At 70.3% G+C, this 56,751-nt stretch carries 50 protein-coding genes and 5 pseudogenes (2 of these 55 running past the window's edge); 29 read left to right on the forward strand and 26 right to left on the reverse strand.

Going from position 1 to position 56,751, the window contains the following annotated elements; translation table 11 throughout:
* The 3 genes from ACOBQB_RS00905 to ACOBQB_RS00915 all read left to right on the forward strand — a co-directional run.
* Positions 1-393 carry the 3' portion of a DUF6801 domain-containing protein gene (locus ACOBQB_RS00905; protein WP_423587971.1) on the forward strand. It extends 1,233 nt beyond the left edge of the window, so 393 of the gene's 1,626 nt are visible here — the last part of the coding sequence; its start codon lies beyond the left edge, outside the window; its stop codon occupies positions 391-393.
* A gap of 43 nt (positions 394-436) precedes the next feature.
* Positions 437-1,393 (forward strand): hypothetical protein, encoded by a 957-nt coding sequence (locus ACOBQB_RS00910; RefSeq protein WP_423587972.1) that lies wholly within the window; start codon positions 437-439, stop codon positions 1,391-1,393.
* A gap of 254 nt (positions 1,394-1,647) precedes the next feature.
* Entirely contained in the window at positions 1,648-2,865 is a 1,218-nt protein-coding gene (locus tag ACOBQB_RS00915) for a helix-turn-helix domain-containing protein (protein WP_423587973.1), read from the forward strand.
* Here ACOBQB_RS00915 and xdhC read toward each other — a convergent pair.
* From xdhC to ACOBQB_RS00955, 8 genes and pseudogenes are all read right to left on the reverse strand, one after another.
* Positions 2,859-3,695, reverse strand: a complete 837-nt coding sequence (gene xdhC / locus ACOBQB_RS00920; RefSeq protein ID WP_423587974.1) for a xanthine dehydrogenase accessory protein XdhC — start codon at positions 3,693-3,695, stop codon at positions 2,859-2,861. The two genes, ACOBQB_RS00915 and xdhC, sit on opposite strands and share 7 nt — an antisense overlap.
* 1 nt (position 3,696) lies before the next feature.
* Positions 3,697-6,177, reverse strand: coding sequence for a xanthine dehydrogenase molybdopterin binding subunit (gene xdhB, locus ACOBQB_RS00925; protein WP_423587975.1), 2,481 nt, complete (start codon positions 6,175-6,177; stop codon positions 3,697-3,699).
* Complete coding sequence (locus ACOBQB_RS00930) at positions 6,174-7,718, reverse strand: xanthine dehydrogenase small subunit (protein ID WP_423587976.1); 1,545 nt, start codon at positions 7,716-7,718, stop codon at positions 6,174-6,176. Before ACOBQB_RS00930 ends, xdhB begins: the two co-directional genes overlap by 4 nt.
* A 482-nt stretch (positions 7,719-8,200) precedes the next feature.
* A pseudogene (locus ACOBQB_RS00935) lies at positions 8,201-8,351 on the reverse strand (transcriptional regulator); the annotation flags it as partial.
* Positions 8,352-8,626: 275 nt separating this feature from the next.
* Positions 8,627-8,896, reverse strand: a complete 270-nt coding sequence (locus tag ACOBQB_RS00940) for a hypothetical protein (protein ID WP_423590313.1) — start codon at positions 8,894-8,896, stop codon at positions 8,627-8,629.
* A 65-nt stretch (positions 8,897-8,961) separates the two neighbouring features.
* Positions 8,962-9,075: pseudogene (locus ACOBQB_RS00945) on the reverse strand (FG-GAP repeat protein); the annotation flags it as partial.
* A gap of 33 nt (positions 9,076-9,108) precedes the next feature.
* A complete protein-coding gene (locus ACOBQB_RS00950; protein ID WP_423587977.1) occupies positions 9,109-10,101 on the reverse strand; it encodes an FG-GAP-like repeat-containing protein in 993 nt (330 codons plus the stop codon).
* A 59-nt stretch (positions 10,102-10,160) separates the two neighbouring features.
* Entirely contained in the window at positions 10,161-11,597 is a 1,437-nt protein-coding gene (locus ACOBQB_RS00955) for an FG-GAP repeat protein (RefSeq protein WP_423587978.1), read from the reverse strand.
* Positions 11,598-12,019: 422 nt separating this feature from the next.
* Here ACOBQB_RS00955 and ACOBQB_RS00960 point away from each other — a divergent pair, with 422 nt between their 5' ends.
* Positions 12,020-12,244 carry a hypothetical protein gene (locus ACOBQB_RS00960; RefSeq protein WP_423587979.1) on the forward strand — a complete coding sequence of 75 codons (225 nt, stop codon included), beginning with the start codon at positions 12,020-12,022 and terminating at the stop codon, positions 12,242-12,244.
* A gap of 479 nt (positions 12,245-12,723) precedes the next feature.
* Here the strand turns inward: ACOBQB_RS00960 and ACOBQB_RS00965 are convergent, their stop codons facing one another.
* Together ACOBQB_RS00965 and ACOBQB_RS00970 are read right to left on the reverse strand one after the other, a co-directional pair.
* Complete coding sequence (locus ACOBQB_RS00965; RefSeq protein WP_423587980.1) at positions 12,724-12,858, reverse strand: hypothetical protein; 135 nt, start codon at positions 12,856-12,858, stop codon at positions 12,724-12,726.
* Between the two features lie 28 nt (positions 12,859-12,886).
* Complete coding sequence (locus tag ACOBQB_RS00970; RefSeq protein WP_423587981.1) at positions 12,887-13,480, reverse strand: hypothetical protein; 594 nt, start codon at positions 13,478-13,480, stop codon at positions 12,887-12,889.
* 195 nt (positions 13,481-13,675) lie between these two features.
* Between ACOBQB_RS00970 and ACOBQB_RS00975 the strand changes: the two genes are divergently transcribed.
* Complete coding sequence (locus ACOBQB_RS00975; protein ID WP_423587982.1) at positions 13,676-14,212, forward strand: hypothetical protein; 537 nt, start codon at positions 13,676-13,678, stop codon at positions 14,210-14,212.
* Positions 14,213-14,653: 441 nt separating this feature from the next.
* On the opposite strand, the gene ACOBQB_RS00980 is transcribed toward ACOBQB_RS00975, so the two are convergent.
* The gene (locus tag ACOBQB_RS00980; RefSeq protein ID WP_423587983.1) at positions 14,654-15,547 is read right to left on the reverse strand and encodes an NADP-dependent oxidoreductase; all 894 of its coding nucleotides are present in this window, start codon (positions 15,545-15,547) and stop codon (positions 14,654-14,656) included.
* Between the two features lie 70 nt (positions 15,548-15,617).
* Between ACOBQB_RS00980 and ACOBQB_RS00985 the strand changes: the two genes are divergently transcribed.
* Together ACOBQB_RS00985 and ACOBQB_RS00990 are read left to right on the forward strand one after the other, a co-directional pair.
* The gene (locus ACOBQB_RS00985) at positions 15,618-16,208 is read left to right on the forward strand and encodes a TetR/AcrR family transcriptional regulator (protein WP_423587985.1); all 591 of its coding nucleotides are present in this window, start codon (positions 15,618-15,620) and stop codon (positions 16,206-16,208) included.
* A gap of 103 nt (positions 16,209-16,311) precedes the next feature.
* Positions 16,312-16,410, forward strand: a complete 99-nt coding sequence (locus tag ACOBQB_RS00990) for a DUF4259 domain-containing protein (RefSeq protein WP_423587987.1) — start codon at positions 16,312-16,314, stop codon at positions 16,408-16,410.
* 361 nt (positions 16,411-16,771) lie between these two features.
* Here ACOBQB_RS00990 and ACOBQB_RS00995 read toward each other — a convergent pair whose 3' ends face one another.
* Positions 16,772-17,323 (reverse strand): DUF6790 family protein, encoded by a 552-nt coding sequence (locus ACOBQB_RS00995; RefSeq protein ID WP_423587989.1) that lies wholly within the window; start codon positions 17,321-17,323, stop codon positions 16,772-16,774.
* Positions 17,324-17,381: 58 nt separating this feature from the next.
* Between ACOBQB_RS00995 and ACOBQB_RS01000 the strand changes: the two genes are divergently transcribed.
* The 9 genes and pseudogenes from ACOBQB_RS01000 to ACOBQB_RS01040 all read left to right on the forward strand — a co-directional run bounded on the left by ACOBQB_RS01000 (position 17,382) and on the right by ACOBQB_RS01040 (position 24,610).
* Complete coding sequence (locus tag ACOBQB_RS01000; RefSeq protein WP_423587991.1) at positions 17,382-17,849, forward strand: NUDIX hydrolase; 468 nt, start codon at positions 17,382-17,384, stop codon at positions 17,847-17,849.
* 27 nt (positions 17,850-17,876) lie between these two features.
* Positions 17,877-18,209 carry a hypothetical protein gene (locus ACOBQB_RS01005; protein WP_423587993.1) on the forward strand — a complete coding sequence of 111 codons (333 nt, stop codon included), beginning with the start codon at positions 17,877-17,879 and terminating at the stop codon, positions 18,207-18,209.
* A gap of 183 nt (positions 18,210-18,392) precedes the next feature.
* Positions 18,393-19,001 (forward strand): Mu transposase domain-containing protein, encoded by a 609-nt coding sequence (locus ACOBQB_RS01010; protein ID WP_423587994.1) that lies wholly within the window; start codon positions 18,393-18,395, stop codon positions 18,999-19,001.
* A gap of 47 nt (positions 19,002-19,048) precedes the next feature.
* Positions 19,049-19,477 (forward strand): annotated as a pseudogene (locus ACOBQB_RS01015) (ATP-binding protein); the annotation flags it as partial.
* 130 nt (positions 19,478-19,607) lie between these two features.
* Positions 19,608-19,808 carry an ATP-binding protein gene (locus tag ACOBQB_RS01020; RefSeq protein WP_423587996.1) on the forward strand — a complete coding sequence of 67 codons (201 nt, stop codon included), beginning with the start codon at positions 19,608-19,610 and terminating at the stop codon, positions 19,806-19,808.
* An 884-nt stretch (positions 19,809-20,692) separates the two neighbouring features.
* Positions 20,693-21,874 carry an FAD-dependent monooxygenase gene (locus tag ACOBQB_RS01025; protein WP_423587998.1) on the forward strand — a complete coding sequence of 394 codons (1,182 nt, stop codon included), beginning with the start codon at positions 20,693-20,695 and terminating at the stop codon, positions 21,872-21,874.
* Positions 21,874-23,397 carry a hypothetical protein gene (locus ACOBQB_RS01030; RefSeq protein WP_423588000.1) on the forward strand — a complete coding sequence of 508 codons (1,524 nt, stop codon included), beginning with the start codon at positions 21,874-21,876 and terminating at the stop codon, positions 23,395-23,397. Before ACOBQB_RS01025 ends, ACOBQB_RS01030 begins: the two co-directional genes overlap by 1 nt.
* Before the next feature lie 381 nt (positions 23,398-23,778).
* Positions 23,779-23,994 carry a hypothetical protein gene (locus ACOBQB_RS01035; RefSeq protein ID WP_423588002.1) on the forward strand — a complete coding sequence of 72 codons (216 nt, stop codon included), beginning with the start codon at positions 23,779-23,781 and terminating at the stop codon, positions 23,992-23,994.
* A complete protein-coding gene (locus tag ACOBQB_RS01040; RefSeq protein ID WP_423588004.1) occupies positions 23,981-24,610 on the forward strand; it encodes a Fic family protein in 630 nt (209 codons plus the stop codon). Before ACOBQB_RS01035 ends, ACOBQB_RS01040 begins: the two co-directional genes overlap by 14 nt.
* Before the next feature lie 204 nt (positions 24,611-24,814).
* On the opposite strand, the gene ACOBQB_RS01045 is transcribed toward ACOBQB_RS01040, so the two are convergent.
* Both ACOBQB_RS01045 and ACOBQB_RS01050 read right to left on the reverse strand, forming a co-directional pair.
* On the reverse strand, positions 24,815-25,096 hold the full coding sequence (locus tag ACOBQB_RS01045) for a hypothetical protein (protein ID WP_423588006.1): 282 nt from the start codon (positions 25,094-25,096) through the stop codon (positions 24,815-24,817).
* 378 nt (positions 25,097-25,474) lie between these two features.
* Positions 25,475-25,690, reverse strand: coding sequence for a hypothetical protein (locus tag ACOBQB_RS01050; protein WP_423588008.1), 216 nt, complete (start codon positions 25,688-25,690; stop codon positions 25,475-25,477).
* 943 nt (positions 25,691-26,633) lie between these two features.
* Here ACOBQB_RS01050 and ACOBQB_RS01055 point away from each other — a divergent pair.
* Complete coding sequence (locus ACOBQB_RS01055) at positions 26,634-28,076, forward strand: glycosyltransferase family 39 protein (RefSeq protein ID WP_423588010.1); 1,443 nt, start codon at positions 26,634-26,636, stop codon at positions 28,074-28,076.
* Positions 28,077-28,813: 737 nt separating this feature from the next.
* Here the strand turns inward: ACOBQB_RS01055 and ACOBQB_RS01060 are convergent.
* Both ACOBQB_RS01060 and ACOBQB_RS01065 read right to left on the reverse strand, forming a co-directional pair.
* Positions 28,814-29,512 (reverse strand): annotated as a pseudogene (locus ACOBQB_RS01060) (DUF4157 domain-containing protein); the annotation flags it as partial.
* Positions 29,513-29,805: 293 nt separating this feature from the next.
* A complete protein-coding gene (locus tag ACOBQB_RS01065; protein ID WP_423588012.1) occupies positions 29,806-30,153 on the reverse strand; it encodes a hypothetical protein in 348 nt (115 codons plus the stop codon).
* A gap of 137 nt (positions 30,154-30,290) precedes the next feature.
* Between ACOBQB_RS01065 and ACOBQB_RS01070 the strand changes: the two genes are divergently transcribed.
* Positions 30,291-30,458: a hypothetical protein gene (locus ACOBQB_RS01070; RefSeq protein WP_423588014.1), complete on the forward strand. Its 168-nt coding sequence runs from the start codon at positions 30,291-30,293 to the stop codon at positions 30,456-30,458.
* Between the two features lie 231 nt (positions 30,459-30,689).
* On the opposite strand, the gene ACOBQB_RS01075 is transcribed toward ACOBQB_RS01070, so the two are convergent.
* The gene (locus tag ACOBQB_RS01075) at positions 30,690-31,034 is read right to left on the reverse strand and encodes a hypothetical protein (protein ID WP_423588016.1); all 345 of its coding nucleotides are present in this window, start codon (positions 31,032-31,034) and stop codon (positions 30,690-30,692) included.
* 351 nt (positions 31,035-31,385) lie between these two features.
* Here ACOBQB_RS01075 and ACOBQB_RS01080 point away from each other — a divergent pair, with 351 nt between their 5' ends.
* The 3 genes from ACOBQB_RS01080 (at position 31,386) to ACOBQB_RS01090 (ending at position 34,220) form a co-directional block, all read left to right on the forward strand.
* A complete protein-coding gene (locus ACOBQB_RS01080; protein ID WP_423588018.1) occupies positions 31,386-31,826 on the forward strand; it encodes a hypothetical protein in 441 nt (146 codons plus the stop codon).
* The gene (locus ACOBQB_RS01085; protein WP_423588020.1) at positions 31,819-32,907 is read left to right on the forward strand and encodes a polyprenyl synthetase family protein; all 1,089 of its coding nucleotides are present in this window, start codon (positions 31,819-31,821) and stop codon (positions 32,905-32,907) included. The genes ACOBQB_RS01080 and ACOBQB_RS01085 overlap by 8 nt, the downstream gene beginning before the upstream one ends.
* Positions 32,908-33,032: 125 nt before the next feature.
* On the forward strand, positions 33,033-34,220 hold the full coding sequence (locus ACOBQB_RS01090; protein ID WP_423588022.1) for an oxygenase MpaB family protein: 1,188 nt from the start codon (positions 33,033-33,035) through the stop codon (positions 34,218-34,220).
* A 103-nt stretch (positions 34,221-34,323) separates the two neighbouring features.
* Here ACOBQB_RS01090 and ACOBQB_RS01095 read toward each other — a convergent pair whose 3' ends face one another.
* Together ACOBQB_RS01095 and ACOBQB_RS01100 are read right to left on the reverse strand one after the other, a co-directional pair.
* Positions 34,324-35,913 (reverse strand): alkaline phosphatase D family protein, encoded by a 1,590-nt coding sequence (locus tag ACOBQB_RS01095; protein WP_423588024.1) that lies wholly within the window; start codon positions 35,911-35,913, stop codon positions 34,324-34,326.
* Positions 35,910-36,488 carry a phosphoesterase gene (locus ACOBQB_RS01100; protein WP_423588025.1) on the reverse strand — a complete coding sequence of 193 codons (579 nt, stop codon included), beginning with the start codon at positions 36,486-36,488 and terminating at the stop codon, positions 35,910-35,912. Before ACOBQB_RS01100 ends, ACOBQB_RS01095 begins: the two co-directional genes overlap by 4 nt.
* 295 nt (positions 36,489-36,783) lie before the next feature.
* Here ACOBQB_RS01100 and ACOBQB_RS01105 point away from each other — a divergent pair, with 295 nt between their 5' ends.
* From ACOBQB_RS01105 to ACOBQB_RS01120, 4 genes and pseudogenes are all read left to right on the forward strand, one after another.
* The gene (locus ACOBQB_RS01105) at positions 36,784-38,715 is read left to right on the forward strand and encodes a protein-arginine deiminase domain-containing protein (RefSeq protein ID WP_423590315.1); all 1,932 of its coding nucleotides are present in this window, start codon (positions 36,784-36,786) and stop codon (positions 38,713-38,715) included.
* Between the two features lie 302 nt (positions 38,716-39,017).
* Positions 39,018-39,128: pseudogene (locus tag ACOBQB_RS01110) on the forward strand (IS5/IS1182 family transposase); the annotation flags it as partial.
* 343 nt (positions 39,129-39,471) lie between these two features.
* On the forward strand, positions 39,472-40,527 hold the full coding sequence (locus ACOBQB_RS01115; RefSeq protein WP_423588027.1) for a terpene synthase family protein: 1,056 nt from the start codon (positions 39,472-39,474) through the stop codon (positions 40,525-40,527).
* A 26-nt stretch (positions 40,528-40,553) separates the two neighbouring features.
* A complete protein-coding gene (locus ACOBQB_RS01120; RefSeq protein ID WP_423590317.1) occupies positions 40,554-41,903 on the forward strand; it encodes a cytochrome P450 in 1,350 nt (449 codons plus the stop codon).
* 195 nt (positions 41,904-42,098) lie between these two features.
* Here ACOBQB_RS01120 and ACOBQB_RS01125 read toward each other — a convergent pair whose 3' ends face one another.
* From ACOBQB_RS01125 to ACOBQB_RS01135, 3 genes are all read right to left on the reverse strand, one after another.
* A complete protein-coding gene (locus ACOBQB_RS01125; protein ID WP_423588028.1) occupies positions 42,099-42,344 on the reverse strand; it encodes a hypothetical protein in 246 nt (81 codons plus the stop codon).
* A gap of 326 nt (positions 42,345-42,670) precedes the next feature.
* Entirely contained in the window at positions 42,671-44,131 is a 1,461-nt protein-coding gene (locus ACOBQB_RS01130; protein WP_423588030.1) for an MFS transporter, read from the reverse strand.
* A gap of 188 nt (positions 44,132-44,319) precedes the next feature.
* The gene (locus ACOBQB_RS01135) at positions 44,320-45,186 is read right to left on the reverse strand and encodes a GntR family transcriptional regulator (RefSeq protein WP_423588031.1); all 867 of its coding nucleotides are present in this window, start codon (positions 45,184-45,186) and stop codon (positions 44,320-44,322) included.
* Between the two features lie 941 nt (positions 45,187-46,127).
* Here ACOBQB_RS01135 and ACOBQB_RS01140 point away from each other — a divergent pair.
* The gene (locus ACOBQB_RS01140; protein WP_423590319.1) at positions 46,128-47,483 is read left to right on the forward strand and encodes an amidohydrolase family protein; all 1,356 of its coding nucleotides are present in this window, start codon (positions 46,128-46,130) and stop codon (positions 47,481-47,483) included.
* Between the two features lie 335 nt (positions 47,484-47,818).
* Here the strand turns inward: ACOBQB_RS01140 and ACOBQB_RS01145 are convergent, their stop codons facing one another.
* The 3 genes from ACOBQB_RS01145 to ACOBQB_RS01155 are packed head-to-tail and all read right to left on the reverse strand — an operon-like array spanning position 47,819 to position 52,412.
* Positions 47,819-49,147, reverse strand: a complete 1,329-nt coding sequence (locus ACOBQB_RS01145; protein WP_423588032.1) for an MFS transporter — start codon at positions 49,145-49,147, stop codon at positions 47,819-47,821.
* Positions 49,144-51,159, reverse strand: a complete 2,016-nt coding sequence (locus ACOBQB_RS01150) for a PEP/pyruvate-binding domain-containing protein (protein ID WP_423588034.1) — start codon at positions 51,157-51,159, stop codon at positions 49,144-49,146. The genes ACOBQB_RS01145 and ACOBQB_RS01150 overlap by 4 nt, the downstream gene beginning before the upstream one ends.
* Entirely contained in the window at positions 51,156-52,412 is a 1,257-nt protein-coding gene (locus ACOBQB_RS01155; RefSeq protein WP_423588036.1) for an ATP-grasp domain-containing protein, read from the reverse strand. The genes ACOBQB_RS01150 and ACOBQB_RS01155 overlap by 4 nt, the downstream gene beginning before the upstream one ends.
* Before the next feature lie 374 nt (positions 52,413-52,786).
* Here ACOBQB_RS01155 and ACOBQB_RS01160 point away from each other — a divergent pair, with 374 nt between their 5' ends.
* Positions 52,787-53,806, forward strand: coding sequence for a PAS domain-containing protein (locus ACOBQB_RS01160; RefSeq protein WP_423588038.1), 1,020 nt, complete (start codon positions 52,787-52,789; stop codon positions 53,804-53,806).
* Between the two features lie 4 nt (positions 53,807-53,810).
* Here ACOBQB_RS01160 and ACOBQB_RS01165 read toward each other — a convergent pair whose 3' ends face one another.
* Positions 53,811-54,326, reverse strand: coding sequence for a lytic polysaccharide monooxygenase auxiliary activity family 9 protein (locus ACOBQB_RS01165; RefSeq protein ID WP_423588040.1), 516 nt, complete (start codon positions 54,324-54,326; stop codon positions 53,811-53,813).
* Positions 54,327-54,612: 286 nt separating this feature from the next.
* Between ACOBQB_RS01165 and ACOBQB_RS01170 the strand changes: the two genes are divergently transcribed.
* Both ACOBQB_RS01170 and ACOBQB_RS01175 read left to right on the forward strand, forming a co-directional pair.
* Positions 54,613-55,110, forward strand: a complete 498-nt coding sequence (locus ACOBQB_RS01170; protein WP_423588041.1) for an EF-hand domain-containing protein — start codon at positions 54,613-54,615, stop codon at positions 55,108-55,110.
* 47 nt (positions 55,111-55,157) lie between these two features.
* Positions 55,158-56,751, forward strand: the 5' portion of a protein-coding gene (locus ACOBQB_RS01175; protein ID WP_423588043.1) for an amidohydrolase family protein. Its footprint extends 1,565 nt past the window's final position; only the first 1,594 of its 3,159 coding nucleotides appear in the window; it begins with the start codon at positions 55,158-55,160; its stop codon lies off the right edge, out of view.

The following is a 56,751-nucleotide window of genomic DNA, read 5'->3' on the forward strand; positions in this document are numbered from 1 at the left end:
TCGCTGAAGGTCAACGGCACCCCGCTGGACGTCGGGACGAAGTGCCGGACCAAGACGTCCCTCGCGTCCCCGGAGCCGGACCCGGCGAAGCATCCCGGCGACCACCTGGTCCTGCACGGCCGGGGCGAACAGACCACCGGCGAGCCCGCCACCGGCTACCTGCTGCTGTCCGGCGGCCCGCTGACGGGCAAGGTCACCATCCCCGCCTTCACGGGCTGCGGCACCGCCGACGGTGAGGACCTCGACCGCCTGCTCACGGCCTCGGTCTCCGGCTCCGACAACTACGTCAAGCAGATCCAGGGCCAGACCTGCTTCGTCTCGGCCGATGTGCTCAACCCCGACGAGTGCACCGAGGACGCCCAGCCCCGCAAGATCCCCGTAGCCGAACGATGACCCCCTCCCCTCTCCCCCCTCCTCTCCTGACCCGGAAGGCCACATGATGCGGTTCTCCCTCGGCACCAGAGTCGCCACCACCGCCACCGCCACCGCCCTCGGCACCGCGCTCGGCGTCTTCGCCTCCATGGGCACCGCCACCGCGGCCGCCGCCGTACCGAACGGCGAGTGGGCGCCCTTCACCCGCTGCCCCGTGGACGCCCCGGCGATGCTGACCGCCGACGGCCTGGCCAAGACCCCGCAGTGCGTGGTCTCCACCTCGCCGAACGGCTCCATCAAGCTGGGCAGGACCACCGTGCCCACGGGCCGGACCAACCTCCAGATCGGGGTCGTCCAGAACTCCGACGGCACCAGCTCCGTGGTGGCCCCGTCCGGCGGTGCCCTGATCGCCGACTCCGCGACCGTCCCCGGCGGACTGCTGGGGCTGATGTGCCCGAGCGACATCCCCGCGATCACGGACATCTGCGAGCAGCTCAGCGACAGCTCCCTCAACAAGATCACGGCGACGGTGGAGTCCGTCGGCGCCCCTTACGACTTCGACCAGACCGCCGGCATCCTCACCGACAAGCCGATCGTCGCCATACCGGTCCGTATCCACCTGGAGAACCCGTTCCTCGGCAAGAAGTGCTACATCGGCACCGCCGCCAAGCCGATCGTGCTGCGTCCGAAGAACCTCCAGTTCCCCGAGTTCGGCATGTCGTTCTTCCATGGTGACGGCACGGTCGCCGACGACGGCGAGATGAGCCGCGTCAACCTCACCGGGGCGACGCAGAACGACAACGCCTTCGCCGTGCCCGGCGCCAGTGGCTGTGGTCTCGGCCTGCTCGGCCTGATCGACGCGGCGGTCAACGCCAAGACCGGGCTGCCCTCCGCGTCCGGGAACAACAACCTGACGCTCAACAACACCCAGACCCACCTCGCCGGTCTGAACGCCCCCGGCACCTTCGCCCCCGACGCGGGCAAGCGCCTCGCGCAGAACTGGCACTCCGCCGTCGACTAGCGGGACCGGCGTTCCGCCGTCGACCATCCGCCGTCGACTAATGGCCGCGCGGCGTCGATTCTCAGCCGTCCCGGCAGCCATCCCACACCCCACCCCACGGAAATGTGCACAGACTGTGTACGTCCCACCGAACTTGATTTAACTTCAACAGCCCGAACACGCATCACCTCAAGTCCGGTCGTGTGCCTCCTCTGTGAAGATCCACAGCACACGGCCGGCGCACCGTGGGCACCGAAGAGCAAGGGACGGCACTCATGCCTTCAACCACGCGACCGCCTGAAGTCGGTGAACCGCTGGAACCCCTCCCCAAGGAGTTCGCCGCCTTCATGAGACCGGAGTTGCCCGGCCTCATGAAGGAGATCGGCGCCGAGGTCACCCGGGCCTACCCCGTGTACGGGCGGCTGCTCAACGGCCCCAACGCCGAGCCCATCCGGCAGGGCCTGGAGCAGGCCCTGTACGCCTTCGTGGACCGCGTCGCCGAGCCCGGCAAGAACGCCGCGCTCCGCGACGAACTGCTGCGCAAGTTCGGCCGGGTGGAAGCCTACGAGGGCCGCGAACTGGACACCCTCCAGGGGGCGTACCGGCTCGGCGCCCGCATCGCGCTGCGCCGCGCCAAGGCCGTGGGCCAGCAGTACCGGCTCTCGCCCGCGCTGATCCTCGCCTTCGCCGACGCCTTGTTCGCCTACGTCGACGAACTGGAGCAGATCTCCCGCGAGGGCTACGTCGAGGTGCAGTCGCGGGCCTTCTCGGAGGTTCCGGCGCGGCGCAGACGACTGCTCCACCTCATCCTCACCGCTCCTCCGCTGCCCCAGGCCTTTCCCGGGCTCTGCGAGGCCGCCGCCTGGCACCTGCCCACCGATGTCACCATGGTCGCCCTGCGCCCGCCGATTCCCGAGCACCTGGAGGCGGGGCTGGCCGACGACGTTCTGTTCGACCTGGACATCCCGCAGCCGCACCTGCTGATACCCGGACCCCTCACTCCGGAGCGCCTGGCGATGCTCGACGCGGCGCTTGCGGGGACGCACGCCGTGGTGGGGTTGACCGTGCCACTGGCCCAGGCGGCCGACTCCATCCGCTGGGCACGCCGTGTGCTCCAGCTGATCGACGAAGGTGTCGTGGCCGACACGCCCGTGGCTCGCTGCGAGGACCACTTGGTGACGCTGTGGCTGTTGTCGGACCCGGCTCTCGTGACCCATCTCGCGGCCGGGGAACTGGCCCCGATCGACCGCCTGCCGGCCAGCCGCCGCGACCGGCTCGTGGAGACGCTGCGCGTGCACGTCTCCACGCGGGCGCCGGCGGAGCAGGTCGGCGAGATGCTGGGCGTGCACGCCCAGACCGTCCGCTACCGCCTGCGGAACCTGGACGTCCTCCTGGGCGAGCGCCTGGCCGACCCCGACCACCGCTTCGCCATGGAGGCCTCGCTGCGGGCCCTGCGCTTGCTCGCCCGCGGCAAGGGGACGAACCCTCACTGATCCGATCGGTCACCGTGCGCGCTCGAAGGTGCGCACTCGAAAGTGCGCAGGAGATCCGCGGCGACGCTCACGGCGATCGTCGCGGGTTCCTTGCCGGTGATGTCCGCCAGCCCGATCGGGGTCTTGATCCTGTCGATGGTGGCGTCGTCGTGGCCGCCCTCGGTGGAGAGGCGTTTGCGGAAGCGCGCCCACTTGGCCGCCGAGCCGATCAGACCTATGGAGCCGAGGTGGCTGGTGCGCAGGGCCGCGTCGCACAGAGCCGCGTCCTCGGCGTGGTCATGGGTCATGATCAGGACATGGGTGCCGTGCGGCAGGGCCTCCAGTACCTCCTCGGGCAGCAACGGCGTGTGGTGCACGTGTACCTGCGCCACCGCGTCCGCCAGTGCGTCGAGCCGCTTGGGCGCGAGCATGTCCGCGCGGCTGTCGACCAGGTGGAGGTCGAGGTCCTGACGGGCCAGGATGCGAACGAGTTCGAGGCCGACGTGGCCCATGCCGAAGACGGCCACCGCCCGTACCACCGGCAGGGGTTCGAGCAGGACCGAGACCGTGCCGCCGCAGCACTGCACGCCGTGCTGGTTGGTGACCTTGTCGTTCAGGGCGAAGTCCATCAGCTCCGGCTCCGCCGTGGCCGCGGTGAGCATGTCCCGGGCCCGGTCGATCGCGACGGCCTCCACATTGCCGCCACCGATCGAGCCCCAGGTCTCGCCGCGCCCCACCACGAGTTTCGCTCCCGCGTCGCGCGGGGCGTGGCCGCGCACGGTCGCGACGGTGACCAGCACGCCGGGCTCCCGGCGTGCCCGCAACCGCGCGACCGCGGCGATCCACGTCATGTCAGGCACCGTTCAGCGCCGCGGCTCCGGCCGCCCGGTCCCGGCCGTCGGCGTTCCCGGCGTCGGCGTTCCCGACGTCGGCGTTCCCGGCGTCGGCGTTCCCGGCGTCGGCCGGCGCGTCGGGCGCGTGACCGTTCGGGGCGGCCACGGGCGCGCTGCGCGCCGCCTCGATCGCCCAGAACACGGCCTCCGGTGTAGCGGGCGAGGCCAGTTCTACGCTGACTCCGCTCGGCCCGAACGCGGCGGCGGCCTGGCGCAGCGCCTCGCGCACCGAGAACGCCAGCATCAGCGGCGGCTCGCCCACCGCCTTGGAACCGTAGACCGCGCCCTCCTCGGTGGCGTGTTCGAGCAGCGTCACGTTGAACTCTTCGGGCATCTCCGAGAAGCTCGGCAGCTTGTAGGTGCTCGCCGCCTGGGTCAGGAGCCGGCCGCGGTGGGGGCCGTCGCCGGTGTCCCAGCGCAGGTCCTCCAACGTCAGCCAGCCCGCGCCCTGCACGAAGCCGCCCTCCACCTGACCGATGTCGATCATCGGGGAGAGGCTGTCGCCGACGTCGTGCACGATGTCCACGCGCCGGATGCGGTAGGCGCCGGTGAAGCCGTCGACCTCCACCTCGGTGGCGGCGGCCCCGTGGGCGAAGTACTTGAACGGCGAGCCCCGGAACGTCTTCGCGTCCCAGTGCAGGCCCTCGGTCCGGTAGAAGCCCGCGGCCGACAGCTGGACCCGCTGGAAGTAAGCGGTGCGCACCAAGTCGTCCCAGGCCACCTGCTGGTCGCTGCCCAGGGCTCGCGCGACGCCCTCGACGATGCGTACGTCCGCGGCGTTCGCGCCCAGTTGGGTGGCGGCCACCTGGAGCAGCCGCTCGCGCAGCTGCTCACACGCGTTCTTGATCGCCCCGCCGTTGAGGTCGGTGCCCGCGCTGGCGGCGGTGGCCGAGGTGTTGGGCACCTTGTCGGTGCGTGTCGGGGCGAGGCGCACCTTGTGCAGCGGGATACCCAGCGTGGTCGCGGCCACCTGCATCATCTTCGTGTGCAGGCCCTGGCCCATCTCGGTGCCGCCGTGATTGATCAGGACCGAGCCGTCCTTGTAGATCAGGACCAGAGCACCGCCCTGGTTGAAGGCGGTGAGGTTGAACGAGATGCCGAACTTGATGCCGGTGACGGCGAGCGCCCGCTTGGTGTGCGGGTGCGCGGTGTTGAACGCGGCGATCTCGCGCCGGCGGTCGGCGACACCGGCGTCGTCCCGCACCTGCCGCCAGACCGCGGAGATCCGCTCGGCCTGCGTGACGGGCTGTCCGTACGGCGTCGTCTGGCCCTGGCCCGGCCGGTAGAAGTTGCGTTCCCGCAGCACCATGGGGTCAAGACCGAGCTTCGGCGCGCAGCGGCCCAGGATGTCCTCGATCACCAGCATGCCCTGGGGGCCGCCGAAGCCGCGGAAGGCGGTGTTGGAGACCGTGTTGGTCCTGGCGATACGGCCCGCCACGCGGGCGTTGGGGATCCAGTAGGTGTTGTCGATGTGGCACAGCGCGCGGGCGAGGACCGGCTCGGAGAGGTCGAGGCTCCAGCCGCCGTCGGCGACCAGGGTGGCGTCCAGGGCCTGGATGCGGCCCTCGGTATCGAACCCGATCTTCCAGGTGGCGTGGAAGCCGTGCCGCTTGCCGGACATGGTCAGGTCCTGGGTCCGGTTGAGGCGGAAGCGGACCGGTCGGCCGGTGAGCTTGGCGCCGAGCGCCGCTACGGCCGCGAACCCGTGCGGCTGCATCTCCTTGCCGCCGAAGCCGCCGCCCATCCGCAGGCATTGCACGGTCACTTCGTGCGCGGGAACGCCGAGTACGTGCGAGACGATCTCCTGGGTCTCGGAGGGGTGCTGGGTGCTGCTCTGGATGAACACCTGCCCGTTCTCGTCGATCTGGGCCAGCGCCGCATGTGTCTCCAGGTAGAAGTGCTCCTGTCCGGCGAACTGGAACTCGCCGCTGAGCACGTGTGCGCTGTCGGCGAAGCCCGCGTCGATGTCGCCGGTCTCCATCAGGGGCCGGGCCCCGTGGTAGCTGCCCGCCTCGATGGCTTCCCGCAGTGTGACCAGGGAGGGCAGTTCCTCCAGGTCCACCTCGACGGCCGCCGCGCCGAGACGGGCCGCTTCCAACGTCTCTCCGAGCACCCAGGCGACCGCGTGGCCGTGGAACATGACCTCGTCGGGGAAGAGCGGTTCGTCGTGCTTCATGCCCGCGTCGTTGACGCCGGGCACGTCGGCACCGGTCAGCACGCGGACCACGCCGGGCACGGCGAGCGCGGGAGCGGTGCGCAGCGCGGTGATCCTGCCGCGGGCCTTCATGACCTGGACCGGGTAGGCGTGCAGTACGCCCTTGGTGCGCTGGACCAGGTCGTCGGTGTAGAGAGCGGCTCCGGTGACGTGCTGGACGGCGCTCTCGTGCGGCATCGGGACACCGACGACGGGCTTCTCGGGACGCTGGGACAGATGACTCATGACGACACCGCCTCGGTGGTCTGTGCGTGCAGTTTCAGCAGGCTCTGGCCGAGCATCGCGGAACGGTAGAGGGCGCTGGCGCGGTGATCGCTCATCGGCGTGCCCTCCCCGCGCAGCACCCGGGCCGCGGCTTCGGCGGTCCGCGCCGACCACGGCTTGCCCTCCAAGGCCGCCTCGGTGGCCAAGGAGCGGATCGGTGTGGCGGCCACACCACCCAGGCCTATGCGTGCCTTGCGGACGATCCCGTCCTCGATGTCGAGCGCGAAGGCGACGGCCACGCTGGAGATGTCGTCGAAACGCCGCTTGGCGATCTTGTGGAAGGCGGTGACGGGTGACAGCGGCAGCGGGACGCGTACCGCGCGGATCAGCTCCCCGGGACGGCGCACGCTCTGCCGGTAACCGGTGAAATAGTCAGCCAGCGGGACCACGCGTTCGCCGCCGGCGTCGGAGAGCACCAGCGACGCGTCGAGCGCGAGCAGGACCGGCGCGCTGTCACCGATGGGCGATCCGGTACCCAGGTTGCCGCCGAGGGTCGCACCGTTGCGGATGAGCCGGGAGGCGAACTGCGGGAAGAGTTCGGCGAGCAGCGGGACGTCGCCGTCCAGGCGGCGCTCGATCTCCGTGAGCGTCAGTGCCGCGCCGATCTCGATGTGGTCGGACTCGACGCGCAGCTCCCGCAGTTCGGGCAGCCGGTCGATGGCGATGACGCAATCCGCGCGGCGGGAGCGGATGTTGACCTCGACGCCCCAGTCGGTGGAGCCGGCGACCACGACGGCGTCGGGCCGCTCACGGAGCACCCTCAGGGTCTCGGCAAGGGTGTTCTTACGCAGGAACACCTTGCCGCCGAGGGCGTATTCGGTGGTGACGGGCGCGGGCGGGTGCAACTCGCGGCGCCGTGCCAGCGGGTCGTCATCGGTGGGCGTACCGACGGCGAACGCGGCGTCACGGATGGGGCGGTAGCCGGTGCATCGGCACAGGTTTCCGCTGAGGGCGTGCAGGTCGAAGCCGTTCGGCCCGTGCTCGGCGTCGGCGCTCCGGGCTGTCTCCGCACCGAGGGCCGTCTCCGTCTCCGTACGGTCAGCCGTCTCCGTGCCCTCGGCTGTCTCCGTATCGGTGGCGGAATGCTCGCAGCGGCCCGGACGGTAGTACTCCGCGGCCATGCTGCAGACGAATCCCGGCGTGCAGTAGCCGCACTGGGAACCGCCGCGGACCGCCATCTCCTCCTGTACGGGATGCAGGGAGGGCACCGTGCCGGGCTCACCGGCCGTCGCGAGCCCTTCGGCGGTGACGATCTCCTGGCCGTCGAGCGCCGCGGCCGGAACCAGGCAGGCGTTGACCGCCACCCAGTCGGTGGGCTTGTGCACCCCGGGGCGGGCCACCATGACGGAACAAGCGCCGCACTCGCCCTCCGCACAGCCCTCCTTGGTGCCGGTGAGACCGCGCTCGCGCAGAAAGTCCAGCGCCGTGGTGTGCGGTGCGCACGGTGATATCGGTGTCTCTGTTCCGTTCACGGTCATCCGCGCCCCGGTCGTGCCGGGCATCGGTTCAGGCGTCCGTTCCGGTGCGTGTTCGGTCACGTTCATGTTCGCCAATTTCAGGCAGCTTTCTCTGATCAGACGCGCCTCACCGGAGCGGCGGGCGCAGCAGGGCACGGGACAGCGACGTGCCGGAAGGTGGTGGTGACGGGAAACCCGGAGAGTGCCGCAGCGGGGCACATCAGAACGGCGTACTCAGCAGCCGTGCGCGATCCGGCCCGGGACCCAGGCGGTGCACTGGGCGAGACGACCGAGGTCAGAGCTGGTGCACATCTGCTGGTCGCCTCCTTTCGAAGCCAGGGGTCAGTGGCATCGGAACCTAGTGGCTGCGTCGCCGCAGGTCAAGGGTCGACCGCGAACCGCCGAGAGGACGACTGCGAAACCATGGAGACCTGAGCGGGAGCACTCCCCCCCCCGCTCGCGCCTGGGTGAAGCTCATGACGATGAGGCGATGAGGCGATGCAAGACCTTGGGGTCTGCCGGGTCGCTCGGGCCGCGTCTCCGTATACGGGCATCTCCGCGAGGCCGCCGAACGCCTTGCCGCAGCCTGGCGAGTTCGTTCGGCCGTGCCACCTTGATCTCCGCCGTCTGCGTCTCCACTACGGCCGTGGTGTCGTCGTGAACGGGGAACGCCTCCAGGCCCGGTGGGAGGCTGGAGACGTAGAACCGGCAGATGGTAGAACCGGCAGATGCTGGTGCGCTCATGCAGGGTGTTCTGGTCCTGCTGGACCTTGCGCGTGCCGGTACCTCCTGGCCCTTCACGGGCTCGCCGCCGCCTTCCGCTGCTACAAGAAGACTCGTCCGCATCACCACGTAGGACACCGTCCGAAATGCTTGCGCAAGACGGTGATCATGCCCGCGTCGCGGCGGCACACCGCCCGGATCAGCAGTACGCCGCCCGCGTCAGCGGGGCCTCAGCGCCCCAGTACCCGCCCGTAGTCCAGCGCCCCGCGCAGCCCGAACAGCCGTGCCGTCAACGCCTTGGAGCCCGCCCCCGCGCCGTTCGGCAGGGTCCAGACACCACCAGCGCTGAGGTTCTGCTCGTACTCCGTGCTGTCCTCGTTGTAGACGCCGACCGTGACATCTGTGTCCCCGTCCCCGTCGTAGTCCCCAGGGCCAACGCCGAGCCGAACTCGTCGTTGACCTCCGGCGCCCCCGGGACCCCGGCGGAGTCCTGGTGCCAGGCCGCCGACTTGGCGGTGCCCGAGGCGTCGAGCAGACCGCCCGGGCCCGAGGTCAGCACGGTCGCCGAACCGGCCCCGCCCACCGCCCCGATGGCCTCACGGGGCGTGCCTGCCACCAGGTCGTCCCGGCCGTCGCCGGTGAGATCGCCCGCGGCCAGCTTGATGCCGAAGTTGTCCACTTCCTCGGCCGTGCCCGCGACGCCCGGAGTGTCCTAGCTGAAAGTGTGGGTGCGGGTGCCGAAGCCCTCGGCGCCCTCGCTTCCGTAGAAGACCCGCACCTTGCCGCCCTTGGCCAGCTCATCGGGGCCGCATGCCCCGGTGGGCCGGTCGGCCACGGCGATGATCAGACAGTGCCCAAGGGCCAGGTCGTCCACGCTGTCGCCGTCGAAGTCGCCCGCGGCTATGTCGTAGCCGGTGGCCGGCGACTTCCAGTACTCCTGCAATGCCGAGCCGTTCCAGCGCCACAGGGTGGTGCGCGAGTAGTCGTTGGAATACGAGGAGATCGCCAGCTCGGTCTTGCCGTTCCCGTCGAAGTCCCCGGCCGCCAACCTGCCCGAGGTGCCGCCGTAGCCGGTGTGGAGCAGATGCGTCAGCGGCTTGTCCTCGGTGAGCGGCCCCGGCCGCAGGGTGACCTCCCCGAACTCCCCGTGGGGCAGGCCCACCGCCACGTCCACGGCGCCGTCCTGGGTGAAGTCGCCCACAGCGAGCGAGCTGCCGGCGCCGCTGCCCGCCTGGCCCTGCGCGATCGTCCTGCCTCGCTCGAAGAGGCCACTGGACGAGCCGTACAGGACGACCACCGAGCCGTGGCCCGCCGTCGAGCCGCTGCCGACATCCTCGCCCGGCGCCCCGACGACGACGTCGGTCAAGCCGTCACCGTCCACGTCGGCCGTCACAACGGAACTGCCGAACCCGTCGTTCGCCTCGCTGGTGCCGGGGACGCCCGGGCTGTCCTGGCTGACAGAGGCGGTGAAGGTGCCGGCCCCGTCCGATCCGCCGTAGAGCACGTGCAGGTAGCCCGCGGACTTCTTGCCGTCGATGTCGCCTCGATACACACCGACCACGGCGTCCGCGTACCCGTCACCATTGAAGTCAGGCCCCTCGACGGCCGCCGGTGCCGCGCCCGCCGTAGGGGCGAGCCCGAGCCCCGCCGACGCGAGGACGGCGACGGCGCCGAGCAGGGCAGCCGGAAATCTCTTACTGCGCACAGGTACTCCACATCTCAAGGTGGGAAAATCAGTTCACATGGGGGAAGGCAGACGGATGACTAAAGCCCCAGCGCTTCGCCGTACTTGATGGCCCCATCGGGCAGCGCGAAGCCGAACGGGGTCAGCGACTTGCCCGGCGGGTACGTCTCCTCGGTGCTGCTCGGCGCGAACCAGACGCCGCCCGACCTGGGTTCACCGGCGTTCTCCCCGGGCGCGCTCACCGCGGTGTCCCACAGTCCGTCGCGGTTGTAGTCGCCGACGGCCACCTGGGCGCCGAAGCGGTCGCCGGCCTTGGCCGTGCCGGGCATGTTCGGGGTGCTCTGGCTGCGGGCCAGGCCGCCGTGGGGGCCGTTCTCCGTACCGTTCAGGGTGACGTAGCCGCCCGCGTCCTTCACGGTGCCCACGTCCTCGCCGGGCACGCCGACCACCACTTCCGGAAGGCCGTCGCCGTTCAGGTCACCGGCGGACAGCGCGGCACCGAAGTCGTCGCCTTCCTCGGCGGCGCCGCCGACCTCCGGGCCGGCCTGGGTGACGCAGTCGTTCTCGGTGCCGAAGGACGCGGTCTTCGAGCCCTTGAGCAGCAGCACCGCGCCGCCGAGCCGGTCCTCGCAATGCGTGGTCTGCGACTCGGGGTTGGGCTGTACGAGGCCGACCGCGAGATCGTCGGTGCCGTCCCGGTCGAAGTCGGCAGCGGCGAGCGCGCTGCCGCGGTCGGTGTCGGCCCACCACTGGACGGGCTTGGCCTGACCGTCCCAGCGCGTGATGAAGGTGCCGGCGTCCTCCATGGCCTGCCAGGTGGTGGCGAGGTCGTCCCGGCCGTCACCGTCGAAGTCACCGGTGACGAGGTCGCGGGTGCTGCCGCCCATGCCGTAGCCGCGCAGGGTGGTGCCGGCCACCGGGTCGGCGGTGAGCGGGCCCGGGCGGAACCGGAGCGCGCCGCCCTCCTCGCCGTTCTCGCCGTACGCCAGGTCCGTGTCGCCGTCGCCGTCGTAGTCGCCCGTGGCGATGGTGCGTCCGATGCCGCTGAACTCGCCCGCGCCCCTGGCCACGGTGGTGCCCTTGACGTTCCACTCCGAGCCGTCCAGGACGGTGATGGTGCCCTCGTCCTTGAGCTGATCGGAGGTGAGCGACTCGCCGCTCGCGCCGACGACGAGCTCGAAGACGCCGTCGCCGTTCACGTCGACGGGCGCCACGGAGGAGCCGAAGCGGTCGCCCGCCTCGGGCGTGCCGGGTATGCCGGCCTCGGCCTGGCTGATGACGCCGGTGGACTGGCTCGGGCTCTGCGGACCGCCATAGATCACGCTGACGTAGCCGGCCTTGGCCTTGCCGTCCACCGTGGCGTCGGGCATCCCGACCGCGATGTCCGCGTATCCGTCGCCGTTGAAGTCGAACCGCGGGGTCGTGACCGCCGCGGCGCTCCCGGCCAGCGGCAGAGTCAGACCGGCGGCGGTGACTGCCGCGACGACGGCGGTGGCGGCCAGGGTACGTACACGCACGGTGGAACTCCCGTAGTGAAAGGGGGAAACGAGGCGGAAGGAACGCGAGGGGAAGGGCTTACGGGGATGTGACTCACGTGGAGTACGAAGGGTTGTACGAAGGTTGTACGAAGGTGACCGCCAGGTGAACACGACTCGCCTCGGCGCGAGTTCCACCCCGGGGCCCGCGGAGCGAAGCACCGCGCACGGACCAGATCAGCCCCTCCTTGGAGACGACTAACTGGGTGGTCGCGGGAGAGCACGAGGGCTTCCCCCTTGATGCATCACTGGCGAGTGCTTCCGGACTCAGGCCGGCCGCTTCCCGAGGAACCGGCCGATGTGACGCCGGCTTCCAACTCGTTGTCCACCATGACGCAGGCCCGCTCGGCTGCCTCGTCACCGGCCCCGATGTGGACGCCCAACCAGTCGTGCAGGTCTCGTTCATGAACGCATGTGGGCTGCTGCACTTCGACGCCCACTTCGAGAACATCCTGACCGATGGCCGACAGCTCTTCTTCGCCGACTACGGTCTCGCGATCTCCTCCCGCTTCGAGCTCGCACAGGGCGAGGCCGACTTCTTCGACCAGCACCGTACCTACGACCAGTGCTACGGCTTCCCACGTCAGTCGCGGCAGCCGCTGTCCGTTATGCACCCGTCGCCGACGTGATGGGCGACTTCTACCGCGAATTCCAGGAGGCGGGCCGGACACCTCCCCACCCGCTGGCGGCACTCCGTCGGATGGGGCAGCAGGCAGCCGACCACTGTCTGACGCGTTGACCGGCTGGAGCTTGTGTTGGGGATTACGTTACTGGGGCACCGCCGGTTACAAACGGGGTGGCGAACCGGCCGTCGGGCAACTTCCGCAGCCAGCCGCGGCCGACGCGCCTGACCAGCCTCCCCCGCAGCGGTTCCGGCCTGGCCCGCCCGCTGACATCGACGCCCGGCGCATCGCCGACCTATCGGGCCATGACCGGTCCGGCGGCCTGCCGCACGACGGCGAGGATGCGGCGGTAGTCCGGCGGGAGCCCGGTCTCCTCCACGTCCGGCGTACCGTGCGGGGCCAGCATCACCACCACCCGTCCACCCACCCGCCCGGGCACCGGTGCGGCTGAGGTGCGTTCGTCGGCGAGCTGCTCGCTCAGCCGCTCAAGAACCCGCTCGGAGACGGGCGAGTTCGTCCAACTCGGCTCGCGTCTTCGCCAGCTGCTTGGCCGGCTGCCCTTGGAGCTCGTCCAGTTCCGCGCGCCGCGCGCTGATCCGTCCGAGCAGCTCGGGACCCACAAACCGGATCGTAAAGGGCCGCCCGGCCTCAACGGGCGAGAATCAGCGAACCGTCCGGTTCTCTCAGCCGAACTACTTCGCAGACTGCCGCCCACACGGCTGTGGCGGTAGTGGTGCGCAGCCACTCCCCCACGTCCTGACCCGGGGTCGTGGGCGCAGCCAGCGCGCCAGGCCGGCCGGGGAGCGCCGGTTCAGGTCGGGGGCGGCGGTCAGCTGTGCCGGCGGGCGCGCAGGACGAGCGTGAGGTGGCGGCCGGCCTCGGCAAACAGGTGGCGCCGGTGGAAGTGGCCGCGTCGTGCATCACGAGCACCGTCGTGGAGACGTCGGCGGCCACCGGCGTTATCCGGACCACGGTGGCGGCCGGGGCCCGCCCGCATCGCCGCAGCCGCAGCCGCGGCCGCGGACGGACGTACTCAAGTGGGAAGTTGACGATGTCGATGTCCACTCCATCGGTGGCAATTGCGCTCTCTTTCCAGTCGACGCGCAACGGCGCGGTGACGCGCTCGCGCTCCGACTCCTCACGGCGGGCGGCGGCTTGGTCGCTGCGCCGCGAAGTCCAGCGGATCGGCTCGTGGGGCACCCCCCAGCGGCGCGCACGGCCTCGGCCGCCGGTGATCTCCATGACCGGCCGGCACCCGGCGTTGACGGTAGCGGCTCGTGCGCGGCCCCAGCGCCTCACCGATCGCGGCCTCGGATCACTCCAGGTGAGCTGGGATTCGCCGGACGCCCCTCTCGTCGGCGGTCTACTGTGCGGACACGCCATGCGCTGCTGTGCGGACACGCCGCGCGTCGGCGCAATCACCTCAGGAGGAATTCTGTGCCCTCGCCCTGCGACCCCCAGTACGCTCCCGTCGGCGACGTCGGCGCAGCGCTCATGATGATCGACTCTCGGCTCAAACAGGTCCACGGCGGCAAGACCGAGGTCGACCCCGACCAGCAGGCGATGATCGACCAGTACCTCGCATCCCTGGGCCGCAAGGGAGCCGACGACTTGCTGCAGGGCGCGTGCACGCTCGTCTACCTGTTCATGAAATGGCTGCGGTCGGCCTATGACAACCACGGAAAGGACGTCATCGAGTACGTGGTGCCCAACCTTGTGGCCACGATGCGCATGATGCCCAAGAGCATCCCTCCCGAGACCATCCCCACCATGATCGGCCTCGTCGTGGCCGCGGGCACCGGCTTGAGCCCCAACCTGTGGCGCGAACAGTACGGAGGCTGGACCAAGGAGGAGATGAATCCTCTGGAGGCCACCACCTTCCTGCTCGCTGAGCACATCAACCGCCTCACCGATGACCCCGACTTCGCCACCCGCATGGTCACCGAAGCTCTGTCCGACGCGGACGAAGACTGATGTGCGACGGTTGGGCCCGTTGGGCTTTCACGGATCCAACGGCCCCAACCGGAACAGGCGCAACCGGACTGGTCAGGACAGGATCGCGTCCGGCGCGAGTACAAGCTTCCCTCGCGGCCCGACGTGCTGCCCCCGACTGCGCCCGCCCGTGCCTCGTGGTCACCCACGCCCCCGAAGTAGACAAACGCGGTTGACTCTAAGAGGTCCTAACAAAGGCGTCGGACGTGTCGGTGGATGATGAGGCAGGTGGCGAGGCCGAGGAAGGCTTCGTGGATGTCGTCGCGCGTTCCCATCGGGGTGAGTGTCAAGGTTCTCAAACAGCTCGACGCAACTTGCCAACCCAGCAGTTCAGCAGGGCAGCAGCTCAGCAGCACCCTTCCCCCGGCAAAGGTGCTGCAGAAGAAGCGACTTGCCGTGCCGTGTGACTGCGCCGGGAGCGGCTCAGATGACCAAGACTCGGCGCCCGCGCGTATGACCGGCGTGGCTGTCGATGTGGGCCGCCGCCGCCTCGGCCAGCGAGTACGACTTCTCGACCGGGATGTGGAGTCGGCCCCGCGAGATCAGGTCGACGGCCTCGGCGAGCGCCGCCGGCACGCTTCCGGCCACGCCGGAGAACCGGACACCGAACTCCGGCGCACCGAGATCTGCGATGGAGACGACCCTCTCCGGACTCCCGGTCAGCTCCACCAGTTCGCGAAGCACGCCCGAACCGGCCAGATCGAGAGCCGCATCGACGTCGCCGAGCCGCCGGACCCGCTCGACCCAGCCCTCGCCGTACGTCGTGGCAACAGCGCCAAGGCTGCGCAGATACTCCTGGTTCGCGGCGCCGGCCATGCCGATGACCGTGATGCCGCGGTCGCGGGCGATCTGCAGCACTGCCGATCCGACTCCCCCGGACGCGCCGCTGACCAGGAGCGTCTGTCCGGGCCGCACACCGACCTCGCGGATGACGCGTAGCGCGGTCTCCACCACGGAGGGGTATCCGGCCGCCTCCTCGAACGTCAGCCCCTCGGGCATCTGGGCCCAGGCCGACAGCACGGCGAACTCGGCGTAGGTGCTGGAGCCCTCGCCGAACACCCGGTCACCGACCTCGACCCCTACGACTCCCTCACCGACCTCGTCCACCACCCCGGCGGCGTCCAGCCCGACCCCGGAGGGCAACTCGATCGGGTGCGCCCCCAGGACCTGGCCTTCACGAATTCTCCAGTCGACGGGATTCACGCCCGCCGCCCGCACAGCGATTCGTATCTGGCCGGAGGCCGCGTGGGGCTCCTCGGCGTCGACGAGTTGCAGAACGTCCGGACCGCCGAACTCGGCGAAGCTCACCTTCTTCATACCGCCCAACGTAACACTAACCGATAGCTTTTCATATCAACTACGATTTCATACCTGGTAGCCTGCGGGCATGACCGTGCAGTCCGGACGCCGTGAGCGCAAGAAGGCCGCGACCCGCCAGAAGATCGCCGACACCGCGCTGCGGCTCTTCTTGGAACGCGGGTACGAGGCGGTGGGCATCCGCGACGTGGCCGCCGAGGCCGACGTGGCCGTCACCACGCTCTTCTCGCACTTCGCCTCGAAAGAGGCCCTGGTGTTCGAGCAGGACGAGGACTTCGAGCAGCGCCTCACGCAGGCGGTCACCGGCCGGGCGCCGCACGAGCCGCTCATCCCCGCGCTGCGCCGCGAGATCCTGGCCCTGGTACGGCACTGCACCGCGGAGAGCGCCGCCCCGATCTGGCGCATGATCGACGCGTCTCCGGCCCTGCGGAAGTACGACGAGTCGCTCCGCCTGCGCCACGCGGACGCCTTGGCCACGGCCATCGCCGCCGATCCCGGCCTGACCCGGAGCGAAACCGCCGCCCGCACCATCGCGAGGTTCGTGATCGACGCCTACTCGCTGGCCCGCGAAGCGGCCGACCCACAGGCCGCTCTGGACGAGATCTTCCCGATGATCGAGGCGGCATGGCAGGCCACCGGCCCGTCTGCGAGCGGTGACTGAACGATCTGCTGCGGTTGCCGCGGCGCGTGCAGGGCGTGGGACCTCGCGCGCACCGACCAGTGAATCGAGCTGCCTTCGTACAAGACTGCGGCCAGGAGCCAGCATGGGAACGTGGGGAACCGGCCCGTTCGACAGCGACCTCGCCGCAGACTTCGTCGATGGACTTGAGAGGGCTTGTCTCCTCGGAAGGTCATCGATGTGATCGAACGAGCACGCGACCGCGGCTCTCGTCGCCAGCACCGTCCCGAACAGTGCCGCCACAGCAATGTCGCGGAACAACCGTCAGGGAGTCTAAGAGGGGCGCCCGGTGCACCGGGCGCCCCTTCTGGGGTCAGCGGAGGGCGCTGTGCGGTGACTTCCACCAGCAGCCGCTTGGGGTCAGGGTCCGGCTGCGGGCCGAAATGGGCGCGGCCGCGCCGTCCGGTCGGGGCCTGCCGGATGCCTAGCTGACGGGCCATCCCCGCGGGCGCGGGCGCGAGGCGGCACCGAGTCGACGGCGGTCGATCAAAGCCAGCCGTTCGCATCGTCGCGGGCTCCGCTGCCGGCAGGGTGGGCCACCGTGGTCAGGGGGCCGGGCGGGCGGTGTGGCCGCGGCCCGAGCCGGCGCGGTGGATGTCCCGGGCGTCCAGGGCGATCATGACGGTGGGAATCAGAACGTCGATGGCGAGGATGCCGCCCGTGTTTCCGGCGGCGTGGTCGCCGTTGGCGAACCATTGGTAGACGTGGCCGATCGCGGCTCCCCACAGGAACGCGGCGGCCACCAGCCCGCTCGTGAGGCGCTCGCGGGGCGACGCGGACGGGACGCGGACGCCCAGCACGGCAAGGCCGAGGTTGGCGAAGGCGATCTCGAACGGGAACGGCGAGGTGGCGAAGCCGATGGTGTCGGCCATGCCCTTCGGGACCGCCAGGAACGCGATCGTGATCCGCAGGCTTCCGATGCCAAGGGCACCGACTGCCCCCCAGCGCTGCCGGATCTCCGCCGCCGACCGGTCCGGGCCGCGGCGACGGCAGCTCAGCAGCGCTCCGAGAGCGGGTAGCTGTCTGTAAGCACTTCTTTGGGCTCCAGTGCACGGAAGAGAAGTGGCTTTAGGCGTAAGAAGTTGATCTGGCTTCACTCCGCTTAGCGATGCGCGGATCTTGGACGTTGGATAGGGTCCAGCGGGAGGTGCGGGGATGAGTTTCCGGTTGGCGGCGTACGCCGTGTGTGTCGAGGACGGGCGGGTACTGCTCGCCCGTCACGTGCCGCCGGAGGGCGGGAGTAGCTGGACTCTTCCGGGCGGCAGGGTCGAGCACGGGGAGGATCCGTTCGATGCGGTGATCCGGGAGGTCGCCGAGGAGACCGGATGCTCCGCGGTGGTGGATCGCCTGCTGGGAGTGGACTCGCGGGTGATCCCTGCGGCCTCCGCGCGTGCGGGAGTCGAGCACCAGAATGTCGGCATCTTCTACCGGGTCCGTATCACTGGCGGCCAGCTCCGGCCTGAGCCGAACGGCGAAATCGCTGAGTCGGTCTGGACTGCGTTCACCGACGTGGCCGGCCTGCGCCGGTCATCGCTGGTCGACATCGGCCTTGCCCTGGCACAGGCCCTTCCGGCAACCGGCCACGTGGCTTCTGTCCCGGTCGGCGGCCTGATCCAGCACTGAGGCGCCGCCAGCGTCTGCCTGGCCTGCTTGTCCCCGGCCGTCCACCGCGTCTATGCCTCGCAGGCCCAGGAGTCCTTCATGGAAGGGCACGTCGAGGCGTTCGACATCCTGGGTGGAGTGCCGAGCCGACACATCCGTTACGACAATCTGAAGCCGGCGGTCAACCGCATCTGCACTGGTCGCAGCCGGATTGAGTCCGAGCGGTGGGTGTCCTTCCGGGCGCACTGCGGCTTCGACGCCTTCTACTGCGTCCCTGGCGAGGAGGGGGCTCACGAGAAGGGCGGGATCGAGCATGAGGCGGCCGCTTCCGCCGCACTCATCTGGTCCCGGTCCCCGAGGTCGCCACGCTGGAGGAGCTGAACGCTCGGATCGCTGAGATCGATGCGGTCGAGGACGAGCGCATCTCACGGGCAGGCTGACCACGGTCGGCTTCAACTTTGTGGCTGAGGCGGACGAGCTGACGCCGTTGCCGTTCGAGGAGTTCGAGTGCGGCATCACCCTGACGCCGAAGGTCGACCGCAGCAGCCGGATCACCGTCCGACAGTGCCACTACTCGTGCCGGCCCGCTTCATCGGCCAGAACGTGCGCGTGCGGCTGCGGGGCAACGAGCTGCTGGTCTTCGAACGACGGGAGATCGTCGCCCGCCATCCGAGGCTGACCCGCCGGGGCGACTTCCGCGACGAACTCGACCACTACCTGGAGATCCTGCCGACCATGCCCGGGGCGATGGCCGGCTCGACCGCGCTGGTCACCGCCCGCCAGAACGGTCCGTTTACCGAAGTCCACGAAGCGTTCTGGGCCGCAGCCCGCACCGCCCATGGGGACGCCGCCGGGACACGGGCACTGATCGAGGTCCTGCTGCTGCACCGCCGGATGCCTGCTGCCGTCGTCGAGCAGGGCATGGCCGCCGCGATCCGGGCGGGCGCCACCAGCGCGGACGTGGTCGCCGTCGAGGCACGCAGGGCCGCCGCGCTGGCACCGCCCCCGGCCGAGGACCCGGACGACGAGGGTGATCCGCCGCCCTGGGCCGAGCCCAGCGGCGTGGTCTCGCTGACGGCCCGCCGGGCCCAGCTGCCCGAGGACAAACGGCCGCTGCCGGACGTCGCTCACTACGACCAGTTGCTGACACGCCAACCGAAAGGCACCGCATGAGCCCGAACGAGACCACGCCCGCCCAAATCCCCTCGCCCCGACGCGACATGGGCCCGGAGGAGGCCGTGGACACGGCCATCGACGAGGCATGCCGGGCCCTGCACCTGCCGACGATCCGCCGCCGGGTCCAGGAAACGGCCGGTGCCGCGATGCGCCAGCGGTCCAGTTACAAGGACTTTCTCGCCGACCTGCTGGAGGCCGAGTGCGCCGAACGCGAAGAGCGGCGCGAGCAGCGGCTGGTCCGGGACGCCAACTTCCCCCGGGCCGAGCGCCTGGAGGACTTCGACTTCACCGAGAATCCCAACGTCACACCGGAGCTGGTCGGCACCCTGTCGGATCCGGCCTGGGTCAAAGCGGGACAGCCGCTCTGCCTGATCGGCGACTCCGGCACTGGCAAGTCGCACCTGCTGATTGGGATTGGCACGGCCATGGGCGAGGCCGGGCTTCGAGTCCGCTACACGACCACGGTCAACCTGGTCAACGAGCTCGCCGAGGCCGCGGACGAGAAGAAGCTGACCCGCACTATCGCCGCTACGGCCGTGTTGACCTGCTCTGTCTGGACGAGTTCGGCTACCTGGACCTGGACAAGGCCGGGCCAAGCTGCTGTTGCAGATCTTCACCGAGCGGGAGGAACGGCGGGTCATCGCGATCGCGTCGAATGCTCCGTTCTCGGAGTGGAAGCAGACCTTCACCGATCCCCGTCTCTGCACGGCGATCGTCGACCGGGTCACCTTCAACGCGCACATCGTCGAGACCGGAACCCAGTCCTACCGGTTCGCCCAGACCCAGCGGAAACGCCGCCGCTGACCTGTACCGACAACTGCGGCCGGCCTCCCTGCCGGGAGACCGGCCGCAGCCATTTCCGGGCCCGGTCGTCAAGTCCCAGTGCCGACCGCGCGCCCTCGTCCGTTCTCGTCCAGCCGACGCGGCCACCGGGAGGTCCGCGACCTGAGTCGAGTCGGGTCGGCAACCCTCCACGCACCTGTCGGGGGCGCGCTGGTGGAGGTCCACCGGGGCTCCAGAACTACCCTCAACACCCCCCACCCCGGCCCGCGGAACCACCCGATCGAAACCCCCCACCCCGGCCCGCGGAACCACCCGATCGAAGTGGGGCCAAATCACCTTGCTACAGGAGCGTGAATCACACCAATACACGCCCCCTCCGGCAGGCCAGTGGAGCCAAAAGAACTCCGTGCACTGGAGCCCAAATAGGTGCTTACAAACAGGTACCAGCATGAAGACAAGCGGGAACGTGGTCTCAACCGCGCTGCTGACACCCGCGCAGCCACGGCGCGCAGCCACGCCCCGGCAACCGAACGGCACACCGGAACCGGATCGAGCGGGCCGGCGTGAACAAGGAGAAGTTGAATTCCGGTGACCTGCTGCTCGACCAGGAGCGGCACAACCCCGATGTCCGGCCATCGGATCTCGCCCGCCCCGGCGCACCACCATACGGACGACCTGCGGCTTGGACTCGGCTGCGGCTTCGGCCGCGGCTGCGAGCCGCCGCCGTTCGAGAAACACATGCCCGCCCCAGCTCCTCTGACGGGCGTCTGTCACCATGCTGCTTCACGGTGTTACTCAGATGAGGGTGGGGCGTGCCGAGCGTGTATGCGCTGGAGTACCGAATCGAACGGCCGCCGTTCCGGGTCCGAGGCGGCACCCTCAGAAGAACGTAGAGCGAGGACCTCATGCCACAGCGCGCAGCGACCATCGTCGGCGGCGGGATCGGTGGTCTGGCCGCGGCCATCGCCCTGCAACGGCGTGGGTGGCACGTCGAAGTCCTGGAAAAGGCGCCGGAATTCACCGAGGTCGGCGCCGGCATCTCCCTGTGGCCCAATGCGCTGTGCGCACTCGACGCGCTCGGACTGGCCGACACCGTACGATCCCTCGGTGCCGAGGAGGCCACCGGCGGCGTGCGGGACCGCAAGGGCCGCTGGCTTTCTCGTACGGACAATGCGGAGCTGGCCCGACGCTTCCGTTACCCGCTGGTGGTCCTGCATCGGGCAGAGCTGCTGCGGGCGCTTCGGGAGGCTCTGCCCTCCCGGAGTCTGAAGCCGGGCAGCGAGGTGTCGGGGGTCCGCGAAGAGGGTGGCCGCCTGGTCGTCGACCATCGCAGCGGCGAGTCCCGGGCCGACCTCGTGGTCGCCGCTGACGGGCTGCGCAGTGCGCTCCGCCGGGCCCTTTGGCCTGCCGCCCCCGCACCGCGTTACGCCGGATACACCGCCTGGCGCGCGGTGACGGAGCCCCTCGCCGAGCCGCCTTCTGCGGGCGCGGTGTCTTGGGGGCGCGGGGAGAGGATCGGTTTCACGGCGCTGCCGGGCGATCGTATGTACTGCTTCGCCACGGCCACGCTGCCCGAGGCAGCGGCCTTGGGCACCTCCGACCACGCGGAACTGCTGCGCCGTTTCGGAGGTTGGCCTGATCCGGTCCCCGCCTTGTTGGCCGCCGTCCCTGCCGACGCGGTACTGCGACACGATCTGTACGACCTGCCGCCGCTGTCCACCTTCGTCCGCGGTCGGGTCGCGCTGCTGGGCGACGCGGCACACGCCATGACACCCAACCTGGGCCAGGGAGCGTGCCAGGCGCTGGAGGATGCCGTCACCCTCGCCCACTGTCTCGACGCCACGGCCGATACGGACGCGGCGCTTCGCTCGTACGACCGACTGCGCCGCCCCCGGACCCAGGCCATCACGCGTCGCTCCGCCCGTCTGGGCACGGTTGGCCAGCTGGCCTGGCCACCCGCCGCGCTGCTCCGCGACACGGCCGCGCGCCTGGTCCCGGCGCGGGCCACTCTGCGTTCCATGGCGCCGGTGTTCGGCTGGAGCCCACCTGGCGGCCATGGCCCCTCCACGGCTGGAAAGAGTCGCTGATGCCCGATTGGACTTACCACCCGCTGCGCGGTGCCGCGGCTGCCGTACTCGGTCGGCGTCGCTCCCAGCTGACCGCGCTGCGGTTGCTGGCCTCCATCGGTTCCCGCCCCGGCGGCGCGCGGCTGATCGCGCGAGGCTTCGGACACCGCCATCCTCCCGAGCGGCTCGCCGGAAAGGTCGCCGACGTGCCCGTGGCCGTGCGCCTGGGCATATCCGTTACGCCCGCGCTCGCCCATGACGTGATACGCGCCATGCCGCCGCTGGGGGCCGGGTTCGTCGAGGTGGGGCCCGTGTCGGCGGCCGACGTCCAGGCCGTGCGCGAGGCCGCCGCCCACCGCTCCATCCCCGTGGTGGTACGTGCCCTTGACAGGGACGTCGAGGCTGCCCTGGATTCCCACGTCGACGGGTTCACCGGTGACGACGACGCGCACCTCGTGCGGGTGTGCGACCCGTCGGTCACTGCGGCGGCGACCGTACTGGCGGAGCCGGGCGCCGCGGTGCTCGCCCGCCCCGAGGTGCTCGTCGCGGCTGGACCCGGCTGGTTCGCACGCGTCACCGAGGCGGCCACACCCACCACGCCCGCCCCACGGTTGCGGGACGTCGGCCGCAGCCCCCGGCGCTGGCCCGCCTGGTGGTGGGGAATGCTCGTCGGACTCGGCATGACCGGCGCGGGGTTGGGCGCCGCCGTCATCACACTCGGGCCCGTGCTGCTCTGGTACGACCGTGACTACCTCGGGATGACGGTGCACGAACTGCACGCCGCCAACCACCATCTCGTGCACTTCCTTCAGCATGACCGCATCACGATGGCGGGCACGATGGTGGCCATCGGCGCCCTCTACACCGGCCTCGCCCTGGGTGGCATCAGACGCGGTCGGCCATGGGCCCGCGAGGCGTACCTGCTCTCCGGGGCGATCGGCTTCCCCACCCTGCTGTACTTTCTGGCCACCGGGTTCGTGGAACCCCTGCACGCGGCCACCAGCGTCGTACTGTTCCCGATGTACGTGGCGGCGGTCCGCCGCGCCCCGCACCGACCGAGGTGGCGTCCGGTGCCCGAGGGGCCGGAGCCGGAGCGTCGAAGGGCGCTGGTCGGGCAGCTGCTGATGATCGTCACCGGGGCGGGTCTGTTCGTCGGTGGAGCGGTGATCTCTGTGGTCGGCCTGACCGGCGTTTTCGTGCCGTCCGACCTGACCTTCATGGGAATCAGCACCGCGTCGTTGGACGGCGTGAACCCCCGCCTGGTCCCCTTCATCGCGCACGACCGCGCAGGCTTCGGCGGCGCGTTGATGTCGGCCGCGGTGGCCATTGTGCTGCTCAGCGCTTGGGGCTGGCGGCGGGGCGAGGCCTGGGTTTTCTGGACGCTGGCCGCGGCCGCCGCCGCGGGCTTCCTGCCCGCCGTCGTCGTGCACGGCGCGATCCACTACACGGACTTCATCCACCTGGCGCCGGTCTACTTCGGCATCGCCCTGACGGGGACGGCTCTCCTGCTGGCACGCCCGTACCTCTGCGCCGAGGCGCGGTGACGCCGAGGCGGAACGGCGAGCGGCTGGACGAGCTCTGTCGTGAGATCTCGCGGATCGCCGAACCGGTGCTCTCCAGGGCCGAGAGCGCGCACGACGAGATCAGGACTTTCAACGCGAGGACGAGACACGCCTGACGTGGTCGAATCGGGGGGCGGTACGCGTTCTTCCGCCCGGCCGAGGCCGGGCGCCGGGCGTTGCGGGGAACCGGCCGTTGCGGGGAACCGGCCGTCGATGCCGATGAGAACGGGCTATAGGTCTTGCGCGGATGGCCGTACCGGATGCGGTCCGGAGAACCGTTCGCGGCGCGTCGCGGTACTTCGGGCTGCGGCTGGTGGGCCGACCACATGGGACAAGAATCGGACAAGAGTCGGACAGGAAAGAGTGGCCAGCACCGGCATGGACCATGCCGAAGCAGGGCGGGCAGTGGAGAGCGCGTTCGACGGCCGATTCACGAGCTGGGTCATCCAGGTCATCCCTGAACGGGCATTGTCCGACTCCGTCGGTGAGGACCTCGCCGTTGGCCTCACCGGCCACGCCGCCCCCTACCGCGATCACCGCGAGAGGGCAGCTGTGGAGGATCTCCATGACCGTCACTGACAGCCTTTCGGTCTGGCTGCGCGTGCGTCGTGAGGCCGACTGGCGACACGCACCAGTCCTACGGCAGGTTCCGCCTTCGCGCGACGGCTTCCAGGCCTGGTGCGAAGGGCCCGTGCGCCGGCGCGACCCTGTTCGCGCCGAGCGTCTGCTTGCTGCGCATGCCTTGGCCCGAGCCGATGCCGCACGCCGCGCCCCGCTGGACTTCGCCCTGCTGGCCGGCTGGCAGCGCGAGGTCCTCGGCGAAACAGAGGCACCGTTTCGCGTGACCGATGCCTATGCGAAGGCCGGCCGCGAGCGTTACGGCCTGACCTCGCGTACTCAGGCCGACTTCGCTTCTTGCCTGCGCGAGGCGACCGACCCGAACACCCCGCCGGCGGCCCGCGCGGCCCGCGCCTGTCTCGACGTGGCGTTCTTCCACCCCTTCACGGACGGCAACGCCCGCGCTGCCCTGTTGACCTTGGTCCACGTCCTGGCCCGGGAGGACATCGTCCTTTTTGAGGTCGGCCCCCTCCAGACCACTCGATACGCGGATGATCCGGCGGGCGCCGCCGACCTTGCCACTCTCATCGGCGTGCTCAACCGCGCCGGAACTGCAGCGATCGGGCAAGGGCACTGACGGCTTCCGCCAGCCTTCACCGTTCGGCTTCGCAGGAAGCCGGCCGGGAAGAGCGTGGGCGGGGTCCATCCGGTGGCGTCACCGCCGGTCCACGAAGGCGTCGCCTTCCACGGGCAGCGCGGTCAGCACGGACAGCACGGACAGCACGCACTGGCCCGGCGGTGGTTCTGTTGGCCGGGGTCATGAACGGGCGGCCGCCGATGCTCAGTTGGCGGACCCCTCTGGTTGTGGCGCGGTGTAATCCTCTGCCGGAGCGGCTGCGGTGCAGAAGACCGATGAACTCTGTTTGGTGCGTTCAATCCGGCCCTCGGCGACCAGGGCCTCTACCGTGGTGCGTACGACGTTGGCCTTGATGTTGCGATCGGGGTGGGCCTGGGCGAGCGCGGTGGTGATCGCGGCGGCGGAGCGCGGTTCGCAGCAACAGTGACCTTTCGTCAGTACAGGCGGATCCCGGGCCGCGGAGCAGGCACGCGACTGCGTACTCACCGCAGGCGCACCTCAGGCGCGCTCCAGGCGCGCTCTGTGACCGCCCCAGATCGCCGGCTCGCCTTGCTCGCTACGGCAGTGACCCCTGCGCGGTGGTGAAGCGTACGCGCTGATGGCCCCGGCGGGGACGGGGTGGGCCTCTATGCCCCGAATTATGCGGTTGAGCAGGAGCAGTTGGTGGGCACCGGACTGAGAGGCGTGTGAGGGACGAAGCAGCTTGCCGCTGACTGGCCGCAGTTGGCGGTCAGCCCGGGTGCGTAACAGTCCCGTCGGGGTTACAGCGACGGGCCCGGCGGGGAATGCCACCGGCCTTACCGAGCGGGAGCGCAACGGCTGACGGACATTTCGGTGCCGGGGAGGCTGAGCCCCCCAGCAGCTTCAGCCAACATGCTTGCCTGGGGTGAGGATCTCCTCCAGCGCTGTCAGCACCGCCCCGTGGGCCACAGCCCGCATGGCGGCGTCCCTCGCCCCCTCCGGATCTGCGGACCGCAGTTCCTCGCTCCGTGTTCGCCACGTCCGCTTCTCTTGCCGGGCGCAGTCCCTCGCCCGCTGGATGCGTCGCAACAGTTCGTCTGAGTCCACAACCTCGGCCATGGCATCTCCCTACCCCTGACGACCCGCTCCGACGCCGCTCCTTACAGGTGACGAAGCGGGAACTTGCCATCGGCTCGGCCAGAACATTCGCTCATCGCAACGGACTCGGCGCCCCGGCACTCCTCGCCGAGCGGGCGGAGGCGGAGCGCGGGGACGGGTACCGGCTGACGGGCCCTGGGGGCTGTCCTGGCCTTCGCATGCCCTTCTGGTCTCGCGCGCGGTCCCGACCAGTCGGATGCCTGGGCGTCGGCGGCCGGTCACCTGACGGTTCCCGGCCTCGTCTCCGCCGTCATCGCGAGCCGGCCCGCCTGTCCCGAGGTCTCGGATCGCCGTTCCGGCAGGGCCTGACCGACGGGCCCAGCTCTTTGCTCTTCAGTCTTTGTACCTGCGGGTGCGACCTGGATGAGTCGCCGGGGCCGTGCGTCCTGCGCGACCGGGGGCGACGACGGCTGCGTCAGGCTGCTGCGCCGGTGCGTGTGGCCTGGCCATCCCGCACGGCGGCGACCCGCAGACCCCACACCCTCGTACCCCCACACCCTCGTACTCCCATACCCCCGTACCCTCGCGCCTGCGGGGCTCGCGCCCGCTCTCCAGCGGGCCGGCCCGCTTCGCCGACACATCAGCAGTGGCCTGTGAAAGGTCCCTCAACGCTGATCGTCCCCGCTGGCCGGAGGACTACTTCCCGCGGTTGAGGCCGGGTTCGATGTCGTTCTCACGGCGGACCTCTGCGGGTCGTCATCGCTGGTGACGACCCCCAGACGCCCGCCGCCTAGCGTGTTCCGGGTGATCGGGAACGCCCGGTGGCGGCGCCGCGTTCAGCGGGTCGGCGGCAGCCCTGGGCGCGGCGGTGGCCCGCCTTCCGGTCGCTTCCTTCACGTCGACGCGGAGACCACACATGGCTGGATTTGGCATGCCCAGAACACCCCTAGGTGTGGCCGCGCCGGTGGCGTCAACCCTGCTTCTCGGCCTGTGGGGAATCACCCGCGAGAACAGCATGTGGCGTGACGAGGCAGCGACGTGGCAGGTGGCCCACAGGACCGTCCCCGAGATCTGGCACCTGCTGGACCGGGTGGATGTCGTCCACGGCCTCTATTACCTGTTCATGCACGGCGTCTTCACCGTCTTCGGAGACAGCCTCCTCGCGCTGCGGCTGCCCTCCGTCCTCGCGATGACCGGCGCGGCGGCGCTGGTCGCCCTGCTGGGCACCCGGCTGGCCGGCCGGTGGGCGGGGCAGGCCGCGGGCCTCGCCTTCGCCCTCATCCCCGCGGTCCAGCGGTACGCGCAGGAGGGACGGTCGTACGCGCTGGTCACAGCCTGCGTGGCACTGGCCTGCTGGCTGCTCGTCGCGGCGCTCGACAGTCCGAGTGCGGGCCGCTGGACGGCCTACGGCACGGCGCTGCTCGTGGCCGCGCTGCTCAACTGGTTCTCGCTCCTCGCGCTGTGCGCGCACGCGGTGACGATCGCCCTCATCCGCCCACCCCGCGCCAGCGTCCTCCGGTGGACGGCCGCCGCGTCCGCCGCCGTCACCGGCGCGCTGCCCCTCGTACTGGCGAGCAAGGCACAGTCGGAGCAGATCTCCTGGATACCCCCCGTCAGCCGCAGCACACTGCTCGGGCTTTCGCTGACGCTGCTCGCGGGCGCACTCTGCGCCTGGCCCTCGCTGCGCGGACCCCACGTGCCCAGGAGCACACGGTTCCCGCTCGCCGCGCTCGCCCTGCCGCTGCTCACGCTCCCTCCCCTTCTGCTGCTCACCGCCTCCCTGGCCCGCCCCGTCTACCTGGACCGCTACGTCCTCTTCTCCCACCTCGGGCTCGCCCTGCTCGTCGGCGCGGCATGCCAGGCACTGGCGTTGCGCCTGCGCACACACATACCGCCCGGCCGAACAACCGCCGTGCTCCTCACTCTCGCCCTTCTCGGACTGCTGCCCTTCCATCTGTCACTGCGCGGTGCGGCCGGCCGGATCGACGACGTTCTGTCCACGGCCGAGAACGTCACCACTGTCCGTCGAGCAGGGGACGTGGTGCTGTTCATCCCTGCGGCACGTCGCGACACGGCCCTCGTCACACCGACTGCCTTCACCGGCACAAAAGACGCGGCGCTGCTTCAACGCCCCGTGGAACACGGCACCTTGAACGGAGAGGAAGCAACTCCCGACCGGATAACGGAAGTCCTCCTCGCGGCGCGCCGCGTAGTGGTCGTCAGTGACGCGGGCGCGGCCTCCGCCGCCACGCCCCGCGACCGGGCCAAACTGCGCACCCTGGGAGCACACTTCGTCCGCTGCGCCGAGATCAGCGAACGGGGGCGCAAGGTGACGGTCTACCAGCACCGCGACACCCTCTGTGTCCCCGGGGACGTGGCGGCAACGTCACGTCAGCCGGTGCCGTAGGCAGGCAAGGGTGGCCGACTGCGCGGTGTCTCATGGCGGACGGACAAGCGCTGACCGCCCACCGCTGCTCCTACCTACCTACCTGCCTGGCCAGGCCAGGCCCGCGTGATGGTCAAGCACCAGGCACCTTAATCCACGGGCTTTTACGTGATCACGGGAGGAAATCCCGCAGGTGCTGCTGCAGGGCTGATTGCCTGAGTCACCCTGTCCATCTGTACATAGCTCGCCGTGTACTCGACCCCTTCAGGCACGAAGTACTCCAGGTCGGCAGGGTTGTTCGACATCTGGCCGTAGGTACGGACAGTGAAGGTCACGCCGTACCAGAAGGGTGACCCTGAATTGTTCTGAGCGTGCCGTGTGCACGCGAGCAGCATCGCTTTCAGAGGCTCCTCAAACCTGCGGTTGAAGTTCTGGTTCGTGCTGTTGGTCATGGGCGTCAGGTTGGTCGAGACCCCGTGGCCGCCCAAGTTGTCATTCCATAGGTGCCCCTTGATCCAGCCGTCGCCGTCCCTCTGGTTGAGCTCGTTGACGAGCGTGCATTCAGCAGCTCCTGGGCGAGAGCCCCCGTAGGTGTTCCCAGGCGCGTTGACACTCGGCCCCAAGGTGACCGCCACACTCGACCCACCCGTGCGAGCCAGCGGCCCCCCGTAGGGGTTCACCGGGCCGAAAACAGGAGTGCCCCACACCGGCGGGTGCCGGTCCCAGGCCAGGAGCGGCAGATTCCCGGTGGCACCCCGCGTGGCAACACGCTGCACCCTGACCTCCTCGGCAGGTGCCGTGCTCGACCGGTCTTCCCTCACTGCTGACTTGCGCTGTACGGGCCTGCTCATCGCCCGGGTGGCATTGGCCTCGGCCTCTCGCTCGAACCGGTCACCCGGATCGGAGACGCGAAGTCCCGCGCCGTGGTCAGTGCCGGCCACGGGGCCTTGACGTTGCTGGATGACGTGGGTGAGTTCGTGAGCGAGGGTGTGCTTGTCACTGCCGCCGTCGCCGATGACGACGTGGTTGCCCGAGGTGTAGGCGCGGGCGCCGACCTCCGCGGCCGACGCCTTCGCGGCACTGTCGGTGTGCAGGCGGACGTCCGAGAAGTCCGCGCCGAGGCGGGCTTCCATGTCGGTGCGGGTGGACTCGTCCAGGGGCTGCCCGCCACTGCGAAGGACGTCGTGAACGGCAGACCTCTGTACCTCCGGTAGTACCTCCGGTACGGCTTGCCGGTGTCCGCAGCCCGCGCCGTGCTGGTGCCGTTCCTGTGCCCCGAGGTGGCCTGCCTCCCGGAGCAACTGGACAACCGTGGCGTTCCCGGCGGTGCGCTGCAATGCCACGAGCGCCTGCGGAGACATGCTCCCGGCGACCGCGTCTTCTGGCGCCGGGGTGCGGGCCGGTGCCCGGCTGGACCTTTTCCCGTCAGCGGGTTCGGGGGTTTCGCGGGTACGCATGGAGGCCTTCCGGGGAGACGAACTCGGGTTCCTCCCTGGATACGTGGCGCGCGGCCCTCCCTGCCAGGTACTAAGGGGCAGTGTTCAGTGGCTGAACAGGCAATGGAGCGCCGGATGCTCCCTGGTGGCGTACGCAGAGCGTGCTCCGAGCACTCCCCCACGCCACCCGGACGGCACGGATCGCCCGCGGCTTCGGCTGCCCTGATGCTACGGGCATCCGCCGTACCTGGTGCGCAGAGTTCCGCCCGGTACGCGCACTGATGAGCTCGCACCGGGCGGCATCCTCCAGGCAATCAGGAGAAAACGACCGAGCGCACCTTCAAGCGCTCCGAGCCACCACCCGTGTGGGGGCGCAAGGAGAAGAAGGCGTCGCCCTCGCAGTCGGCGTTCAGGAAGACCACCGCCGTCGCGTCCGTACGGTTCTTCGGAGAGTGCCCGGGGGGCAGGTCGTCGGAGCCGACGCCGTAGAGGTTGATGCACTCGCCGCTCGGCGGGTTGTTGAGGAAACCGACCGCCTCGTAACCCTCGTCGGTCAGGTAGGTGTAGCGGAACTGTCCTTCGGCGGCACTGGCCGAAGTGGGGGCCGCCAGAACAAGTGTGAGAGCTCCGAAAGCAGCGGCGACAGAACGACGAAAGCGCATGAAGCAGGCTCCTCAGAATGGGAGGACAGGACGCCTGAGTCTGTCCACCCGCTGGCTGCCATCACACACGTCTCATCCGAGAAAACGTTTCGCTGTAACCCGTTCGACCGACACCTGAATGAAGGTAGTACAACTGCTTGCGGTGGCAGGATTGCGAGTATCTGGACCTGTTCAGGGACGCGGACACCATGGGCAAGCCGACCGGCACCGACATCCGCGACGGCAGGCGCAGTTACGCCGTCAGCGCGTGGTTGGCGGCCCTTGGGGGCCTCGGAGCGCCGCGTGGTGGATGCCGCGCCCGGTGATGCTTGCGGCACGCCCGAGACGATCGTTGCCCATCCGGGAGTTCGGCGAACGCCGGGGCATGGCAGACCGAATGCGGGCTGACATGCGCCGCTACGCGCACCAGGCGTCCGCGGTGGCCGCGGGTCGGCGGCCGCGGTGGCGGGAGGAGGCGGTCAGCTTCTTTCGATGCGGTGCCCCGCCGCCGTGGACGGGCACCGGCACCGGCAGGACTGCGCCAGCGGTGCTGTTTTTCAGCCTAGGTAGCAAGCGGAGACGTAGCCGACCACACCGGTGCGCTTGTTCTGCACCAGCTGCCACGCCACCGTCTTGGAGCCGTCCGGACACCGGACCGTGGGCCCGGAATCGGTCTGGTACCAGTACGCGCAGTCGCCCTGAGCAGCCCATCCGACGTGGTCGCCGCCCGGTCGGTTGCGCATGTGGATGGCGGTGCCCTTGAAGTCGGTGTGGGGGCCGCCGATCTCGCACGCCACTCGAACGGCTGTGGGCTTGCCCGCTGCGGGGAGTGTGGGGCTCGCCACGGCGTGTGCTGTCGAACCCAACAGCAAGGACCCGAAAGCGAGTGCGGCAGCGGTCACGCTCGACACGAGAGGTTTCAACATGTCGTAGTCGTACCGGCCTCTTCCGGGCGCCGGGAACGTCCGAGGCAGGAAACTCACCCCTCCGAGTGCCGGATTCACCGCAGAAACGGTCAGGCAACCACGCCGTCCAGCCCGCGGCGCATCACTGCCACCTCAGCGCCGCCGCGCTTCGAATCGGCACAGGGCCCACCCCGGGCGTCGTCGCACGGAACGCACAGGATCCGTTCACCCGTGAGAGTCAATTGCACCGCTCTGACGAGGGATGGAGCAGCAAATGGAGGACGGAGCCGCATGCCCGGCCAGTTGACTGGAACTTCTTGACGATCTGTCGGCAGAGGGGCACCGGGAATGACCGGACAACCGCAGGACCAGACCCAACAGGCACAGCAGACGCAACAGGCGGAGCAGACTCAGCGGCCACAGCAGGCATCTTGGAATCCGCTCGCCACCTTGGAACAGGTCGGTCTCCTCGCGCTGGGGGCCGTCGATCTCGTGCTCGATCAGGTGCGGCAGGCGACGGACCGGGGTCAGGGTGCGGTGCGGCGATCCGATGTGCGTGAGCTGGTCGCGGACGGGATGAAGGACCTGAAAGCACGCGGGGAGCTGGCCTCGCAGCGAGTGGCCGCCGCCGACAGCGACAACTACCTGGAACTGATGGCCCGCCGGTCCATCGAGCGGAACGTACGTACCGCGGGCGCCGTACGGCCCGAAAGGACGGTGCAACCCGAAAAGACGGTGCAGCCCGAAGAGACGGTGCAGCCCGACAAGACGGTGCCGCCCCATGCATGACGATCTGGCGTTCCGGCGACGCATCGACGCGTACCTGTGTCGACTGGTCGACGAGGAGGAGGCCGAGCTGCTGCGGCTCTCCGGTGAACTGGCCCCGCTCTGTGCCCAGTTGCGCAGTTCGCTGACCCGGGGCAAGCGCGTGCGGGCCGCCTTCCTGTACTGGGGCTGGCGCGCCTCGGGCCAGCCGGACTGCGAGGGGGTGATCAGGGCGGCGGCCGCCATGGAACTGGTGCACGCGGCCGCCTGCACGCACGACGACATCATCGACGACAGCCGCCTGCGGCACGGACTGCCCACCGCTCACGTCGCGTTCGCCGAGGGCGGCGCGTTGCGCTGGAGCATCAGAAGCCCGTATCCCGGATCTGTCCGGCACGTCTCCGTACGGCAGCAACGGCCTGCCGCGCTCGCCATGATGCTCGGTGACCTGCTGATGGGGTACGCGGCGCAGGTCTTCGCCACCTGCGGCCTGCCCGGCGCTTACGTGGCGCGGACCGTGCCCCTGTGGTCGACGCTGCTGCGCGAGACCGTCGCGGGCGAATTCCTGGAAGTACTGCGCACCGGCAACGACACGCCGGAGATCGCGGAATCGCTGGAGGTCGCCCGCTACAAGACCGCCAAGTACACGGTGGAGCGGCCGCTGCACATGGGCGCCACCCTCGGCGGCGCCTCACGGCAGATGATGGCGGCCTTCACCGCGTACGGGCTGCCGCTCGGCGAGGCCTTCCAGCTCCGCGACGACCTGATCGGGACCTTCGGCGATCCCGCCGAGACCGGCAAGTCGAACCTCGACGATCTACGGGACCGCAAACCCACCGCGCTGCTCGCCACGACCCTCACCTTGCTCAGCCCTTCTGACCGTCGGCTGCTGGAGAAGATCCTCGGCGATCCCGCGCTGGACGAGTCCGACGCGGCACTGGTGCGGCGGCTGATGGACGAGTGCGGGGCACGCGGACGCGTCGAGGAGATGATCTCGGAGCGGATGGCGGCGGCCCGCGGCGCCCTGGACTGCCTGGCACTGCCGATCGAAGCACGCGCGGCACTTCGCGCGTTGGCCACCTCGGCGGCCGACCGGGCGTGGTGAGCCCGCTCCGCGCCGCCCTCCGTCCTCACTCCGCCACCCGCCTCCGCCCCGGGAGCCGTCCCGCCGTACGAGCAACACTCACACGCGCCCTCACACGCGCCCCGCACACCACCCAGGAGCATCCCGTGACAACCGAGAAGACACCGAAGCACTACACCGACGCCGCGCTCGACGAGCTGCGCAGCCAAGGCGACCCCCTCGCGGACGAGACCGTGGCCGCCATGTTCGAGCGCGGGGAGGTGCGGGACTTCAACACCCTCATGCGTTTCTTCAGCACCGCCGGCCACAAACTCCCCGACGGCCTGCCGGAGTCGGCGGCCTCGTTCCTGGAGGCGACGGGCATGCCGCCGAAGTGGGTCGACTGGGACATCATGGAGCGCGCCCGGCTGTTCTTCATGGACAACGCCCCACACATCAACACCGGCCTGTCCTTCGCCGCGATGCCCGCCACCTACGCGGTCCCGCGCGTAGCCAAACTGCTCGCCTCGACCCACTCGATGGACTACCCGTCCCGTCGGATGGCGAACACCGGCCAGTTCGTCACCTACCTGATGCAGACCAACGCCTTCGAGGAGGGCAGCAAATTCATCCCGGCGGCCCAGAAGGTCCGGCTGCTGCACGCGGCGGTGCGCCACCACCTCACCGAGTCGGGGCGCTGGGACACCGCGAAGGACGGCCTGCCGCTCTGCCAGGAGGACATGATCGGTGGGCAGATCTGCTTCTCGATCCTCGTCCTGGACGCCATGCACCGGCTCGGCATCCACATGAGTGACGAGGGCGCGGAGGCGTACTACTACGCCTGGCGGGTCGTCGGATCCATCCTCGGCTGCGACATGGAGGCCGCCCCGGACAACCTCACCGAGGCCCGCGCGTACGCCGATCTCTACCTGGCCCGCAACCTCGGCCCGTCCGAGGACGGGGTCCGCCTGAACAACCAGTTGATGCGGATGTACGAGGACGTGGTCCCCGGCACCCTCTTCGACCCCATCGTCCCCGCCACCATCCGCTTCCTGGTCGGCCCGACCATCGCCGACTGGCTCCAGATCCCCCGCAGCGTCTGGGACACCGCCGCCAAGGCCGTGCCTGTCGTGCTCGGCCTGCTGGAGACGGTGGAGGACAGCGGCCCCCTCGGCGAGTGGGCACTGGACAAGGCGGGCAGCCTGCTCACGACTTTCGAGCTGGCCTCGCTCACTCGTGGCAGGGTCATGCAGTACGCCATCCCGGAGGAGCTCAAGAGCGAGTACGGCGTACGTTCGCAGGCGTCTCGCACCCACCGCTGGGTGCCTCCGGCCCCGACCCCTGCCGTGCCGTAGATCCACAGGGACGGCTCTGCGGACGGACGGATACCGAGGCCCGGAGCCGGATCCGCTGGACCGGCTCCGGGCGGGGCGCCCGGTGGATGACGCTCTGCTCGCCTCAGGGTGCCGTTGTACCCGCCGTGGGAGCCCTGCGGTACTGCGCGGGTGATCCCTTGGTCCCCTCGTCCTCGTACGAGCCGGCCTTGCCGCGGTCCACGTGGAACTTCGTCAGCGTGGTCACCGGAGAGTTCGGGTCGCGGCGGTCGCCGATGACACGCATGTGGGCGGTGAAGCGCTCGGGCGTCACCTCGTACACGTCGTAGCCGTACCGGTTGCCCTCGAAGTACTTCAGGTGCGGGTTGGCCTTGCCCATGAGGGGGCCGTTGGCGGCGTTCCACTCGGGCGAGTAGGCGCCGGAGGTCACCGAGTGCGCGGTGAACTCCGTACCCACCAACGGCGAGTCGGGCTGGTCGAAGTCGGTGCGCACGTCGTCGACGAACGCCGAGTGCCAGTCACCGGTGATGACGACCAGGTCCTCCAGGCCGCTCTTGTGCACGTGCCCGAGCACCTCTTCGCGCTCGGCGAGGAAGCCGTCCCACTGATCGGTGAACATGTACGAGCCGCCCGGCCTGCCCCGCAACTGGCTCAGCATGATCGAGTTGGCCCACACGTGCCAGGAGTCCGGGGCGCGGTCGACGGTGTCCTTGAGCCAGGCCTTCTGCTCGGCGCCGAGGATCGTGCCGTCGGGCAGGTTCTGCGCGGAGCGGTACGAGCGCAGGTCGAGGACGCTCAGTTCGAGCAGGTCGCCCCAGCGGCGTACGCGGTGGATCTCGGGGTCGGGCAGGGCCATGCCGCCGAAGGAGTCGCGGTGCGGCATGTGCTCGAACCACGCCTGGTAGGCGGCCGCGCGGCGGCGCATGAACGGCGCCCCTCCCCCGGTGCCGCTGTAGTCGTTGACGACCTCGTGGTCGTCCCAGGTCAGGAACCACGGATGGGCGGCGTGCGCCTCGCGCAGCGACGTGTCGCCCTTGTACAGGGCGTGCCGCTTGCGGTAGTCGGCGAGCGTGAGGATCTCCGGTCCGTCGTGGTCGCGTACGTGTTTCTCCGGTACGCCGCCGACCTGGCCGTGTTCGTAGATGTAGTCGCCGAGGTGGACGACGAAGTCCACGTTCTCGCGGGCGATGCCGCGGTGCGCGGCGTAGAAACCGTCGTGGAAGGCCTGGCAGTTGGCGGCGGCGAAGGTGACCTTGGAGACCTGGCCGCGCGGCGCGGTCTTCGTACGGCCGACGCGGCTGGTCCTGCCGAGCGCCTTGAATGCGTACCAGTAGTGGCGGCCGGGCGCGAGGCCGCTCACCGGCACGTGCACGCTGTGGCCGAGCGTCGCGGACGCCGGCGCGGTGCCGCGGGCGACGACGTCCCGCAGCCGGGCGTCCCTGGCGACCACCCAGTCGACCTCCACGACCTCGGGGAGTCTCTGCTCGGCGGCGAGAGGTTCGGGCGCCAGTCTGGTCCACAGGAGCACCGAGTGCGGCTGCGGATCGCCGGAGGCCACACCCAGGGTGAACGGCGCCGGGTCGTACTCGGCGCCCAGGCGCTCGGCCGCCTCGCGGGCCTGCGCGGGAGTGAGCCCCGCGGTCAGCGGCCAGGCGAGGTTCAGCGCACCGGCAGCCGCGGCGGCCTTCAGCAGATCACGGCGGTTGACGGTCATCGGTGGCCTCCGTCGGCGCTGAGGGTGAGGGAGAGGGCGTCCGCGTAACCGTCGTTGGAGGTGCCGCCGCCGCTGCGGGTGAAGACGAGGAGGAGGCGCGCCGAGCGGGCGGTGGGCGGCACCGCGGCCTCGGCGGTGCGCTCCACGAGGCCCGTACGGCCCTCGCGGTCCCCGGCGCCGACGGGGCCGAGCACGCTCAGGGCGACCGGCGTGCCCTTGGCGTCACGGAACTCCACGGAGAGCCGGGCGCCGTCCTCCTGACCGGCGTAGCCACCGAGCCAGGCGGACAGGGTGTAACGCACCCGTCCCGTGTCGACGGCCCGGCGGCCGGTTCTGCCGGTTCTGGGCAGGGGAATGTCCTGGACCAGGGCGGTACGCGGGCTGTTGCCGCCCGAGAAGAAGCGGCTGCCGCGCCGGGCCGGGCCGGGGTCCGACGCGGTCGGGTAGCCGCCGCCGAGGCTGTAGGCGATGAGCGCCGGGGCCCCTTGGGCGACCTGCCAGCCGCTGACCTTCGTGACGGGGTCGGCGGTGCCGCCCGTGCCGCTCTCCGCGTCGCCGTTGACGACCAGGTTCACGCATGCCTCCTGTGATCGTTGGGTTGAGCGCGGTCAGCCCACCAGCCGCGTGTGAACCAGGAGAAGCGTTTCGGCGAATTCTGTTACGTCCGCGCCGTGCGCCGACGGGTCGTGCCGCGCGCGGTCACCCCCGAAGAAAACCGAACGATTCCCGATGCCCTGACAACCTCCGCGGTCCCTCGCGCCTCCTTAAGGTCAACGGCCCTCGCTGACTGACCACCTGACCTGAGGGCCGGGAACAAGGAGGGGAACTGTGCGTACGCACAGATGGAGAAGTGTCGCTGTCGCCACCGGCATGGCCGGGGTGCTCGCGGCCACGGGAGCCACGGCCATGGCAGAAACCGGCGCCCCTGACACACCGCCCCAAGTGCCCGATCTGCGCGCCGACGTGAACCGGGACGGCAGCATCGACGTGGCGGGCACGAGCGACTCGGCGGGCGAGAACACCTGGACGGCGCGGCGCGGCGCGATCGTACTGCCGAACGTCGACGACGACGCGAAGCGCTGCCCGGTCAAGGACACCCATGGCAGGCCTCTGCCGGACGCGAAGCTGGCCCGGTGCAACGACGGGTCCGACACCAAGGTCAATGGGGCGCGCGACGCGGCCGACCTGGCCCGGCTCAAAACCGTGCCGCTGTCCGGGTTCCCGGCGGACAGCCACGGCACCGTCAAGGCGATCGGTGCCGGAGCTGGTGCTGGTGCCGGTGCTGGTGCCGAGAAGGCCCGCCTGTTCATCAAGCGCGACGGCCACTGGTCCCTGCTGCGGCCCACCGACCGGCTGTCCGCCGCGGAACTGCGCGCCGGAGTCGAACTGGGCGTCGAGGCCACGGACGTGGTGCGCGATGCGCAGAAGTGGAACGGAGAGGTGAAGGTCCGGTTCACGGTCACCGGCGGCGGCACGTCCCGCTCCGACGACGTCGTTCTGCGCACGGCGCCTGTGCTGACCCACCATCACCTACAGCGTGCCGAGGAAGTCCTCGTCACCAAGGTGAAGGGCGCCGACACCTACGGCCGTGACCAGCGCAGGTTCGTCAAAGAGCTCGCCAAGCAGGTGAAGGACGCCGGCATCGACAAGCCACTGACGACCTTCACCAAGTACGGGGACCCGTGGGCGCAGGACTTCGTCGAGCCGGCCTACGCGAGCATGCCGGGCCCGGGCGGCAAGCAGCACACGATGCGCGTCCTGATTCGATCCGCGCAGCCCGACCGGGAAGCGGGCCGTGAGCTGTTCGAGAAGTTGCGCGGCCCGGACGTGGGCGTCGTGCAGGTCGGCAAGCCGACGGCGAACGAGGAGTGGACCCTCAACTCCATGGGCAACCTGGAGACCATTCCGCCGTACACGCTGAACGGCAAGAGCTACCCGGCAGGCCGCATCATCCAGGGCTACCGGGCCGACTCCGGTTCCAAGCCCGCCAAGTCGATGCGTACGTTCCTGTCCTCGCAGGGAGTGCAGGCGCCGCTGCTGCTCGACACGTCCTGGCTGTCGGTCGGGCACGTGGACGAGTTCGTCCAGTTCCTGCCCGCCGACACCGAACGCGGCTGGCGCATCGGTGTCGCGGACCCGGCCGCCGGGGTGGAGCTCCTGCGCAAGGCCAAGCGGGAGGGGCACGGCGCCACGAAGATGTTCTCCGTACCGCGCGGCAGCGACGTCCCCGCGCCCAAGGAGACCATCGACCAGGTGTTCGCCAAGGCCTCGTTCCACGCCGACAACAAGGTGGCGGCCGAACGCATCGAGGCCAACCTGGCCACTCTCAAGCGCGAGACCGGCGTCACCGACGCGGAGATAGTGAGGGTGCCCGGCCTGTACACGCGGGACTCCGACGAGCGTGAAGGCCTCAGCGGCAGCCGCAAGCTGCGCCGCATGGGCCCCGAGACCCTGGAGAAGTTCAGCCAGCTGCGCGGCGCCGACGAGGCGCACCGCGGCCGGGATTCCGCGGGCGGTGTGGGGCGCAGCGCCGCCGCCGTCCGGCCGAACAGCGCCTACGTGCCCGGCGCCGTCAACGGTGTCCTGCTCAGCCCGACCCGCTACCTGGCACCCAAGCAGTGGGGGCCGGTCATCGGTGGCCAGGACATCTTCACCGAGGCGGTGAACTCCGTATACGCCAAGGCGGGGTTCCGCACGACCTACATCGACGACTGGTACACGTACCACCTCGGCATGGGTGAGGTGCACTGCGGCACCAACACGCTGCGGGACGCGCGTGCGCCGTGGTGGCCCACGGCGTAACACCTTCCGGCGGGGCCCGGTACGCCGCCGACAGGGGTACCGGTCCCGCCCGCGCGGTCCCCAGCGCGCGCCGCCGCTGCGGACTGCTTCGGACTCCTTCGACGCGGGCACCGTGCACCCTGCCCTTCGACGGACTCTGCCATCTCGCGTGTGGCCGGCAGCGAGACGTTGGCGCCACCGGGTCTGTTCCTCGGTCGGCCGGTCGCCCGGTCGGCTCGTGCCGTCGGGCAGGAGCCGCTCGGCGTAGGCGTCGGCATAGTTGAGGCCCATTGCCAGAAGTACGTTGCCGAGCAGTGATCCTGGAATCCGGCGCGAAGGACGCCGTCGGCAAGACCATGACGATCGCCGACGGCGACTATCCGGGCACCGGGCTCGTGATGCCTCACCGCCACCACCAAGGCGAAGAGCTGCCTGGCTCTGTTCACTTCCAGCGGCTCTGGCTCACGTTCTGTTGTCTGTTCTCAGCGGACCCAGTCGCTGTCTCATCCAACCCGGTCGCACAGCATCCCAGGCCGTTGCCGTGTTGCTCCGTGTGACAAGGGACTTGGTGCCGGTCTGAAGAACGAGGTGAGACGGACGGCCTTCTCACAGCAGGAACCGGACTCGTGGTCCATGACAGTGGGTACCCAGACGAGCCCTTTAGGGGCTGAACCAGGCCACGCCCGTGCAGGGAGGTTTTGCGGAACTGATGCGCTGGCAGAGTACTCAGTGCCCCAGCAACTTCCCGACTGTTCTGCGGACTTGGTGGAGGCTGAGATGTCGGAGAAGCTCAGTTACGAGTTCCCTCAGTTCTACATGCCACTGCACGAACGCGGGCTCAATCCTGCCTGGGGCGGGTCCGGCGCGCCGATGTACGACTGGGCGAGAGAATTCTCATTGACGGCCGATCCGGCGGTCATGCGCCAGATGGAGCGCACACAGCCCGACTTCGCCACGGCCATTTGTCTGACGAAAGCCGGTCCCGAACGGTTCGAGGCGCTGTGCAAGTACGTCCTGTGGGTTTGGGCGGTCGATGACGGGCTGGATGAACGAGTATCTGCTCGCGATACGGTCTTCGTTACGGAAGCGGTCGCAGAACTGACCCGTGCGATCGAGGGCGCCGGGGAGGTGAGGAGTCCGGTGGCCCGTGCCGGTCGGCAGGTTCACGCGCTCGTGTGTGCGGGTCGGTCGGCGCAATGGTGCGAGGAGTTCACCGCGGAAGTGATGATGTGGCTGGCCACCTTCGTGCGCGAGGTGGCCGCTGTGCGGCTCGGTCACGTCATGGCGATGGAGGAATATCTCCCTCACCGGCGGTACACCTCGGTCCTTGGCTGGTTCATGCACCTGAGCGAGTACGCCGTGGGCGTGGACCTTCCGCACCAGGTCCGTATGCTTCCCGCGATGGTCGAGGTCCGGTACCGCGGAGCGGAGTGGATCGGGATCTACAACGACGTCTTCTCCGTCGACAGGGAGGACGCCGTCGGCTATCCGTTCAATTCCGTCCTTATCGTCCAGCGTGAACGGCGTTGCTCCCGACAGGAAGCCGTAGAAATCGTCAACACCATGCTCACCGGGCTCATGAAGCAATTCATGGCCGCAGTCGAACAGGTGCCGGTTCAGCTTTCCCTGATCAGCACCGACGAGAATCTCCACACGCAAGTGGCTCAGGTTCTGGAGTCCTACACGACACAGGTGCGGGGAAACTTCGACTACCACCGAGACCGGCCTCGGTACGTCGAATCTGCCGCATACCTGCCCGGTGAACAGCAGCGGGGTATCCGCCCCGCCTACAGCACCGACGAACGTTTTCACCGTGAGGTCGTGAGGCCGTGAGTCCGCGCATGGGAACAGCGAACGGCATGCCGTCCGAGAGCAGTTCCTGGAGACTGGGCGCTGCCCCCGGGGGACTGCCGCTGCTCGGTCACGCACTTCCCCTGCGCCGACACCCCCTGCGGTTCCTTGCATCTCTCCCCGAATACGGCGACCTGGTCCAGGTGCGGCTGGGCCCCCACCGCGCGTACCTGGCCTGCCATCCCGACCTTGTCCAGCACGTTCTGGCGAACCCACGCGTCTTCGACAAGGGGGGCCCGTTCTTCGACAAGGTGCGGCCACTCCTCGGGAACGGGTTGGGCACATCTGGATGGGACGCCCACAGGCGGCAACGTCGACTGATGCAACCCGCCTTCCACCGAGGCCACATCGACGCCTACGCCGACGAGATGCTCCACGAGATCAAGGCCCTGACCGGCTTGTGGCAGCCGGGCCAGGTCTTCGACGTCGGTGCCGCGATGCAGGCCCTCACCACTCGCGCCACCGCCCGGACCCTGTTCTCCGCCGACATCACAGAACAGGACGTCGCCGACATCCAGCGATGCCTCGCCGTGCTCTTCGGGGGCATCTACCGGCGCATGACCGCGCCACTCGGCCTCTGGGAGAAACTCCCCACCCCCGGGAATAGGCAGTTTCGCCGCGCACAGACCCGGCTTCAGGAACTCATCGCACGCATCGTGCGCGACTGCGTGCGTACTGGGGCCGACCAGGGCGACCTACTCGCGTCTCTCGCGACCGCGCGCCACGAATCCGACGACAGCGCCCTGACCGACCGCGAGCTGCGCGACCAGGTCATGACGCTGCTGGTGGCTGGGACGGAACCCACAGGACACGCCATGGCCTGGGCCTTCCATCTGCTCGGTACACACCCCGAGGTGGAGACGCGGCTGCATGCCGAAATCGACAGCGTTCTCGCGGGCCGACCCGCCAGTGTCCGTGAGCTCCCTCGACTTGAGTACACCCGTCGCGTATTCACAGAGGTCCTGCGCCTGTACCCGCCCGGCTGGATGTTCACCCGGACCACAACCACCGAAGCCGAACTCGCCGGACACCGCCTCGCACCCGGTACCACGATCCTGTACAGCCCCTACGCTCTGCACCGCAACCCGCGTCTCTTCCCGCTCCCAGACACCTTCGCCCCCGACCGTTGGCTGCCACATCGGGCCAAAGACGTGCCACGCGGCGCGATGCTCCCCTTCGGTGCCGGCAACCGCAAGTGCATCGGCGACCACTTTGGGACCACCGAGGCGATGCTCGCGATCGCCACCATCAGTGCCCACTGGAGGCTTCGTCCCGTATCGGGCGCAACGGTGCGTCCCAGGCCGGAGACGACCTTGGGCACGGGGCCACTGCCCATGGTGGCCGAGCCCCGCCGGTGACGGCCTTACCGGACAGGCATTCCTTGCGCTTAGGGCTTGCCGAAGCAGTACTGGGCCGACAGGGATGTTTCCGGACGGTGCCCCAGTCGGCTCAACAGAACGAAGATCGGCGCCAAGTGCCTTGTCGCGCGGGCCACCATGCCGCGTCTGACAGTCGGGAGAACCAGCGGCATCTCGATCCCGGAGAGCCCCGGCTCAAGCCGATCCCATTTTCAGAGATCGGCCTTGCAGGCCGTCGAGAGAGATCTCGGGGGATCCCAGGTTGTCCTGGGCCTTCTCCGGTTCCCAGAAGGTGCTGTGCCCGTCACTCAGGGAATGCAACGCCGAGTTGATCGCCCCGTAGGTGTCCGTCGGCTTCAGCGCACCGCATGCCTGTGAAAATGCTTTACTCCGCAGGCCCGGCCAGTCGACCTGGTGGCGGAGAAGGGAGTTCTTCTCCATGATGCTCAGCGCCTTCGACAAGTAGGTCCGCGCACTGGGCGACATGTCGGCACCTGATGGATCATGCGAGCGGCTCGTACATCCCGTCGCGGCAACCACGACACTCACACCAACCAGCCCAACACAGGCTGCCGTCCGCAGCGTACGTCCCTGCCCCATGGCAGCCCCGGCATACCACCGCCCGCCAGCACGTTGTCCGCTTGGTGGAGTTGCCGGGACTTGTGGGAGCTGTGCCAGGGCCTGCCTGCCAGAGGCGAGCCCTTGGGGGGTGGCGGATGGAGTGAGCTGCGTACATGGGCGAGTTTCCGGCTTTCGTGGGCCGGCCGTCAGTCGGTCTGTCCGCCGGCCGCCGCCCGAGGCTCGCGGCGCGGGTACCAAGCGACCACCAGCGCCCCGGCCGCCACCACCAGTACGGCCAGCACCCGCATCGCCGTGTCGAGAGAGTTCGTGAAGTCCGTGACGACGGCGTGCCGCAGGTCGGGCGAGGTCAACCCCTGGGCCGCCAGGTACTGTTCGGCGGCTGGGACGGTCGTCGGCGCGTCGGGGCCGCGCAGTGGCGCCGGGAGGCCCGCGGTGAACATCCCGGCCACCACACTGCCACTGACCGCCACACCCAGCGCGCTGCCCAGCTCCCGCGCCAGACTCTGCAACCCCGACCCCACCCCGGCCTGATGTGCCGGCAGCGAGGACATCATGCCGTGCGACAGCAGCGGCGTGGCCAGGCCGCATCCGGCCGCGGTGAGCGTCGCCCCGAGCGCGTACAGGGAATACGGGGTGCTCGGGCCGACCAGCGAGACGATGCCCAGGCCGGTGGCCAGCACCGCCAGTCCGAACCCGAGCGTCACCCGCGCGCCGGTGCGCCGCTCCAGGGTCACCGTGCAGCGCGGCGCGAGCAGCAGCGCCCCCGCCATCGGCAGCAGCCGCACCCCCGCCCCCAGCGGCGAGTAGCCCTTGGCGTACTGCAGGTACTGCCCGTTGACGTAGAAGAGGCCGAACATCCCGACGAACGCCAGCGCCATGCCGGCCGCCCCCGCCCGCACCACCGGCACGGTGAACAGCCGGGGGTCCAGCATCGGATGCTCACGCCGCAGCTCCCAGCAGGCCCACGTCGTCAGCAGCACCGCCGCCGCGCCGAACCCGCCCAGCACCCGCGCGCTGCCCCAGCCGGCCTGCGGGCCGGAGACGATGCCCGACAGCAACGCGAGGAAACCGGCCGTGAACAGGACCGCGGACACCATCGACACCGGCCGGTCGTGCCGCGGCGGCGCCGGGGAGAACACCACCACCAGGACGAGTGCCACCAGCGCCAGCGGCACCACGCACCAGAACAGCGCCCGCCACGAACCGGTCTGCACCGCCGCGCCGCCGCCGACGTTGCCCAGCACGGCCGCCACGCCCGTCATCGACGCCCACACCGCCACCAGCCGCGGCCGGCGGTGTGTCGGCGCGCCGCCGACCATCAGGGCCAGCGTCGTCGGCAGCACCGCGGCGGCACCCACGCCGCTGACCACCCGGCCCGCGATCACCGCGCCGATGCCCGGCGCCACGGCGCACAGCACGCATCCGGCGGTGAACAGGCCCATGCCCGCGGCCAGCACCGGCTTGCGGCCGAGCCGGTCGGCGAGCGCGCCGCCCGGAATGAGCAGGCACGCGAAGAACACCACGTAGCCGTCGACGACCCACATCACCGACTCTGCCGACGGGCGCAGCGCGCTGCGTGACAGTGCGGGGATGGCGAGGTTCACCGCGGAGACCATGCCCACCACCAAGGTGACGCACAGACACATCACGGCGACGGTCGGCGGACCGGGGTCTTGGGTTCTGGAGCCTTGCGTTCTGGGGCCTTGCGTTCTGGGGCCATGCGTTCTGAGGGCCTCGGGTCCAGGGGTCTCGGGTCCAGGGGTCTCGGATCCAGGCGCGTGGGTGACGGGCTTTCGGGGATTTACAGCGGGTCCTGCCGCACCCTCGCCCGGGTTCACCGTTCGCCTCCCGTCAGTCGCACGCCGTCGCACTCCGGGGGCGGCGGGCCGCTGTACGGCTCCGGTTCGGCGCGGACGAGGTCGGCGCGGAAGGCCAGCCGGTCGCCGCGGATGCGCAGGTACTCCAGGTCCACCGGGCGCCCGTCGGGCAGCCTGGTCAGCCGTTCGACGGTGAACAGCGCGGAGCCGGCCGGGATGTCCAGCAGCGCGCAGGTGTGCGGGTCCCCGCCCACCGCGTGCACGGTGACGCTCGCCGAGCCGAGCCGGCCGCCGGTGACCTGCTCGATGAGTCCGAACAGGTCCCGCCCGGCCAGATCGGCGGCCAGCAGCGGCTCCCCGATGTCCGCGGCCAGGTAGGTCAGGTCCAGGGACAGCGGCACACCGTCCAGCAGCCGCAGCCGTTCGATGTAGACCACGCGGCCGCCCTCGGGGACGAGCAGCTTGCGCGCCACCTCGCCGGGTGCGCGCACCAGGCCCGCGAACCGCACCTGGTTGGTCACCTCACCGTGCGCGCGCAGTGTTTCGGCCAGGCCGGTCAGCCGCTGCAAGGTGTGCTCGTACGGCCGCCGCACGATCACCGTGCCCACACCTTGGCGCCGCTCGATCACGCCTTCGTCGCGCAGCACGCCCAGCGCCTCGCGGACGGTGTTGCGCGAAACGGCGAAGTCGGCGATCAGCATCCGCTCGTCCGGCAGCAGGCCCGAGGCGAACGCCCCCGAGGCGATCTGACGGCGCAGCACTTCGGCGACCTGCCGGGCCCGGTCCGCCCGGGTCCGTCGTCGGCTTTCCGTTGTTGAGCCGTGCGCGGACGGTCCACCTCGATTGGCGCCCGGGGGCGCGGGGTCGGTGGGCGAGGTGTTCATGGGACCTCCCTACGCATCGGGGCCAAGGGCGAACGGGAACGGACGAGGACAGACCAGGACTGAACAGACCAGGACTGACCAGGACGGACGAGAGCGCACGCCGGGGCCGGGCCCCCTCGGCACCCGCCGACCGCGCCGACCGCGCGCCAACGCCGCCAACCGTGCCAACCGCTCCGACCACCCTGCCCCCGACCGGACGTCCCTCAGCCGGAAGCCCTGCTCGTGCGGCATCGGTCAACCTAGGGCGCCCATGTTTCCGAGAAGTTACGCCACCCAGCCTGACCTGCGGCGATGCTCGTGACGTGCGGCGCGGCAGGGGGCGCGGGCCTATTGCGCCACCCGGCCGCCGCTTCGGCGCCGACGAGGGAAGTCGATCGGCCGTTCGGCCCGAACCTCACCCTCCATTTCCATCTGTCGAAACTCTTGTTCCGCCTGGCGGGCTCGCTTAGGGTCGGCGCTCCGGCTCGGCCGCCCCGCGTGGCCGGGCCTTCCCTGTGCGAACGCGAAGGAGCGTGCGGTGGTGCAGCAGGCGTGGCAGGACGGGTCGTCGTCGGGCAAGGGCGACGGGTATGGCGTCGGCGGACGGGACGAGGAAACGGGCCGGGAAGCCCAGAGCCGGAACACGGGCCGGGAAGCCCAGAGCCGGAACACGGGCCGGGGACCCCAGGGCCGGGACACGGGAGGGCAGTCGGAAGGCCGGCCGCGAGGACCGCGGAACGCGCGGCGTGGGACGTCGTGGCTTCGTCGTCGGGGCCGGACTGGTCGGAGCCGGCGGCCTGTTCGGCGCCGCCGGAGCGGCACCGGCGGCCGCCACCGGAAGCGACAGTCACGGCAGTCACGTCGGGCACAACAGCCATGGCGACAACGACAGCCATGGCGGAAACGGCAGCCATGCCGGTCACAGCACCTTCGGCCGGCAAGACTTCCGCGCCGAGCGACTACTGCTCGTACCGGACGTCGTCCTGCTGCCCGAGGGCCCGGTCAAGGACCGCGCGGTGCTCGTCCAGGACGGCGCTTTCCGGGCCGTCGGGCCGGTCCGCAAGCTCACCGACACGCACCGGGACGCCCGCACGGTACGGCTGAAGGGCCACCTGCTCATGCCCGGCTTCGTGGACGCCCACCACCACCTGACGCAGAGCTTCGGCAAGGCCCAGGCGTTCGGGCAGCCTTCGGAGATCTTCAAGACCGTCTGGGAGCCGCTGGAACACGCCCTGGACGAGGAGACCGCCCACCTCTCGGCGAAGCTCGCGGCCCTGGAGGCACTGCGCGGCGGGTTCACCACCGCCGCCGACGCAGGCACCCGCGCGCCCGTCGACGTGGGCGTCATCGCCGAGGCCGCCGAGGAGGCCGGGCTGCGCTGCGTGCTGTCAAAGGTCGTCTCCGACGGCAAGGGCGGCAAGGAACACCTGGAGCGCTTCCACGGCTCCCGGCTGATCCACCCCTCGCTGGCGATACCCGTCCCCGAGAACGCCACCGCCGAGGTGTTGAAGAAGACCGCCGACCTGTGTGCGGACGCCGGCGCGGTCTTCCAGATCCACGTCAACGAGCACCTGGCCGCCGTGGAACGCTCCCTCAAGAGCGTGGGCCGCCGCCCGGTGTCCTACCTGCACCACATCGGTGCCCTCAACGCGCACACCCTCGGTGCCCACGCCACTCTGCTCACTCCCGACGAGATGCGCATGCTCGCCGACACCGGCGCCGCGGTGAGCTACAACCCGGTGGCCAGCGCCTGGAAGGGCAACGCCGTCGCGCACGCCCTGATGTGGCGGGCCATGGGCATACGTTTCGGCACCGGCACGGACGGCACCCGCGGCGACGGCTTCCGCCTCGTCGATGCCGCGGAGAGCGCCCAACGTTTGACCTACGGTCTGCTGTCCGGCGATTCCTCGTGCGGCGCCGGCAGCACATGGCTCACCCACGCCACCGCCCTGAGTGCCGACGCCCTCGGGCTCGGCGAGGTGACGGGCGAGGTCGTCGCCGGCAAGGCCGCCGACTTCCTGCTCGTCGACCTGCGGGCTCCCGAACTCACCCCGTCCTACGACCTGTCGTGGGAACTGGTCCGGCTGGTCGGCCGCGACCAGATCACCGCGGTCTTCGTGGACGGCAAACTGCGGCTGTGGCACGGCTGGCCCACCGACTGGGACGGGCCCGCGCTGGTCCGCAAGGCCGCCGAGGTGGGTCCGGAGGTCGTGCGGCGCGCCCGCATCCAGCGGGTGGACCCGGACCCGGACGGCACCGCCCGCCACCCGCGGCGATCCCGAGCACAAGCACAATCCCCCTCCCGGTCCCGGTCCTGATCACCATCCTGACCCGCCCCGGAGCCGCCCGATCCACGTTTTGCCTGGAGCCAAAACCACGCGCGCGCTGCCTCCAGCCACCCCTGACTGCGGCTGTGGGAGATGAACCACCGATCGAGAGAACTCGTAGGGGCCCGAACACCAAGGGGAATTCCATGTCTGACGTAGTTGGGAGCTGGGCCGGATCTGCCTCTCCGTACGGGACTTCGCCCAGGGCACCAGCAGGTACTGGAAGCCTCCAATACCACCGCCCCCGCCCAGCCCCGCACCAGCGGTGAGTACTACTGGACCCCAATCAATAGCGTGAAGGCCTGCAACGAGCGTGAGGCCTGCAACTAGTGACGGCCCGCCGCCCGGACCGGCGGCACATGGGCTTCTCGGGCGGTGGTCCTCCGCGTCACCACCCCGCTGCGCAGCAGCAGTTGGAAGACGCCGAGCAGCACCGCCGTGGCGAGCGCGCTGTGCCACAGCAGTGCGTCAAGGCGGCCGGCGGCGAGATAGGCGCCCGCGGCGATCGCGGCCAGTGCGCACACGCCGCGGTCCACGATGCTCTCGACCGAGAGCATCGTGGCGCGCGGGGCGTGCGCGGGCACCGCGTCGTTCACCAGCTTGCGCTGGACGGGGTACGCGAAGCCGGTCGCGGCGGCGAACAGGCAGAGCAGCGCGACGACGGCCCACGGCCCGCCGAATGTCATGGCCGCGAGGGTGCCCGCCAGCGCGAGGCTGAGGACGGAGACCCAGGCGACCGGTGGCAGGCGGCGGCTCAGCCACTGCGGGCGGGCCGAGGCCACCGCCTCCGCCACCGTCATCGCCGCCATCACACCGCCGTGCGAGGCCTCCGCGATGCCGTGGTCCAGCAGGATCGGCTGGAAGAGGTTGACCTGGCAGATCCGGGAGAGCGTGAAGACCGCCACGCCCTGCACCATCACCAGGGCCAGCCACCGCGAGGAGGCGACGCAGCGCAGCGCGGCGCCCGCGTCCCGCAGGAACGCGCCGCCCCCGCGTCCGCCGCTCGTCCGCCCCGTGCCGCCACTCGCGCTCGCGCCCGCACCCGCACCCGCGCCCGCGAGGCGGGGCAGCGCGACAGCGCAGATGAGGGAGCCCGCGGCACCGGCTGCGCTGAGCACGTACGGCGTCGGATGTGCCACGGCCATCAGGGGGCCGACCAGTGGCCAGCACACCACCTTCGCGACCAGTCCGAGCGCCCGCGCGGTGCCCTCCGCCTTCAGGTAGTGCTCGTCGCACTTCTCGGCGCGCAGGCCGTCGTACAGGTAGGCGCTGGCCGCTCCCGAGGTGAGGGAACGGCCCGCGGCGATGGCCAGGAAGTGGACGAGGAAGCCGGTGTACGAGGCGCTGAACACCGGGGCGAGGTTCGCCGCCGTCATGACCACCGCCCCGGCCCGCAGGCAGTTGCGGGTGCCGATGCGGTCGGCGATCAGGCCGGTCGGGATCTCGAAGAGGCAGAACGCGACGTAGTAGATGCTCTGGATGCCGAAGATCTGGCCGTCCGAGAGGCCGGCCGCCTTCTGGTAGGCGTAGAACACCGGCATCCACCACAGCAGGTTGAACAGCAACTGAAAGCCGTAGTTGAGGCGGATGACGCGGCGGGCGGTCGCCGTCAGGCCGTTGCCCGTCCCCTGCCGGCCGGAGGAACGCGGCCTCACAGCGCGTACGGGCGGATCTGGACCAGCCGGAAGTCGCCCCGGTCGGTCATCAGCCACTCGATGTCCAGCGGCCTGTCCACGTCGGGCGCGCTGAAGTGGGATTGCAAGAGCCGCCCGGTCAGGGACAGGTCGGCGAGGCGGGCGCGGGTGGCGGCGGAGAGGCTGTCGCCCCAAGAGCCCAGGGCGACGGTGCGGCCGCCGCCCTCCACGGTGTTGTACAGGTATTGCTGCGGCAGGACCGAGCCGTCGACGACCTGTTCGGGGGAGCCGGGGGAACAGTTGAGGTAGACGTTGCGGAAGTCCTCGCGGCGGGTCGGGTCGCAGGTCACGAGGACGCCGCCGAGGCGGGCGGGCACGTATTCCTGGATGATGACGCCCATGTAGGTGTCGTCCAGGGAGATGCCGACCTGGTGGCGCAGGCGCACGCTGCGGGGCGAGAGCAGTGAGGCCCACACCTGGCGTATGGCGTCCAGGAGTTCGCCGGTGCCGTGGACGGCGGTGACGGAGTCGTAGACGCCCGCCGCGGAGAACCCGGGCAGATCCTCGGCGTTGGACGAGGAGCGCACCACCAGGCGGCCGCGCGACGTGGCCGGGGCGGGAAAGGCCTGGGTGATCCGGCGGGTGACCGGTTCGGGGACGGGGGTGTGCCGGATCAGGTGCTGGAGTTGCAGGCAGAGCGCGTCCAGGACGTCGGTGGCGTCGAGTTCCAGGGCCATCTTGAGCTTGCCGATGCCCTGTTGCAGGGCGGGGGACGAGGCCAGGAAGCGCTGCTGGAGCGCGAAGGGCAGCGCGACGCCTTCCGGGGCACTCACCGCGCAGGCCACGAACTCGGCTGCGCGGGCGCGCAGTTCGTCGGCGGAAGGGGTGCCGCTGAGGCCGAGGCGGGCCGCGAGGTGCGGGTAGAGGTTCTCGCGGGGCGGGCGGGGCCGCCCGTAGAAGGCGGTCAGGTCGGCCGTCCGGCTGTCGAGGACGTGGTGCAGTTCGCCGAGGTTGGCCGCCTTGGTGCCGTAGCGGTCGCGGTCGGCATGGCGCAGGCGGTGCAGGGACAGCACGGGTACGTCCTGGAGCAGCGGCGGTTCGAGGCGGATGCGCTGCTGGTGCCAGGTTGGGGCGCGCAGGGCGGGTTCGTGGTCGAGGCGCTCCAGGGATATCTGGTCCTCGCGGACACGGTAGCGGACCCACGCGCCGTCCAGGCCGTCCTTCTCGACGAGCTGTTCCAGGTCGCGCACGATCGCGTTGGGGATGCCCCAGCCGGAGGCGAGGACGTTGGTGTGGGAGAGCGGCGTGATCGGCGCGGTGTTGAGGAACCCGGCCACCCTGGGTATGTCGTCCGGCAGGCACGGCATGGCCACGATGTCCGCCCAGCCGAGGCCGGGCTCCGCGGCCGCGTACTGCTCGTGCGTACGGAAGAACCGCAGGCGCCCGGTGGCCTCGCCGGGGTTGAGCGGTGTCCGGGCCCGGGAGCCGAAGAGCTCGTGGCTGAGGATGCGGGGCACGCGCAGTTCGCTGATCGCCGCCAGCTCCTCCTCCTGCCCGTGGTTGGCGGGTTTGAGGAGCAGCGGCAGCCTGTCGTCGACCCGGACACGTATGAACTCGTAGAAGAATCGCAGCAGTTCGCCGTGCATGGTGTCGGCCTCGGTCGTCTCCAGGACGAGGAAGGTGCGTTCGCGGCCATCGCTCTCCTCGTCGGTGTGCAGGGACAGCACACCGAGCAGGAAGCGGCGGCCGGGGTCCATGTAGACGGAGGCGTTGAACGCGTCCAGCTCCGCGTCAAGGCGGGCGATGTCCATGCCGAGGACGCGGGTGGCGATGTAGTCGACGTGGAAGGGGTGTGCGGCGGTGTCGAGAAGGTGCCAGGTGTTCTCGGCGCGGTCGACGACGACCTTGAGGTACGGGTGTCCGGCGAGGACCCCGGAGAGAGTGCGGAACAGCGGCAGGGAGAGGTTCCCGCCGACGACCGTGCGGTCTGTGGCCCGTTCGGCGGCGGCGTCGGTGAGCAGCGGGGCGGTCATGCCGAGACCTCCTCGGGCTGGGCGGCGGGCAGTACGCGCGGCAAGGCGTCCACCAAGTGCCAGAAGTCGCGGAGCACGGTGTGCGCGTCGGTGGCGGAGAGCAGGCACAGGGCGGCCATGGTGTTGGCGCCGGCGGCCGGGTCGTACACCGGCACGACGCTGCCGTCGGCGAGCGAACTCTCCGCGACGACCGAGAGGTCGCTGCCTCGGCTGAGGGGGACGTCCGCCGAGACGGCGGGGAAGTCCCAGACCCTGCGGCCCGGCCAGGCGTGGCCGCGGCCGTCGACCGCGAGGACGACGAGGGAGCCCGCCGCGCCGCGGGCCTGTGCCGGGGTGAGGGCCCGTTCGGGCCAGTGGACCGGGCGTCCGAGGAGGTGGTCGACGAGCATGCCGACGAGGTCGAGTCCGAAGACCTCCTCGATCTGCGGCACGGTCATCGCGCCACCGAACCGGGCGGCCGTCTCGATCAGCCACATGCCGCCGTCGGCGCCGAGTTTGATCTCGGTGTGAGTCCCGCAGTCACGCAGGCCGAGGGCGTCGACGGCACGCCGGGCGAGGTCCACGACCCGGTCCTGGGCGTCCCAGGCCAGCGGGGCGGGAGTGATGCTCGCGCGTTCGGTGAACGGCTCGACCGTGGGCATGCGGCCGCTGAGGCAGACCGGGTGGAAGACGCCGTCGGCGACGACGCCCTCGACGCTGACGTAGTCGCCCCAGCCGGGTTCGTCGAACCAGTCGGAGGCGGTGCCGGTGACGATCCGCTCGACCACGTAGTGCGCGTCGGCCTCGGCCACATGCAGCTCCGCGTAGCCCAGTCGGGCCGATGCGGCCATGACGTCACGGGAGCAGGCCCAGGCGGCCGGCGCCTCGTGCGGGGAGCGGATGATCTGGTGGGCGGTGGACCCGGCGCTCCAGGCGGCCTTGAGGAGCAGCGGACCGGGCAGGGTGTGCGCCGCCGCGAGCAGGTCCGCCTCCGTGGCGACGGGGCGGAACTCGGGCTGGGGCAGGCGCTGTTGCCGCCAGGTGTGGCGCATCAGCCGCTTGTCGCGGGCGAGTGCGGCGGCATGGCCCGCCCCGGCGAGGCCGAGTGCCTCGCACGCCTCGGCGACGGCCACGACCGCGTACTCGGAGAAGGTGAGCACCGCGTCCGCGCCCACGGCCTCGGCCCGGGCGACGATGAGCGACACCAGGTCGCGGCGGTGCGCGTCGGTGGGCGTCACCACCGAGGCGCACAGTCTGTGGGCGGAGCCTGCCACGGCGGGAGGAAGAGCGCTGAGGGCCAGCAGGTGCGTTTCCGCTTTCGCGGCCGTCCGGGACAGGACGTGACCGAGCGGTGGACCACCCTTGGCATGCACTAACAGCACCTTGCTCACTGAGATTCGTCTCCAATCGCCCCGTTTCGACGGACCCGCACACTCCAGGGGACCAGGCCATGGGCACCCATGAGGCCTGCGAAGCGGCTCGCGACTCAGGCATTTGCCTGAGTCGCGAGCCGCTTCCGCTTCTGATTCCGCTTCCGCTTCCGGTGCCGCGGCAGTTCGGCTGAGAACCGGGCGTGTACGGCGTGAGGGCGGGATAACCGAAGCGATGTGACTGAGCGTCAGCCGGTCGTATACGGACGGAGACCGCTGTGGACGATTCCACTCTTGAACCACTGCTGGAGCGCGCGGCGTTCGCGGACCTCGTGGACCTCGCTCCGGCCGCCGCCTTCATACGGGACAGCGACGGACGCTATCTGTGGACCAATCACGCCTACGCGCACCTTTACGGCCTGGTCCCGGAGCAGATCGCCGGCAAGTGCATCGAGGATCTCGACGCGCCCGCCGACGCCTGCCGGTTCCGCGCCCTCGACCAGGAGATCCTCAGGCGGGGTACGCCGGTGCGCCACACCCTCGGCTACCGACGCCGGGACGGCAGCGCGGGCCGGGCGGTGGGCCACCGTTTCCCCGTGCGGGAGAACGCGCGGACCTGCGTCGCCGGGATCTACGTCGATGTCACGGACCACGTGCGCGCCACCGTCCAGCGGCAGGAGGCCGAGGAGAACCTCCAGGCCCTGCGCGACCACAGTGGCCTGCCGTGCGCGCTGCTCTCGGCGAACGGGCGCGTGGTCGAGGCGAACGCGGCGGCCGCCGAGCTGTTCCGGCTCAGCCCGCACGACTTGGTGGGCCGCCGCGCGCACACGCTGCTCGCTCCGGAGCCCGGCCTCGACCGGCTGCACCGGCGCTGGAACGGTCTGATAGCCCGTCGCACCAGACGAGTGGAGACCTCCGCCGTGCTCGTGGACGCCCAGGGACTGCAACGTCGCGCGCAGTTCCACCTGACGACGGTCGGCCACTGCGCCACCCGGGCCCGGCACGTCTGGGCCGTCGTCACCCAGCAGAGCCTCGCGCATGAGGCCCGTCCGCCGCTCACCGCCGCGCAGCTCCGCATCCTCTCCCTTCTGGCGAAGGGCAGCAGCAACAGCGACATCGCCGCCTCGCTGAAACTGTCCCGCCAGACGGTCGACTACCACCTCAGCCGCCTGCGGCAGCTCTTGGGCGCGGCGACCCGCCCGGCTCTGGTCGCCCGCGCCTACGTCCTCGGCATCCTGGCCCCGTGTGCCTGGCCACCGCGTTCCGCCACGGCGGCCCATCCGCTCAGCACCGTCTGAGGGGTCAGCGGATGTTGACGTCGATGCACGCGTAGAAGGCATTGGCCGTGTCGCCGATGTTCCACACGGCGAGGACCTTGTGCCGGCCGGTGAAGTTGCCGAGGCTGACCTGGTGCGAGACGGTCGCCGGTGGCTGCTGATTGCCGCCGTCGATGGTGGCGACCTTGGTTCCGTCGACGAAGTATTCGTAGTTCGCGGTGCGGTGCCGGGCGGTGAACGTCCAGGTGAAGGTCTGTGTCCTGCTGACGTCGCTGACCTTCCAGCCCTTGGCGTCGTTGTCCAGTTCCGCGAACCGGGTGTTGCCGCCGCTGCAACTGCGCAGGCCCTTGGGGCCCTCGACGCTCTGCGGCTCGTACTTGATGTCGCCGCAGGGCACCGTGCGCGCGGCGCACTGCGCCTGCCGGCTCGCGGGGGCGTTGACGTATCCGTGGCGCCTGGCCGAACCGGTCGGCAAGGTGAGAGCGAGCACGGGCGCCATGCCGGCACCGATCGCCGCGGCTATTTTCCGCTTCTTGTCCATGCGTGGCTCCTTCACGGGCGGTGCTTCGTGGGGGTGTGCGGCGTGAAGTGTTCTCCTGGGGCGATTAGTCCAGACCACAGAATTCAGTAATCCAGACCATAGACTTCGGCCCGTCGCGGTCAAGGCCGTATTCCGGCCATGGGGTGAGCGAGTACACCCACCGGCCGCCCGTCAACAGCGGCTTCGCGCGCCCAGTCCATCGAGTGGTTACCTCGCACTTTCGTCCGGGTATGTCTCGCGGCATCTGCCACGGGGTGAACCCACCGAAAGGAATCCGATGGACGTCATGGCCGCTCGGAAAGACGTCTTCCGCATGCTTGATGTGGACGGCGACGGCGTGATCTCCCGCGAGGAGTACCTCGCCCGTCCCGAGCGGGCGGCGGAAAGGCTGGGCCGTGACGCGAGCGACCCCCTCGTGGCGGTGGCCCGTTCCTCGCACGAACGCGTCTTCTCCTCGATGGACGCGGACGGGGACGGAAAGGTGGCCTTCGGGGAGTACGCGGCCTGGGCCGGCGCCCAGACCTTCGACGAGGTCTGCCGCGATGCGCTGGGTTCCCTCTTCGACCTCGCCGACACCGATGCCGACGGCATGCTCGACCGGGTGGAGTTCGCACGGCTGCGTGAGGTCCTGGGCAACCGGGCCGACAACGCCGCGGAGGCGTTCGACGCCCTGGACACCGACGGCGACGGCCGCATCGACCGCGACGCGTATCTGAGCGCGATCCGCGCCTTCGTCAGCGACGGCACCTCCCCCATGTACGAGGCTCTGGTCACCGTCCGCTGAGCGCATTGCCGCATGCACGCCCCGCCCGAAGGACGAGGACCACTGCCATGAGTTCAGGCTTCGTCAGCCGTCGCACGTTCCTCAACTCGTCGGCGGGCCTGACCGCAGGGCTGGTTCCGCACACCGGCGCCGCCGCGTCGCTGAGCCCCCATCAGGAGCGGGCCACGGCATCGGTGTTGACCTACCGTGAGATGACCGGGGGCTCGGTCACCGCCGACCGCGGCGGCCGGGCGATGGTCGCCGAGATCCAGGGCGTCCTGTGGAGCGTCCCGCGCGGGGGTGGTGCGGCCCGGCAGTTGACGGACTGGTCGCTGGAGGCGACGCGGCCGGCCCTGTCGCCGGACGGCGAGACGATCGCCGTGTGCGGTTATCGCGGCGGCACCTTCCACATCTGGACGCTGCGCGGCGACGGCGGCGGCCTGCGCCGGCTGACCGGCGGGCCGTGGGACGACCGGTCGGTCGCGTGGTCGCCGGACGGACGCCGGCTGGTCCTCTCCTCCGAGCGCGGGGGCAGCGCCGTGCACGGCAGTGCCTACGGCCTGTGGACCCTGGCCCTCGACACCGGCCACCTGAACCGGGTGACCGGTGGAGCGTTCGACGACATCGACCCCGCGTGGTGGCCGGACGGAGGGTCGCTGGTCTGCGTACGCGCCGCCCATGGGTCCGAAGGCGACGGCGGCCGGGCGCTGGTCCGCGTATCGGTGGCAAGCGGTGAGGCGACCGTGCTCCACTCGGTCCCGGAGGGCAGGCTGCTGGCGCCCTCTGTGTCACCGTCAGGCCGTATCGCCTGCCTGCACCTGTCGAGCGCGGGCGACTCACCCTCACTGCCCGCGGCACGCACGACATTGCTGGTCGACGGGCAGGCGGTGTCGCGGGACGAGGACTTCGCCGCCGCCCCGCCGTGCTGGCTCGACGACGACCGGCTGCTGTACGTGGCCGACGGCCGGATCCGCACGCGTACCCTCGCCACCCATGCGGTGAGCGACCTCCCGTTCACCGCCCGGCTGTCCGCCCCCCGCTCCGACGGGCGGCCCAAGCGCCGCCCGGACACCGCCGGACGTACTCCCGTCAAAGGCATCCACCGGCCCGTCCTGTCACCGGACGGCCGGAGGGCCGCGTTCGTCGCCCTGAACGCACTGTGGTCGCTGCCCACCGGCGGTGGCGCGCCCCGCAGGCTGCTCCAGGCCGCGCCGGAGCACCACCTCCAGATGCCCGCCTGGGCCCCGGACGGCGACAGCCTCCTGTACTGCTCCGACCGGGGCGGGCTGATCGCGGTGCGCCGTCTGCACCTGACCGGCGACCGGGACGAGTTGGTGGCCGGCGGCGGGCGGACGCAGCCCGCGCTCTCCCCCGACGGCTCCCGCCTGGCCTGCCACGACGTCACCGGCACGCTGCTGGTGCGGGACCTCTCCTCGGGTTCGGAGCGGGTGATCGCCCGGCCCCTGGCCACCGACGGACCGCCGGGGACCCCGACGTGGTCCCCGGACGGGCGGTACCTCGCCTTCTGCGACCGCAACCGGCTCAACCACCGCTTCCGCGAGGGCTACCACCTCATCCGCGTCATCGACACCCTCACCGGCGGTGAGCGGCGCCATCTGCCCGCCGACCACCAGTCGCTGTCCGACCGCGCCGCCGCCGGAC

Source organism: Streptomyces sp. G5(2025), assembly GCF_049542075.1.
Lineage (GTDB): Bacteria > Actinomycetota > Actinomycetes > Streptomycetales > Streptomycetaceae > Streptomyces.

Excerpts from the sequence above, each read along its gene's own strand:
- ACOBQB_RS01130 (WP_423588030.1), bottom strand. The coding sequence starts at position 44,131 with ATGTGTCTGTGCGTCACCTTGGTGGTGGGCATGGTCTCCGCGGTGAAC.
- ACOBQB_RS00980 (WP_423587983.1), bottom strand. The coding sequence starts at position 15,547 with ATGAAGAAGGTGAGCTTCGCCGAGTTCGGCGGTCCGGACGTTCTGCAA.
- ACOBQB_RS00985 (WP_423587985.1), top strand. The coding sequence starts at position 15,618 with ATGACCGTGCAGTCCGGACGCCGTGAGCGCAAGAAGGCCGCGACCCGC.
- ACOBQB_RS01120 (WP_423590317.1), top strand. The coding sequence starts at position 40,554 with ATGCCGTCCGAGAGCAGTTCCTGGAGACTGGGCGCTGCCCCCGGGGGA.
- ACOBQB_RS00915 (WP_423587973.1), top strand. The coding sequence starts at position 1,648 with ATGCCTTCAACCACGCGACCGCCTGAAGTCGGTGAACCGCTGGAACCC.
- ACOBQB_RS01170 (WP_423588041.1), top strand. The coding sequence starts at position 54,613 with ATGGCCGCTCGGAAAGACGTCTTCCGCATGCTTGATGTGGACGGCGAC.
- ACOBQB_RS01125 (WP_423588028.1), bottom strand. The coding sequence starts at position 42,344 with ATGGAGAAGAACTCCCTTCTCCGCCACCAGGTCGACTGGCCGGGCCTG.
- ACOBQB_RS00930 (WP_423587976.1), bottom strand. The coding sequence starts at position 7,718 with ATGCCCGGCACGACCGGGGCGCGGATGACCGTGAACGGAACAGAGACA.
- ACOBQB_RS01030 (WP_423588000.1), top strand. The coding sequence starts at position 21,874 with ATGCCCGATTGGACTTACCACCCGCTGCGCGGTGCCGCGGCTGCCGTA.
- ACOBQB_RS01150 (WP_423588034.1), bottom strand. The coding sequence starts at position 51,159 with ATGACCGCCCCGCTGCTCACCGACGCCGCCGCCGAACGGGCCACAGAC.
- ACOBQB_RS01040 (WP_423588004.1), top strand. The coding sequence starts at position 23,981 with ATGACCGTCACTGACAGCCTTTCGGTCTGGCTGCGCGTGCGTCGTGAG.
- ACOBQB_RS01065 (WP_423588012.1), bottom strand. The coding sequence starts at position 30,153 with ATGCGCTTTCGTCGTTCTGTCGCCGCTGCTTTCGGAGCTCTCACACTT.
- ACOBQB_RS01080 (WP_423588018.1), top strand. The coding sequence starts at position 31,386 with ATGACCGGACAACCGCAGGACCAGACCCAACAGGCACAGCAGACGCAA.
- ACOBQB_RS01025 (WP_423587998.1), top strand. The coding sequence starts at position 20,693 with ATGCCACAGCGCGCAGCGACCATCGTCGGCGGCGGGATCGGTGGTCTG.
- ACOBQB_RS01135 (WP_423588031.1), bottom strand. The coding sequence starts at position 45,186 with ATGAACACCTCGCCCACCGACCCCGCGCCCCCGGGCGCCAATCGAGGT.
- ACOBQB_RS01095 (WP_423588024.1), bottom strand. The coding sequence starts at position 35,913 with ATGACCGTCAACCGCCGTGATCTGCTGAAGGCCGCCGCGGCTGCCGGT.
- ACOBQB_RS00910 (WP_423587972.1), top strand. The coding sequence starts at position 437 with ATGATGCGGTTCTCCCTCGGCACCAGAGTCGCCACCACCGCCACCGCC.
- ACOBQB_RS00990 (WP_423587987.1), top strand. The coding sequence starts at position 16,312 with ATGGGAACGTGGGGAACCGGCCCGTTCGACAGCGACCTCGCCGCAGAC.
- xdhB (WP_423587975.1), bottom strand. The coding sequence starts at position 6,177 with ATGAGTCATCTGTCCCAGCGTCCCGAGAAGCCCGTCGTCGGTGTCCCG.
- ACOBQB_RS01050 (WP_423588008.1), bottom strand. The coding sequence starts at position 25,690 with ATGGCCGAGGTTGTGGACTCAGACGAACTGTTGCGACGCATCCAGCGG.
- ACOBQB_RS01165 (WP_423588040.1), bottom strand. The coding sequence starts at position 54,326 with ATGGACAAGAAGCGGAAAATAGCCGCGGCGATCGGTGCCGGCATGGCG.
- ACOBQB_RS01105 (WP_423590315.1), top strand. The coding sequence starts at position 36,784 with ATGGCCGGGGTGCTCGCGGCCACGGGAGCCACGGCCATGGCAGAAACC.
- ACOBQB_RS00970 (WP_423587981.1), bottom strand. The coding sequence starts at position 13,480 with ATGGAGATCACCGGCGGCCGAGGCCGTGCGCGCCGCTGGGGGGTGCCC.
- xdhC (WP_423587974.1), bottom strand. The coding sequence starts at position 3,695 with ATGACGTGGATCGCCGCGGTCGCGCGGTTGCGGGCACGCCGGGAGCCC.
- ACOBQB_RS01000 (WP_423587991.1), top strand. The coding sequence starts at position 17,382 with ATGAGTTTCCGGTTGGCGGCGTACGCCGTGTGTGTCGAGGACGGGCGG.
- ACOBQB_RS01115 (WP_423588027.1), top strand. The coding sequence starts at position 39,472 with ATGTCGGAGAAGCTCAGTTACGAGTTCCCTCAGTTCTACATGCCACTG.
- ACOBQB_RS01085 (WP_423588020.1), top strand. The coding sequence starts at position 31,819 with ATGCATGACGATCTGGCGTTCCGGCGACGCATCGACGCGTACCTGTGT.
- ACOBQB_RS00960 (WP_423587979.1), top strand. The coding sequence starts at position 12,020 with ATGAACGCATGTGGGCTGCTGCACTTCGACGCCCACTTCGAGAACATC.